The sequence below is a fragment of the Bradyrhizobium australafricanum genome, from assembly GCF_020329495.1.
GTDB lineage: Bacteria > Pseudomonadota > Alphaproteobacteria > Rhizobiales > Xanthobacteraceae > Bradyrhizobium > Bradyrhizobium australafricanum.
On record NZ_JAGKJL010000024.1, the window covers coordinates 57,672 to 115,342 of the forward strand.

The following is a 57,671-nucleotide window of genomic DNA, read 5'->3' on the forward strand; positions in this document are numbered from 1 at the left end:
GCCGGCTACGAGATGAGCTATTTCTATGAGCACGGAACGACAAAGAATCCGGTTCGCGACCTTCGGGCGTACTCGGTGGCCGCGCCAATCGACCTCGAGGACCGGACGGCGGACACTTGGCCGGCCTTCCTGCTGGATCTGATCCCTCAGGGAAAGCAGGCAGACCGTATGGCCGCGTTTCTCGGTCTCAAAGCAAGCGATCCAGCGACCCAGATCAAGCTGCTGCTGCGATCGGCCGGCGCTCCAGTTGGCAATCTCCGCATAAAGGAGGCACGCGAGGAAGAAGTCCAGCGCATCGAAAAGATGGTCCGGATCGGCGTCTCAATGGACGACGTTCTAGCGCGTACAGACCATTTCCTCGCGATGGCGGACGACCTTGCCCTTATCGCCTCCGGCTCCAGCGGTCTTCAGGGCGACTGGCCGAAGGTCGCGCTCACAAAGTCGATGGCGGACGGACTCTGGTATCCCGATCCGATGGTAGCCGACGATGATGCCGGGGACCATGTGATCGCCAAGTTGCTTCGAAGCGAGGAAGGAATCGACCAGCGGATCCTTCGATCAGAGGCCGCCTATGCGAAGGTCGCAAAGGATTTCGGGTTGCATGTCGAGCGGACCAGCACACACGGCAACGGCGTGCTGGTCGTGCCGAGGTTCGACCGCGGCAGAGATTCCAGCGGACTGATCCGGTACGGTCAGGAGAGCCTCGTGTCCGCGATCGGCGTCGCGGCGTTCGGGCATCTGGAGAAGCACGAAACCTATGTCGCGAAGCTTCAAGAGGTCTCTTCTGACCCGCTCGCGGACACGATCGAATACCTGCGGCGCGACATGCTCAATCTCGCGATGGGCAATCCGGACAACCACGGCAGAAACACCGCGTTGCGCAAGTTTCCCGACGGCCAGGTGCGTCTGTCGCCGCTATTCGATTTCGCGCCGATGCGCATCTCGCTCGCGGGGATCATGAGGTCCACGAAGTGGGCCTGCATGGCTTTTGCCGGCGGCAGTGACATCGAGCCGGATTGGCGCCTGATCTGCGACGCCGTCGCGAGGCCCGGCGTGCCGGCGGACGATCTCATGGCCGCGCTCGCCGAGAAGGAGGACTTACTTCGCGCACTGCCTGAAGCGGCGCGGATGTACGGTGTGCCGGACAGCGTCATTGCCAGCGCCGTTGTGCGCGGCGACGATATGGCCGACAAGGTCGCGAGGCTGCGGAATCGACCGACTTATGGATAGACGATGCCGAGGATACGAAAGCCCACTCGGGAAGAGATATGGGATCGCCGCGCCGCGATCAACGAGAAAGCGCGGAGCGCGCAACTGCGGCTGCCAGAAGGCATCGCTGAAATGCGGCATGCGCTCGGACTTTCTCAAGCTGAATTCGCGAAGGTATTTTCACTCACCACTCGACAAGTCTCCGAGATGGAGCGGGGCGGCGCCAATCCGACGGTAGCGACCCTCGAGCGCATAGGTCGCGTATTCGGTTTCCAGATCGGCTTCGTACCGCGCGCGACGCCCGGCGCTCCGTGAGAATGTCTTCGACCTCGTCTTGTGGTGGTTGCGAACGACCACAATCTAAAGGTCCTAGCCATGGCATCTCAATATGAAGATGATGTAGCCTTTCCTCCATCTGTTTGCTGCCCGCTCGGATGGTGAGTGGTGAAGCCCATTAACCTCGCAATTTCGGCAATCGTCAACCAGCGCCACTATCACGCTCTTGGTTGCGAGTTTCACTTCGAGAGCCGACCGGCTTTGGTACGATCCGGCGCCTAGGCAAGCCGGACCAGAGGCACCAATGCCAGCGCCAGCGCGGCCATTATACTGTTTTTGCGAATTTAGTATAACATCCACTTCCGGATCTAAGTTGGCTACGGACGCCCGGCGCGACACACAAAAGCGACCTCTCCCAGCGGTTCTGCGCGGCAGCTCCCTGTGCGCCGATCAAATCGTCTTGGCTGTATTTCCCGCACCTAGCTAAAGCAAGGATCTGACGCGCCGCAAGGACGACAGATAGCCGCTTCAAGCAGCCGCACCCGAAGTGGTTGACACGCTCTTAGGGACCAAAACCCAAACAGCCGCAGGCGGTCTTAGATCAACGACTGCTCGTGATCTAACCGCTAAAGAGGCATCCGGTTAGGCCGAACAGAGATGCCCCCGGTGTAATGCAAGGGATGACCTGCAGCACAATGATGAGCCGATCGAGCCCCCCGATAAAAGCGCCGTGCGATCCACCGCCCTGCAGCGCGAGATCGACCAGTACGGCATCACACGCTTGGCCCGCGCGTATTTGCGGCTCCTTCAAGGACATGGCGGGCTCCGACTGACGTGCGGCCACGTCGCGGCCGGCGAAAAACAGACAAAGATGCCATCAGTTCCTGCCAGGGAGCGGTTGCGGGAGTGGTCGCGGGCGCTCGATTCCTGGCCTACCAGGTCTCGGAGGCCGCGTGACCGGGCGGTGGCCTGGCCGTCGCCATCCGTGCCATCCCGCCGGACCACCCCAGCCCATGCCGCGCCTTGAGCTAAAACCACATCGATACCAGCCGCCACCGCGCCATCCCCTGTTGTACCAACAATAGCGATGGCCTCTCCAGGTGAACTGGACAGTTTCCGCGAGACGAAGCTCGTCGGCAGCCTGACGCAAGCCCAGCGGCGCCATAAGGCCGGCTTCCGAACGACCGCTGGTCGCCGTAATCCCGGCCGAAGCAATCCCAAGTGCGAGCCCCCATAATAGCAATCTTCGCATGATTTTCTCCCGGCTTTTGATAGCGCGGAAAAGAGCCGGCTGAGCAGCCGCGGAGCCGCACGGCCGCGCCCGGCCTCCTTCGCGGGCGATCCTGCCCAGGGACCGATGCCGCTGCGCACTGATCCCTGCGCGAAACTGCAGCGTGGCTGCCACAGCGACTGCCGTGACAGCGCAGCTACTACTCTTCCCGGCGATGCTTTGACATGGCGCCAGGCTTTGGCTCACACGCTAGGCAGCCTTGGCCTGAGTTACGGCCGCGAGAGTGTCGCGAAGGTGCTGCTCCTTCTTTTCATCGAGCGAGGTCGTCAGGACGATCCCTCCCGCATCCTTGATCGCATTGAGAACCTTGTCCGAGGTCATGGACTTGATCAGCAGGAACAGAACGGCATCTCCCGATTTCACCTTCGACGCGAGATCCTTCATGAACTGGTCTCTGATCCCGAAATCGGTCAGCGCACCGCTCAAAGCGCCTGCGCCGGCTCCGAGAGCCACGCCGAGAAGGGGATTTAGGAATACCATCCCCAAGAGCAGTCCCCAGAAGCTGCCACTGGCGGCGCCGGTCATGGTGGTGTTCACGAGCTGATTGAGCTTTACAGCGTCCCCGGTTTTGACTGCGATAACGGCATCGCTGATCGTGATCAGGTACTCGCTCTGAAGCTTGAGTATTTTTTGCCGAACTTCCTCTGCTTTGACTTCGGATGGGTACACGATCGCAACGAGATCTGACATTGAACACTCCCTGATGGCTCGAAGTGCTGCCCCTATTCCGCGCGTGATGCACGGCCGAAACTTAGCACAGACCCGAAAGTCTCTTGCCGCGCAATCATGCGCGCAGCTTCACAATCCCGAGATGTTTTTAGCGTTCGGTGCAATTAAGTAAGCGACATTGTCGCATGTGTCTCGAACAAGGACTCGCCGCAAGCCTGTCTGCCGCGCTCTTCTGAGTTCAACCCGTGCGACAAAAAAAACGTCGCTTGATGCGCCGGATGACAAGTCCTCATCCCGTGCTGACTTCAGGGCGCCGCTGCTTTAGCTTGATTGGTTCAATTGTCGGTGCACTGCGAAGAGAGCACGCATGTCGACGGCGATCTCGGTCCTCGGTGGAGTTGGTTTGTTCCTGCTTGGCATGAGCGTCATGACCGCCGGCCTCAAGGGACTCGCCGGATCCAAATTGCGGACAGTCCTGAGCAAGGCAGCAGCGACCCCGCTATCCGGTGCGCTGTGGGGCGCCATCGTGACCTTGATCGTGCAATCGTCCAGCGCCACGACGATGACCACCATCGGTCTGGTAAGCGCGGGCGTGCTGACCTTTCCGCAGGGGCTGGCCCTGGTGTTCGGTGCGAACGTCGGAACCACGGGAACCGGCTGGCTCGTTGCGCTGATCGGCGTTCGCGTCTCCCTCACGGCCGCGGCGCTCCCGATGATTTTCGTCGGCGCATTGATCAAGCTGTTGGGCGGTGGCCGTGTATCCGCAGCGGGAGCAGCCCTTGCGGGGTTCGCGCTGGTGCTGTTCGCGCTGACGACCCTGCAGCAGGGCATGGGAGGACTGGCCGAACGGTTGCACCCGGCGGACTTGCCGGCCGTTCTCGGCGCCACCTGGTGGGCCGGCTTGTACGGGGTGCTGGCGCTGGCCGTCGTCGGACTGGTGATGACCGCCGTGATGCAATCGTCGACCGCGGCTATCGCGGTGACGCTCTCGGCACACTATGCTGGAGCCATCGGCCTAGACCAGGCATGCGCACTGATCATTGGGCAGAACATCGGAACGGCGACCAGTTCCGCCATGGCGGCAATCGGCGCGAGCAGCACCGCCAAGCGATTGGCCTTGGCGTACATCCTGTTCAAGCTGATTGCGGCGGCTATTGCGCTGGTGCTCTTCCCCGTGACCATTCCCCTTCTGGTCCGCGCCTCAGACAGCATTGGTGGTGTAACGCTGCTTGCAGCTTATCACACCGCCTACAACGTCATCGGCGTCCTGGTGCTGCTGCCTGTGATCAATGGCTTTACCTGGTTCGTCGAGCGCATCCTGCCCGAACGAGGCTCACCGCTGACCAGGTGCCTGGATCCGGCAGCGCTCGCGACCCCGATCGCAACCGTCGAGGCAGTGCGACGCACGGTCGCGCGCGCGCTTGAAGCCATGTGCGGATCATTGGCGACAGCACTGTCAACAGCGAGTCAGGACGCCTCCGTCTCGGCGAGACAGAACACAGTGCCAGCGGGGGAAGCTGCCTCTGCCCTGCGCCAGGCGCAGGAGTTCATATCAGAAGTAAGTGGACCTCCTGAATCGCAGAATGAGCAGCGGCGGCTCACCAGCACGGTACATGCACTTGACCACGCGTCTCGCCTGGCCGAAACCTTCGGCGAGGAAATCGAACTCGGTCGGCTCCCCAGCGGCTCCCAGGACATGCGCGCGGTGGAACTCTGCGTGGAGGCCATGCGTAGCGCGGCATCGCTCGCCGCTGAAGTCGCTGTCGTGCCCGACGCTTCCGATTCCGCCAGAAAGATCAAGCCGAGAACAGCGCCGACGCGGTCGCACCACCCAGGGAAGGCACTCGCCACAGCCGAGACATCGACCGAGCAGGCCCTTGCCCATCTGGAGCACTGCGCGAAAGCGCTCGGCGAAGTGCTGAGAGACCACCGCAAGGTTACGCTCGGCCTGGTGGCCAGTGGAGCGGTGACGGCGGACGAAGCGATCGCTCGTGTCGATGCTGTCCGGCGCCTTGATGCGCTCGCGCATCACGGCTGGCGTTCCGCCGCGCACCTTCTCGGTCGCGGCGCATAGCGCGTTGCATTCGATCGCTTCGATGCAGGCCGCGGGACCGGGGTATAGTTCGTGGCGTGCGATCAAGCCGAGATCGTCGATATGGTACTCTCTTTATTATCTAAGATGGGCGGACCAAGCCAGGCGCAGGTCGTCGGCTCAGTCAAAGGGACCAGCGACAGATCCAGCGGTTCGATCCGAGCCACCGCGAGCCATGAAGCGGCAAGGCAGGACGCACCCGTCCTGCTCGATCGCTTCTGCCCGTGAGAGCCGGTAATCTGGACCATCAACGACTACGAACTCGATCTCTACAATGGCAGTATCGGAAGCGTCGTGGACCGAGCCGAGATGGAGCAAGGACCGGCGCTCGAGATCTCCTTCGACGGCGAATCGAAGCTGGTGCCGGCCTACGCCCTTCCGGACCTCGAGCTCGCGTATGCGATCACCTGCCACAAGGCCCAGGGCAGCGCCTTCCCGAAGGTCATCATCCCGGTCGTGGAAAGCCGCATTCTTGATCGAACCCTGATCTACGTGGTGGCGCTCACCAGGGCGAAGCGACGGGTCGTCTTCGTAGGAGACCACCAGGCGCTCTCGCAGGCCATCCAAGCCGACTCTTTCTCGTCGCGACGGGACACTGGCCTGGGAGCGTCGCCATGCCGAGTATATCGACCAATTCCAGGAACCGTTGTCCGAAAAACGCTCGTTCGGCTTCGAGCGCTAGGAGAGACCGCGCCGTTCTCGCGGCGAGCCTTATTGGGGCCGCTTCGAACACCAGCACGAAGTCACCACCACGCTCCGGGACATCTCGGCTGGTCCGGCGCGGGTCTTATATTTTGACTAGCATTTCAGTTGCGGTCTCGCGCGAAGGAGCACCGATCTCCTATGCGCGCAAAACGCGAACCCGCATGACCTAGCTCGCCGTCAGCTTGATAAACATACGCCTCACTTCATCATCGCGTCAGTCTCTGCGCGAAGGCTTGGCGCGACGCGTGAATAGAACATGTGGCCGCCCCGATAGACCACGAATTTGACCCGCCGCTCCGAGTCAAAGGGTAGCAACTGATCGAGCGCCATCTTCGAACCGAAATAGGGCGTAATAAGATCGAACAGACCGTGCCCGATCAACACGTTCATCTTCGCGTCCCTAGCGAGGATCTGGCGCAGTACCGATAGCGACTGCGGGGGCACTGCCCTTGCGGAAGCTCCAGTGCCGCCAGACCGCGCCGTTGAGCAGTTCATAGGAACCGTCCGGTCGCCAGTTGAGCCTGCGCGTCAGGACATCAACGGCCGCGCACATAAGCTTCGCCGGCTTTCTTTCCTCAAGGATCGCAAGAAGTCAAATACCATCAGCCAAGGGTCTATGACATGCTACCTAGAAAGGCAGAATGGTTGCTGCCGGAACATCGGGCGAACTGTCTATTGTTGGGCAAGGAGTTCGTCGAGCGCGCGAGTGAGTTCATCTACATCAACGTCATCGTCGCACGACTCGGTCGAGATACTTACAACGCTCTCGTCATCGCCATCCTTGGCGTCCCATGCTTTAGAAAGGTACAGTTCAGGTTTATTTGCACGCTGCCATTCACCGTCAGCATTCCTAGTCCACTTATCGGGACGCTGGGCAGGATCAAGCACCATGTTGGCTTCATCCACCTCAACAAAACCCATCGCCGCGAGGCGGGATCGCGCTTCCAGACTGACCGGAGTGGAATTGATCAATGGTCGCTCGCCATCGAGCCGAAGTTGACATTCCAGCAGAATATCCCCCGCGTTGTCGACAAGCGGATGACTAAGCCGAAGAGCTGTGGTGGATGTGATTTCAGTTCGCCCGGGAAACAGTTCCCGCCACTTTTCGCCTTCGAATACCTCATTCATCTGAAATCCGGCTTCTGTCCTTAGAAGCCAAACGCTTTCGTTGCCTAACTCATAGCTGAAATATCGAGCGTCGTCGGTATGTCTTCTGGCCGTACCGGTGCCCTCAGCCAGACTTGCCGTACGCGCAGCTTTGAGGATACGAAAGGCGAGTACTCTTGTGAGTTCGCCGCGATATGCTTGATTTCAGCGCCATGAAAATCCTTCATTTTGTCTTTGAATTGAGACCTTGTGATCTCGATGACAGGAGGTCGCTGAGCGAGGAAGTACGACGGTGCTGCCGCCGCAGACGAACTAGCGTTCGGATTCGGCGTCGACTGAATGTCTGCAAGCACGTCCACAAACCTCGGGGTATCTGTATCAGGTTGCGCGGCACTGTTTACTGAGTGCTCGATTTCACCAATTTCCCTTGCATGCGGGAGCGATTCGATACTCGACGAGCTGATAGTCCGGTTATGCATGGTAAGTCGTACTCTTATCCGCGTCGTTCTTGTCGCATGGAGCCATTCCGAGTCCGGCCGCAAACAACGAGCTGAGACTGTACAATATGACGCGACGCACGATTCAAGCCCCTTCGATGGTTCGTTGCGTGAGAACTTGCGGCTCAACCCTGAGCGCCGTCAGTCGTCAGTGGCGGTGACCGTCGATCCTCGAGCATCTTTGATTGCTTCTCCGGCGCTTAGGATGCGCCGTTGATAGGGATCCTCCTCCCACATTCGGTCGGAGATATCCCAGATCCACTCCTCGAACGGCGAGACCGCAAATGCAACGAAGCGACGGCTATGCCCGAAGTCAAAGTTAGTGCCGACCGCGCAGGCGCGGAAGAACTCCGCCAAGCGCAGTGCTTGAGTGACTTTTTGTCCCGTCGACGATTTCTCTCCGAAATCGTTGCGGTTTTCGCGATTTCGTAATTGAGGGGCCGACCGCTCGATACGCACTCGAACAAATGCAATTCGATCGTCGCCACGGCGTCCAACTTTCTGGACGAACCGATGATCGCCTTCTGTCCTCACGTTCAGCGAGGGTAAGATCAGGGACTCGATGGTGCGACGGGATGATCTGTGAACTTGAGGCTGGACGGCAGAACAACATGCGTCGAGCCATGATAGAAATAATGGATCGTCTTGGCGCCGGTCTCTTGAACGATATCGCAGAGCCGCGCTTTGCTGGCGTCCAAGGGCTGGTGGCCGTAATCCTTGTGGGGACCAGGTATCCCCCAACGGACCTCACCAGCGAAGAACTCGAAGAGGTGGCTATTCGTCCAGCCAAATGCCGCCTGAAGCGTCAGATGTAGCCTATCAAGGCGCAGGGTGACGGGTACAACAAGCCGACGCATCAAAAGCCCAAAACCTGAAACGGTTAAACGTTATACTCGGGCGCTTCGTCAACCGTAACAGCGGCAGCTCCCGGCGATCCGAAGGGCGGTGATCGCGGTCGGGCACGGGATCGGGCGGCAATTGCGAGTTGGTTTCGTTCGTTGGCCCACGGGTCGCGCCGTCTCCGAATGGCTCGAAATAGAGTGAGATTGACGGCCTGCCGGCGATTCCCTGCTGAACGCATCCAGCAATGCTATTACGTTTGCCTCGTGCGACAGCTTTCGGGCGCGCAGAGCAATGAGGCCGCACGCTGCGTCATGTCAGCGTGCCGCGCGTCCAATCCGCTGTGATCCCCTGCTCAAGCCGCGTTCAGCGCCTGCGCGAGGTCCGCGATCAGATCGGACGGGTTCTCGATCCCGATCGACAGCCGGATGGTGGAATCGAGCACGCCGATCTTTTGGCGAATGTCGGCGGGAACGCCGGAATGGGTCATGGTCGCGGGCAGGCTCGCGAGCGACTCGGTGCCGCCGAGGCTCACCGCCAGCTTGAGGATTTGCAGCGCATTGAGGAATTTCACCGCCGCCTCCTTGCCGCCGACGATGTCGAACGAGAAGGTCGATCCCGCGCCCAGGCATTGTCTCGCGAACACCCGCCCCGAGGGCGAGGCCTGCTCGTGATGACCGAGATAGTGAACCCTGGCGACCTTGGGGTGATCTCGCAGATAGCTCGCCACCAGGCACGCATTCGCATCGGCCTTTTCCATGCGCAGGCTCAGCGTCTCCAATGAGCGGTTGATCATCCAGCACGAATGCGGATCGAGCTGGGTGCCGATGGCGCCGCGCAGCGCCTTGATGCCCTTGATGATCGCCCTCGATCCGAGCGCGGCGCCCGCGATCAGGTCGGAGTGGCCGCCGACATATTTCGTCAGCGAATACAGCGACAGGTCCGCACCGTGCTCGATCGGCCGCTGAAACACCGGGCCGAGCAGCGTGTTGTCGCAGGCGATGATCGGCGTGTGTCCCTGGGCCTTGCCGATAGAATCGGCGATGCGGCGGATCATCGCGATGTCGACGAGGCCGTTGGTCGGATTGGCCGGGGTCTCGATCAGGATCATCGAAACCCGCCCCCTCCCCGTCGCCTCCTCCGCGGCCTGCCTGACGGAGGCTTCATCGATGCCGTCGGCAAAGCCGACCGCGCCGATCGACAGGCGCGCCAGCGTGTTCGTCAGCAGGGTCTCCGTGCCGCCATAGAGCGGCTGGGAGTGCAGGATGACGTCGCCGGGCCGGACGAAGGCGAGGATCGTGGTCGCGATCGCCGCCATGCCCGAGGAGAACAGTGCACAGCTGCCGGTGTGCTCGTAGACCGCGAGCCTGTCCTCGACGATCTCGCTGTTGGGGTGGTTGAAGCGCGAATAGACGAGGCCCGCCCCCATGCCTTCCGGCGGCTCGCGCCGGCCGGCGACGTAATCGAAGAAGTCCTGGCCGTCTTCGGCGGTCTTGAACACGAAGGTCGAGGTCAGGAACACCGGCGGCTTGATGGCGCCCTCCGACAATTGCGGATCATAGCCATAGGTCAGCATCAGGGTTTCCGGATGTAGCATATGGTTGCCGATATGGGTCTTCGACGGGAACGGTTTTACCATGGTTGCCTCGCTGTTCCGATGCTCGCCGCGCGTTGCGGGCCGAATCGGTGGTACACTGGTGCTCACAAAATCGAGCCTGTATGCAGGTTTGCCGGCACCTGCTCCGGCAGCGGATTTCCAGACAGATCTAACTCGGCACCAGCGCTCAACTGCGTCAGTGGGTTCTCGGGTAGGCTGGTTAGCTGGTTGCGCCTAACGGCGAGAGTACGGAGCATAGCGGGTAAGCCCTCCTGCAGACTCGTCAATTGATTGTCGCTGACCTCGAGATACTGGAGCGAATCAGAGAGGATCTCCGGCAGATTCGGTAACTCATTGTAGCTGACGTCGAGAAACTGAAGCGCAGGAGGAAGGGCCTCAGGCAGGCTCGCTAGTCGGTTATCACTCGCGTTGAGATAAGCGAGCACGGCCGGAAGGGCGGGCAAGTGGGTCCGCTGGTTGTGACTGACGTTGGGCGCCCCGAGGGTGGCGGGCAGGCTAGCTATCGGGCAGTCTGGTTAGCCGGTTGAAGGAAACGTCGATTTGCCTGAGGTCGGTCGAAAATCTGGGCAGACTGGTCAGGGACAACGATCCGAGATCGAGATGTTGATCTCTCTCGGAGAGATTTAATCGCGTTAAGGCTTCTTCTCGATCCTCGAGTGGGCCCACGTCCCGTTCGGCAGCCCAATTTTCAACCGTCTGGTCTTGGTCGCCCTCCGCATGAGCTGAATCTGCCGCGTCATAGCTTGTCAGCACTCCGTCCCACTGCGCCCCGGCCTCGTTTTCCTGCCCCTCTCGTTCGTTCGACGGGATCCCATCGCCGCACAGAATCTGCCCTGCCTCAAAGGGATCCATTCCATACTCCCTTGCCAGGACTGAGTAGACTCGGTCCACTACGATACGTTGTAACCTCTGAAGCACTTACCTGTCGGTAAGCTGACGAAGAAGCTTACGATTACCCACATTTTTGAATCAGAGTTTCGCTCCCGTTGCGATATCGATGAATCGCGATAGTCCGCGCCACATGATCAGATTCCCTGGCGGCGCATCGTTGGCGCGGGCGAGATAGCCGCCGAGCCTGGCGATCTTGATGAGATAATGCGACAATGTCTTTCGTTGGGTGCTGACTGGATCTGTCTTTAACGAGCCGATCAAGCAATTGGATTTCAGCTTTGGTCAGCGCAAATTCCGGTGAGACATTTGGCGCTGAACGATTGAGCATCGTCATCCAAAAAATGCGCCAGCTCACAATGCAGAACAGTGAGATTAGATTCGTCAATCGCTGAGTAGTCCGCGGTTGCGAGTCCTCTGCTCTACAGCCGGATTTGAGTATCTGTGGAAGACCTCAATCTTCCATCGCAGAGAATATCATTCGAGTTTCTCGATCGCCCCCCCTCGCGATTGTACCGGAAGATCGGTCAGGAGTTTCCATTCAATCTTCTTTCTGTTCTTTGGCGCTCCTCTTTCATCAGCGTGGATCACAGTCAAAGTCAAAGCGGGATACCGCGACTGCTTGTCAGCGCTTCCCGAACGACGATCAGGAAAGCGCGCACCGCAATTGCGCAGAGAAATTGTTGCTCCTCGGTGGCTACTACACCTCGCAAATGAGGCCGCGATGAAATTGACTGGCCGCCGAGCCAGAGCCCAGCGGCGGGATAGCAAGCAAGTATTTGCAGCCAGAAGCGCTAGAATAGGTTGACAGATATTGCACTTTGCGCGAGTAACGTTACTACGCACAACTACCGTGGTCCCTAAGTGTGGAGTGTGCTCATGGCCGAAGTTCTCTTCCGCGCGGGAATCGTCGCGTTAGGACTTAGCCCGATCGCAATAACAGCCGTTATCCTGCTTATTTGAAGGGTTGCAGCAACCTGCCCGCGCCCCACGCGGGCTGGTAGATGGCCCCAGCAACTGCCTCCACCGGCCCCCAACTAGTTGCTGGGGCCGCTCAATAAAGAGGCGGCTCGGTTGGCGGCGTCTCGGCTTAATGGCCTCGCAGGGCGGCTTGGCGTATCGCTGCCGACCTTACGCAAGGTCGAAACGGGTGACACTGGAATGACCCTCGGGACATTCCTCACCGCTCTATGGCTTCTCGATCTGTCGCCAGACTTAATAACTGCGCTTGATCCAGCAAGGACGAAATTGGCCTGACACGCGAATGGCCGGGATGCCGAAACGAGCCAGACCAGCTGCGAACATGAATCTTGACCAGCTCTGTATGCTACGTCTTCGCGCACTACGTCTTCATCATCAACCACTACGAGCCCGGTGATCGAATCTTCCTTATTGGCTTTAGTCGCGGTGCTTACACCGTCCGCAGCCTGGCGAACTTGCTTATGCTGTGCGGGGTACCGACCAAGACACCAACAGGTCCCCTAATGCGCTTCCGGAAGCAAGTGGACGCCATCGCTACGGAGGTCGTCACGGTGGTGCTTGAGCATGGCGCCGGATATCCACGTGATCAATATGCAGCTGAACGCCTCGAGCAAGCGCGGCGATTTCGCGAGAAATATGGAGTGCCGGCGCTGCCGGCGTTCGCCCGCTTGGAGGCGTTCACGAGCACGGGACCGAGTTTCAAGCCATTGGGTATGGAAGCGGCTTCTTCGATCATCCACGTCAGGGCGTTGTCCGAGAGCCTCGGCTCTATCTCAGGATAGCTATCACCTATATCGGAGTGATTGCCCGCAAACCACATCTGCACCAATTTGGGCGGCCCTTCGGCGTCCGGTTTAGCCGCGGGATCGTCGGCAACGGTGCCCCATTGCACTCGCTGGAAGTCCTTGCGGTTCTCATCTATCGCGTTGGCCGCGCGGCCGAAACGGATGTAGACGCTTAGCAGACGTTCAAAATTCGTCCTTCCACTCTGCGTAGTGCTTGCGCGGAGGGGATTGCGCTATTCGGCCCCGCCACTCCTCAGCCAATGCGATCGCGGCGCTTAGAACCGCAGGATCGGCTTCGAGCAAGGAACGCAGCGCCCCGCGCTCATGAAGATTCACGATCACGTCTGCGAAGGGTTCGACACTTCGTCGCTCCGGGCAGAAGACCAGGACGGTCTGTCCATCCTCAACCAACCGCCAAGCCGTCGCCAGGCAGAGTTCGCGCTGATCGTCGGGAAAGAGGCGCTTTCGTTGGCGCTTTGGCGGAATCCAGTTCGGGGGCGCGGCCCCGGTGAGAAAACGCTGTACCCATGGACCTCGTCTCCCACCCGACGAATATATCCTCGGCGTCCGCTGGAGCGACGCGGAGCTTCTGCTGGCCTTGCGCCGCCTGCATGGTGAGCATGGATATGTCACGCAGAAGCTTCTCGACTGGGACGAGGATACCCCCGGCGCCTATTATTTCGTTAAGCGATTGGTTCGTTCACCCGGGCCAAGGCCTTCGGCCAAGCTGCCGCTCGAGACACATTCGCAAATCATGCTCAGCGCCTGCCAGCGCAAGCGAGAAGGCAAAACAATCAGGCGCCAGCGCCGCCATCCCGGCCAGCGCCCCAAACTTGCCTATCGCACGGATGATCTTTTGCTGGGGCTCAAGCGCCTGGTGGAACGCGAGGGCGGCATTTCCGCGCGATTGATCAACGACGATCCCGAGTTGCCCTGGTCGGCAACCGTGGCTCACCATTTTGGCAAGCTCTCAAAGGCCTATCGCTTGCTCGGTCTCGTCCGCCTGAAAGATAAGCCTGCGCGATTTGGCTTGCGACGACGATAGCTGGCGATACTACTCATGTGCGCGACGAGCCGCTCAGACATTGACCGCTTAGTTGCTTGGACCGGCACAGCGCCGAGCATACATTTAAGCGCCTCCCGCGATCTTATTCCATATACGAGGCACTCCAAACCCTGAGGGCCCGGGGTGCCAGACTGGTATCGACTAATTTGCTCCAGGACTTGCCCACTTCGATCCAGCGGCATTTCCGCGCTGGCAAGGTCTCCAGCATTTTTTGGGCGATGGGTGCAAGACTCGCAGCTTCGGAGTTTGGGGCAAGGCCAGCATGTTCAAGGATTTTCACAGCGGCCTCTTGGGATCGCGTCCACGCTGCTTCGGTGAACCTCCTCTCCGAGAAGTACTCAAAACAGGTGCGAAACGTCAGAGCGCGGCCGATGATCTTATGGTTTGGTAGCCCCGTCTCACTCAGCCATCGGCGCAAATGGTCACACCACTCCTGGCTGCTGAAATCGAGAAGATTGCCACCTTCGAAAATCAAAAGCGCCGCCATGCCGGCGATTTCGCATCGCACGTCTTCATCTTGCTTTTCGAACCAGTGGCGGATTGCTTGCAAGGGCGTCCTCGGCCGATTTACGGCCGATATCTTTGTCGCGCCGGTCCGATTGAACGGGACGACGTTTTCCAGTGGGGGCATGCGCGGCCAGGGCCTCCCCTTTGCGTCCCATAAGACCCAACGCTCTGCGATCGCTTTTGCTTCTTCCGGCGACCTGGTTCGCCAAAGCTCCTTGAGCGCCTCGTCGACGTAGTATGAAACATCCGCCTTCAGGCCGCATGTACGCGCGATTGCTGCGAGGCGTCCGGCGTCAAGGAGCCGGGCCGCGAAGTTGTTCTCTGCGTTCATTTTCCGAGGTCTTTCGCGCCCTCTCCAGCGCGTCCCGCTCATTCTGCTCTAAACACACTACGAAACGCTATTCACGCCGTTGGAAGTTAGCGGCAACGTGACAAGACGCCCGTCGGTATCGGCCGAGCAGACGCCCTCTTGATTTATGTCACGCGCCGCTAAACTCAGCGGCCAGCCACGGCCTCAACTTGCAATGGTAGCCAAGCCTGGAGAAGCCCCTAGGCATAGCTAGGGTTTGCATTCTTCGTGCCAACCAATAGTCGACAGTTCGCACCATGCCTGTGTTGGCTTTGTCTGCTTTCCAACATACTAAGGTCTCAATCCTTGCAGTCGAGCCTGTCCGTCGCAGACTGTTGTCGATGCCGCCGTCTCCATCGAGAGCTATGCGTCCAAATTCCAGTTTTCCGCCGCTCGCTGACTTCGCGAAGGAAGCCAATTATCTAGTGCACGAAGCGTCGTACGAACCCGGTCTGGACGCCGTTGTGAGAGCCATTACACCCGCGCGGACACTGTGGGCCGCATCGCAGCGATGGCGAACGTGAAAACACTTGTTCTCAATCATTTCGTGCCTGCGGGTGATAACAACGCGGCACCCGACGTATGGAGGGACGCGGTTCGGACGACATATGGAAGCAACATCGTTGTCGGAAGAGACCTGCTTCAGCTTACGCTGTAAGTGAGAGGCTGGAGGCATCTACACTGGCCCTTTTTCAACTTCCGCATGAAGTTCGGGGCTCGGGCTACGCACGCCAGCACAACAAGGGACATGAACACGGCGACAAGAAAAAACCCCGGCATTGGTGCCGGGGTTCTGTAATTCTCGTATTCTTCGATGCGGCTGGATCAGAAGTCCATGCCTCCCATGCCGCCCATGCCGCCGCCCGGGGGCATGGCCGGGCCGGCTGCGGCTTTCTTCGGCAGCTCGGCGACCGTGGCCTCGGTAGTGATCAGCAGCGCCGCCACGGAGGAGGCGTTCTGGATGGCGGTGCGCACGACCTTGGTCGGGTCGATGATGCCCTTGGACACCAGGTTGCCGTACTCGCCGGTCTGCGAGTCGAAGCCGTAGGCGTACTGTTCCTTCTCGAGGATCTTGCCGACGATCACCGAACCGTCTTCACCGGCGTTGATCGCGATCTGGCGGGCCGGCGCCGACAGCGCCTTGCGCACGATCTCGACGCCGGTCTTCTGGTCGTCGTTCTTGGTGCGCAGGCCCTTGAGCTGCTCGGCGGCACGGAGCAGAGCGACGCCGCCGCCCGGGACGATGCCTTCCTCGACAGCCGCGCGGGTCGCGTGCATCGCGTCATCAACGCGATCCTTGCGCTCCTTCACCTCGACTTCGGTCGCGCCGCCGACGCGGATCACCGCGACGCCGCCCGCGAGCTTGGCGAGACGCTCCTGCAGCTTCTCACGGTCGTAGTCCGAGGTGGTCTCCTCGATCTGCGCCTTGATCTGGGCAACGCGCGCCTCGATGTCGGCCTTCTTGCCGGCGCCGTTGACGATCGTGGTGTTCTCCTTGTCGATCATCACCTTCTTGGCGCGACCGAGCATCTGCAGCGTGACGTTCTCGAGCTTGATGCCGAGGTCTTCCGAGATGGCCTGGCCGCCGGTCAGGATCGCGATGTCCTGCAGCATGGCCTTGCGGCGATCGCCGAAGCCCGGAGCCTTGACGGCCGCGACCTTCAGGCCGCCACGCAGGCGGTTGACGACGAGGGTGGCGAGGGCTTCGCCTTCGACGTCCTCGGCGACGATGACCAGCGGCTTGCCGGTCTGCACCACGGCCTCGAGCAGCGGCAGCAGCTCGTTCAGCGAGGAGAGCTTCTTCTCGTTGATCAGGATGTAGGCGTCGTCCATCTCAACGCGCATCTTGTCGGCGTTGGTGACGAAGTAGGGCGAGATGTAGCCGCGGTCGAACTGCATGCCCTCGACGACGTCGAGCTCGGTCTCGAGCGACTTGGCTTCCTCGACCGTGATCACGCCCTCGTTGCCGACCTTCTTCATGGCGTCGGCGAGGAACTTGCCGATCTCGGCATCGCCGTTGGCCGAGATGGTGCCGACCTGGGCGATCTCCTCGTTCGAGGTGACCTTCTTCGAGTTCTTCTGGAGGTCCGCAACGACGGCCTCGATCGCGAGGTCGATACCGCGCTTCAGATCCATCGGGTTAATGCCGGCGGCGACCGACTTGGCGCCCTCGCGGACGATCGCAGCCGCCAGCACGGTTGCCGTGGTGGTGCCGTCGCCGGCCGCGTCAGCGGACTTGGAGGCGACTTCGCGCACCATCTGGGCGCCCATGTTCTCGAACTTGTCGTCGAGCTCGATCTCCTTGGCGACGGTGACGCCGTCCTTGGTGATGCGGGGAGCGCCGAACGACTTGTCGAGCACGACGTTGCGGCCCTTCGGACCGAGGGTGACCTTCACGGCGTTGGCGAGGATGTCGACGCCGCGCAGCATGCGGTCGCGGGCGTCGACGCCGAATTTGACTTCTTTGGCTGACATATTGGTTTCCCTGAGTGTTTAGATCGGTCTCCCCTTTGGCGAGGCGCCCGGCAGGCGCTCCTCAGGGGTGAGCGGTGCGAGCGTTTGGTTAGGCGGCCTTCTTCTTGGAGGCGGGGACGTCGAGCACGCCCATGATGTCGCTTTCCTTCATGATCAGCAGGTCTTCGCCGTCGATCTTGACCTCGGTGCCCGACCACTTGCCGAACAGAACGCGGTCGCCGACCTTGACGTCGATCGGGGTCAGTTTGCCGCTCTCGTCGCGGCCGCCGGGGCCGACGGCGATGACTTCGCCCTGCGAGGGCTTTTCCTTGGCACTGTCCGGAATGATGATGCCGCCAGCGGTCTTCTCTTCGGCGTCGATGCGCTTGACCACGACGCGGTCGTGAAGCGGACGGAATTTCATGCAGTCCTCCTAAGCGTTTGCACGAGTTAGAGATTTTTAGATGTTAGCAATCGATGCCCATGAGTGCTAGTTTCGGGCCGAGCTGAGATAGGATAGGATTTTCGCGGGAGCAAGGGACTCTGGCAGAAAAAATAGGCAGCTCACGTCGAATGCGACCCAGTACATGGCGCGCGTCGGCTTCGAATATTCGACGGATGTCGGCAGCCGGCTCCCGCGAGACGGAGCTCCAGCCTTCGCGCATCGATCTGCCGCCGCCCACCCCTTCTCCAGTCGTGCTCGCGGTGAAGGATGCGGCGCCTTACCTTCCGGAGCCTCGCGACGTGATCAGATTCCTGCTTGGCCACCCAGTGACGCAAACTCACATTTCCCGCGGCTGCCCTCGCATCCATGTCCTGTCCGCATTATTATGATTGACTCCCTGTTTGCATTGGGGATCGGGCGATTCTAAGCTTTAGTCGCGTATGGAGCCCCCTTGTCGCCTAAGAACAGCTCTGACGAGGTCGCACAGACCTTCCGTCACAGCTTTTCGTGCGCTGCGAACTTCTGCCGACCGTCGACGCGTCATCGAGATAGTCGAGTCTATGTCAGCGGACATCGAACCCCGGACCATTGCTCACCCATCGGTCGACCAGAGCAAGTCCTGAGAAAGGCGCGGCGGGCAATTCCTAGAGAGCTGCCATTGTGTTGCACTCGACGAACGAAAACTCTTAGTCTTGCCAAGACTCGGCGGCGGCATGGACCGCTGAAGTGATTTGCCAGATTGTTGCTGCATCGAGTTTGGCCCCGCAGGAGCCATGCTTTCAAAGGTTCAACCTGGCAGGCTTACGGCCGCCCGAGGGGCGCGAGCGAGCAAAACCTGCATGGCCGATCTCAGCCGGACGCGCCCTACGGCTCGTCGGCACTACTATGCGGAGAGGAACTATTCCATGTGGCGAGGATACGTGCAGATTACAAGCGAATGTGCTGACCGTATTCACGCTTTAAAACCTCAGCCCGGTGTGGAGGATTGGTCCTCTTGATCGACGGTTGGCGGTGCCGCACCGTGTTTCGAGTAGCCAGCGCAGTTCGTCGCTTTTCGCTTTCGTCCAGAATTTGCATCGACGGGTCTCGTAGTCGCGGGCCGTCGGTGCAACAGTGACGCGGAAGGTTGTCCGCGATCTACTCGGCTCTTGACCGCCCGATATCGGGCTTTCAGTGATGTTGCGGGTACTGGGCTCGCTTTTCTGGCCGGAGCTTGCCCACCTCCCGGCCCGGCTTTGTTACAGAGTGAACTCAGCCGGTGGATTCGCATTTGAAGGGCGCCGCCTCGAGGGACGATCAGCATCGCGTCTTAAGGTCATCGGCCTCTTGCAACGCGGGCAGACTGGAATGGCACTGGAAGGCAGCATTAGGGTCAAGGCGAGAGGGAGCAAAAAAGCTAACCGAGAGGATCCGTCGGGTGTTCGGCGAACTCGGGCGAATCGGGCAGCTCGCGAGGGGTTCCAATCGAGCCTCCGCCGCAAGGCTTTCGGCTTGTTTGATGAGTTCTGTCCGGCTCCGTTGATCACGTATTCGGAGAAAAGCGCGCGCATCAACGCGTTGTGGTTCATTTCCCTGCCCCTAGCCCTTCTGTAAGGCGTCCAAAAGGGCAAGTGCGACGAGGCCATCGCGCAGCGGTTGCAATATAAATCGCGCGCGGACGGCTCGGCCCCGCAGCGCGACTTCTCGAGTCTCAGTAATCCGAGGAGCGCCTCACCGCCACATCGTGGGGGCGTCACTCAGCGCCTTGCGGCCGACCCGCATCAAGCTATCGGGCGTCGTTTGGCCCTGCCTTGCCGCTTCGAGTATCTTTGCGGCAACATGCGTCCGGGTGCCGGTTTCGTAGCGCGACACGGTTTGGCAGACATCGTCGAGAATTGCGCGCAGCAGCGCGGCAGTCTGAACGTCGAACATCGGAGAGCGCCCCCATTTAGTGGAAAACAAGGATAGCCGGCACCGCCCGTTCCCGGATTCACTAGTGTTATTGCGTGCGTGGACGTCATGCTTGGCGCTGCTTGGCGTCCGCGTCCTGAGAAGAGACAAATACGGGACGAGCGGGTCGACGTGGCAGGCGTCAGGATCGGCTCGCTTGGTACGCTTCGGACATTTCCGGTTCGAGCAGCGAATATACCACGAGCGTCTTGTGGAGACCGCATTTTGGCTCGACGACGGACTGGAATTGTCTCCGTAGCACCGGTAGCGTTCGAAGGGTTTCACAACTTATTACGCATCTGTAATCCGATTGTCGTACTTGGCCTCCAGACTGGGTGACATTTCCGAGGTCCTCGCATGGCCGAAGCGCCCTCCACGACTGCCGTTCCCGTAAAATTCACGGCTTTCCAGCACCGGTTGTTAACTCCGTCGGAGCGCTTGGCCGGCATCCGCGCGATCAAGATCGTCGCCATAGGTTCGTCCGCGACCGCCGTCGAAGGTGACATCGTCCCTTACCCGCAACGTCTCGAGAGCGCCCTGCGCCAAAGGTACCAAGGCCACGTCTTCGACGTCCTCAATCGCGGCGTGGGCGGCGAAGAGGCACCCGATGAAGGGAAGCGGTTGCAGAGGGACGTCATCGGCGAGCGGCCGAGCGTGGTCATCTGGCAGGTCGGCACGAATGCTGCCTGGAAGGGATATGACCTCGGCGTAGCTGTCGAAGCGATTTCCGACGGCCTCGCGATGCTCTCGCAGCTCGGCGCGGACGTAATCCTGATGGATCCCCAATACGTGCCCGCGCTACTTACACCGGCCGATACGAAGGAAGCCGGCGAGCGAATGGTTGATCTGATCAAATCCGCCGCCGAAGCCGCGGGCTACCGGTCAACGTATTCCGGCGCTACGACATGATGCGGCGTTGGCACCTCGTGGAGCACGTCTCCTTCGATCGCATCGTCGATCCGCGGGACGGCGACCGGCTGCATCACAGCGATTGGAGCGCGCGCCGAATGGCCGAAGCACTCGCCGACACGATCGTCAATGCCGCAGCCCGTCCGGCCTGACCAATTTTGACCAACGAACGAGGACCGCCGCATCATGTCGAGACTTGCAGCAACATTCTCCCTCCTGGTCGCCCTTCTGCTCCCGCAAGGGGCGTTCGCGTGGAACGCCACGGGGCATCAGATCGTGGGCTCCATCGCCGACCAGTTGCTGACCGTGAACGCGTCCCGGCAGGTGAAGCTGCTCCTGGGCGTCGGACTGCGCGAAGCAGGTCCGTGGCTCGACTGCGTGAAGAGCGTCCGCAAGCAGCCGGACGGAACGCTGTCCTATTCTCCACCTAAGAGCCTGACTGAAAAATGGGGTGAGTGATCTCAGTGGGGTGTGATTCCATCGGATTTGCAAAGATTCGAGGGAGAGCACGATGCCCTGGACCAAGATCACTCGGGAGCAATATCGGCGGGACGATCTGCGTTATGCAAGCGATATGACCGATGCGGAATGGGCGCTGATCAGACGCCTGTTGCCGCGAGCGAACCGGCGCGGCCGGCCGCGTAAGACAAAGCTGCGTCGTGTGGTGGAAGCGATCCTCTATATCGTTTCGACCGGCTGCCAGTGGCGGGCGTTGCCGCGGGAGTTCCCGCCCTACTCGACGGTGCAGGGCTATTTTTATAGATGGCGGGATACAGGCCGGTGGCAGAGGATTGTCAGTGTCCTTGTCCGACGGGCGCGGAAAAAGCTTGGACGCGCACCGAAGCCGACGGCAGCCGTGATCGACAGTCAAAGTGCGCCGACCACGCAAGCTGGCGGACCGCGCGGCTACGATGCAGGCAAGCGCATCTACGGCCGTAAGCGGCATATTGTGACGGATACCAATGGCCTCCTCCTCGGGGGTTCATGTTCATCCGGCCAACGTTCAGGACTGCCATGGCGCCGTACCGCTGCTGAAGAACGTGCGGATGAACTTCCCCCGGCTGCGCCACGTCTTTGCCGACCGGATTTACCGCGGAAATCAACTCCTCGACGCGCTCTCAGACTGCGGTCCATGGACTGTCGAGATCGTCGAGCGGCCTCAAGGCGTCAAAGGCTTCCAGCTTCTGCCGAGGCGGTGGGTGGTTGAACGCACATTCGCTTGGTTCGGCAGATGCCGCCGCCTCGCCAAGGACTTCGAGGCGACGGTGGCAACCGAAGCTGCCTGGCTGCTGGTTGCACACATGAGGCTCCTGACCCGCAGACTTGCCGCTGCTGGTAAGGTTGGGTGATTTATGAGTCAGACTCTAAGGAGGAATACGACAAGCCCTGTAAGGCATTTTCGAACGACCATTCCGCGATGATCGACTACGTCGGAAGGAACTGGGTGAATTGCGTGTATCCCGAGGTGCCGAACACTAGCGCCAACACCGGCTGCCACAACACGTATCACTTCGACGACGTTGCGGTTCAGAGGGACCGCTTCGACAGGAACTACGCCGGCACCAACGACCACGATCTGGTCGCGGCGATCAACGCCGCGATCGCGGTCCTCCTCGACAGACCCGCGCCGCCGCCGTTCGATATCAAGAGCAAACGTGAAGCCCTTTTCATGCTCGCGCATCTTGTCGGCGACCTCAGCCAGCCGCTCCATGTCGCCGCGCCCTATCTGGGACCCGACGGCGGCCTCGTCGATCCGGACGTAACACACACGATCGATCCGAGCACCGAGACCGCCACTGATAATCGAGATCGACCAGCTTATACCAACGACCTACGATCCAGTTCAGGAGTGTCCCAACCACGTTGAGGCAACGCCACGCGCAGTGCCGAACGGGCCTGTCTTCGACGAGAAGAGCTGTATAGGGCGAGCCGCCTCAACGACAGTCCTACGATTCAACGACCTACTTTCGATCAAAAGGTCACACAAATCTTGCCAAAATGGGCACCTTCGCCGAGAAACGGCTCGGTAGGCCTAGCAACTCTCGTGCGCGCAGTGTAGAGTCGGCCATTTCACCGGAAGAAGCGGACAGACGGTCTACCTCGATCGGCTCTTCAATTGGCAGTATTCGCACTTGACCGGGCTGTGAGAGGGGACGCTTCCTTTTTCCGACCGGTTGGAAGAGAGGGCGAGGGTCGCAAGCTACCCTCTTCGTGGTTTGGGCCAACTTGTGCCTAAGCTTACGCAAATGGTGCGTCGCGTTTTCCTCGGATGTCACTATTACCGCAATGCGTTCGCGATTCTCCGGACCCGACTTGCCCGGAAGCCATTGTTTCCAGCCTGCTTTTTACTAGCTCTGCAGTTGGCACGACAGTTGCTGTGTTAGATTCACGATTTCTCCCCTTTGGAGATGCGCATGCAAAGTATCCTCTGGATCAAGCAGCTCTCGCTACTGTGCGTATCTCCCGTTGCACCTTCAGCGCGGGGATCATCTGCGTCATGGGTTCTTCATGTGCGCTGGACGTCTCCAACGCACCTGCGCAGGCGTCCGCCATCATGAAACGGTCACCGTGCTGCTCGACGGCCGCATCCATGAGACCATCCAAGAAAGCAGCATCAGCGAATCGCTCACGGTCCCACTCGCAAGGGGAGTAAGAAGAATGACGCTGCTGTTGGGTTCGGCGGCACGTAGAGGATTGATGTCAGCACCGTATGGGCCGAGCGGCGCACCGCCTGGTTCACCAGCGCGCTCTCTCTCAACTGAATCCCGAACCGCGACGTTCAGCATCTCCGCGAAGGACAGGAACAGAAGCTCCGCTCTTTGACGGCACGATTGTGCCGGCACAGCTTGGGGAAGGATAACAAACTCCGGGATCAGTGTGACGCAAAGCGACGTGGGCGTCCCTAAGCTCTCATGAAGACAAAAGGTAAGAGTGCAGGCCATGGAACGGAATTTAACTCGCCCTGAAACAAGCGCCACTCCACACACTGATAGTCCTGAATGGGCCTGCAAGGCTACGATCATGGATCTTTTTAGTTTCACCGAATGCGCAAGCCAGACGCATTCGCTCAAAGCGTTGTTCGATCTCCTGGTAAACTTTGCCACGAAGGAGGGATTCAGTGAAGTTGCCTACGGGACGCTTAATTTCGACGCGCCGCTCCAGCTTAGCGAGTGTCCACCGCCCGCAGTCGCTGTGAAGTGGCCACCCGAGTGGTGCGACCGATATTTCAAACGCAAATACCATACGATCGATCCGGTGGTCCGGCGAACACCGACTCTTTCGCGACCGTTCCTTTGGGATCGTCTCGCTGATCACTATCAACTTCAGCCCGACGAGAAACGCGTGCTCGAGGAGGCGAGGGACGCAGGCCTGAAGCATGGGATGAGCGTGCCATTATTTGGTCCATTGGGGCAAGTATCGGTTGCGTCCTTCGCATCACCCTTCGATGACGCTGATCCTCAGGATCGCATCGGCCATCTAAACACACTAGCCTGGCACTTTCACATCGCCTATCGCGAGATTGCTCGCCCCTCTAGCAGCGGCGGTGACAAACGGGTTGCACTTTCACAACGCGAGATCACCTGTCTGCGCTGGGTGAAAGAGGGCAAATCCTCATGGGCAATCGGGAAAATCCTAGAAATCAGCGAGAATACCGTCAATTTTCATATCAAAAACGCTATGCGAAAACTGGGGGCGAGCAGACGGACCCAAGCGGCCTTTACAGCTGATCAACTCAATCTTCTTTGAATTCGTCTAATGGAGTGACTGACCGACCGGCTAAGATGCTTCGCCGTAATAAGTAACTGCCTTGGCCCCGCATGTAAGGACAGGCCCTTCGACCGGATTTCCTCTGCATGCGCGAGAAATTGATAACAATTGCTCGCGCAAACGCGAGCTCCGCTTGTGTTTACTCCATCATCGCTTCGACCTCTGTTCGAAAAGCTTGGCGTGAGGCCCTCGTCAATAGAACATGTGGCCTCGCGGAAAAGCCGACAAGTTTAACGCGCGGTGGCGAGGGGCGGCTGAAAACCCTGAAGGGTCTCACACTCTAATATATCTGCAATGCGGGACTCTTCCCAGAACGGTTCAGACTCAAGCCGCTCCGGCAAACGCCGGAACTAAACACCTAGCTCGCTGCTCCGGACGAAAGATACCGACGCGCGTCGGAGCTGCGACAGCGCCATCCAGCTACGAACGCCAAGTGAGTGACGCCAAGACCGCTTGCGAGATCACCTCCGTTTCCAACAGACGCGGGCAGAATCGCGCGATGCTCATAACTGAAGCCTCTTGCCCTGGGGCGAGGCCGACCAATTCCCACGTGGTTCTGATGCTCCCGCGCTCAAGATGGACCGCCGTCGCGCGTCGCCTTACCAAACCGACATCGCAGGCGAGCTGATCCTGTCACGCATGGTAATCTGCCGCCGAGGCCGGACGCGCCTCCGATTCGATCTCATTGGATGCGTCCCCGAAACCCCATTGTCCTCTCACAGGACTGCGCTTCAGAACCGTTTAATCTCGATTCCGTACTTCCTCAGCGCGTAGCCAATCTGGCGCGGCGTTAGTCCGAGCAAGCGCGCGGCTTTTGCCTGCACCCAACCAGATTTTTCCATGGCCGCAATGACCCGCTCGCGATCGGCCATCTTTGCGCCACTTACGAGAACTGTGCCGGGAGGCGCCAGCGAGGCCAGTTCGCTGCCGACGGGCGGGACCAGCGCAGCCGCTTCAGACAGCGAAGTGATCGGCTTGGCCGGCACCGGCACGGTCGGTGCCGGCTGGACTGTCGCCTCCTCCGATGTACTTTTCCAGAGCATCGCGGAAAGGCACTGACCATGGCAACATGCAAAGTCATTTCTCACGATCGATGGTCCGGACGACAGGGTCGCTGTGCGCTCGATACAGTTCTCGAGCTCACGGACATTGCCCGGAAAGCCGCAGTTCATCAGCACATCGATCGCACTCGCCTCCAAGGTCAGCGCGCGGCCATTCTCGTTGTTGAAATTCCTGAGAAACTCGCCGGCCAGCAGCGGAATGTCACTGCGTCTTTCGCGCAGCGGTGGCAGCAGCAAGGGAACGACGCTGATGCGATAGTAAAGATCCGCGCGAAACTCGCTTCTTGCCACAGCCTCTTCAAGATTCTTGTTGGTCGCAGCGATCACTCGAACATCGACTTTGATAGTCTGGTTGCTGCCGACCCGTTCGAACTCCTGCTCCTGCAGGACGCGCAGCAACTTCGCCTGGAACGGCGCTGAGATCTCGCCTATCTCGTCAAGAAACAACGTCCCTTTGTCAGCAAGCTCGAAGCGCCCCTTACGCAAGCTGAACGCGCCAGTAAAGGCACCCTTCTCATGACCGAACAATTCGGATTCCAGCACCGTCTCGGGGAGTGCCGCGCAGTTCAGCTTAACGAACGGCCGCTTGGCGCGGGAAGATGATTCGTGAATGGCCTTGGCTACAAGTTCCTTTCCGGTACCGGATTCGCCGCGCAGCAGAACCGTGCTGTTCGATTTGGCGACGACTGCGATCTTCTCGAGCAACCCCCGCAGCGCCGGGCTGTCGCCGATGATCCCATGGATGGGCAGCTTCTTACGTTCCCGTGGCGGCTGCCTAAGCTCGAACAATTGCTTTTGCAGACGGTCCTTCTCCGCCATCAGCCGCTCGCGGTCGCAGGCGACCAAGCGATGCAGCCTCACTGCCTGTCCCACTAGGTTGGCGATCATGGCGAGCAGCCGCGCATCATAATCGAGCCGGAGGTTCGACCTATCGTCACGGACTCGGTCGACCGTCAACGTACCCACGACTTTGGGGTCAATCCGGATCGGAACTCCGATGAACGACACCGGCATATTTTCCGAGGCCCCGAGCACTTCCAGGTCAGCTGCGCTGAACGCCGATTCCGCTGCCACGCTCTCGGCGACAAGAGGCCTGTCGGTCGCAACGATCTGGTCGATTGCCTTCCGCGGCAGGCGCATCCGGTAGCGTTCGTCGCTGCCTTCGCTCCAACCGGCACCCACCGTGATGTCCGGCATCCCGTCATCGTCGAACAGTGAGACGATACCGTGTCGCATCTGCACGAACGATTGCAGAAGGCCCACGACGTTGGCCAACGTGACTTCGAGCCGGCAGGGAGCGGTGAGTACCTTCGATATCTCGAAGATGCCGGTCAGCGCGCTTTCGCCCAGCGGCTCGCCCGAGAGCTCGCGCTCCGTCTCTGCGTGAGAGACAGGTCTTTCGCGCGCGGAAGCAATATGCAGCATGAGGCGGTCTCCGTTTTCTTGATCATCCTCCCTCTCACCTTGTTCAAGTTTACGAACTTCGTTTTGCATGTCATGCTCAGTTTAGGGCTACGAGTTGACGAGATGACATAGAAGCGTAACACCTTCATGGCACGACGGTAACTCTACGGTGCCGTGATTTCACTTTTTCGGAATGGGTGGGTGACGTAGCGTGGAACAAGAGCTTCAGAGCTGAAACTCAAGACAGCTGCGTTGCCAGCTTGCTCGATTCACAGATGTTGCCCACCATTGATCGGCACCTCGGCGCCCGTGACATAGCTTGCGGCATCCGAACATAAGAAGAAGATAACCTTGGCCACTTCGTCGGGCATTCCCACTCTGCGCAGCGGAATGTTTGGCACGAGACGCGCTTCCGTATCGGGCGACAACATGTCCGTCCTGATCTCGCCGGGCGCGATTGCGTTCACGCGAATACCATGCGGCGCATAATCGTGGGCCATTTCGCGTGTGAGGCTCGCAAGTGCAGCTTTCGACGTCGCATAAGCGCTGCCGGCAAAAGGGTGCACCCGCGAACCAGCGATCGATGTCACGTTGACAATCGACCCTGATGCGGCCCTTAACTCGTCAAATAGACCCCGTGCCAGCAGGATCGGGGCCACCAGATTCAAATGGAACACTCTCATCCAGGTTTCGGTTGACGTCGACAACGAGGTCAGCCGGTCTCCATCTGGCGCCTTCGGCGAGATGCCGGCATTGTTCACTAGCGCGTGCAAAGGTGCGCCCGCCAAACGTTCCCTCACCTCAGTGATCAAGCGCGGCAGCGCTTGATGATTGCTGAGGTCGACCTGGACATGATCCTCGCGCCCGGACTCCCACGGGCACCGCTCGCCGTCGAACGGCTGCCGCGCGCAAGAAATGATGCGCCAGCCTGCCTCCGAAAACAGCTTGGCGGTGGCATGACCGATTCCACGCGACGCCCCGGTCAGCAACATCGCCTTTTGTTCACCACGATGGACGCGGGCTTTATCGGCGTGAAAGGGACAGCTCAAATGTGTCTCAGGCAGCGGACCTGCGACTAGATCGTCATTTGGTAGATCGAAGCCCACGCCCGCGTCCCCTCCTGTAGCGCCGCTGGCAAACGCGTAGCAGGATTTGGGCCACTACGATGCACGCAAAGACGCTCCGGTTTTGCGTCCTAATGTCGCGCATGCCAAACGCTTGGCGGATTCGAGACACGGCGCGTGCGCTTTACGACAGCGATGGTGCATCGCCCACACACTCCTGAGTCTACTCTGTCTACTGCTCAGACCAACACTCAGTCGCGCTCTTGTGATCGCCGAGCCGAGGGACGCAGCGGACAAACAGCGCCCGTCACTCGTCGATACAACGATCATTCAGAATGGCGGAGATGCCGGTCGTCTTTGTGATCCGAAACCTTACGCGACACCTCAATACGTCAGGTATCTCGCATCAAGAAGCTAGCCTAGGACGCTGAATGGTCCAGCCCGATACCGTGGTCCCGAAGTGCTGGTCAGCGCGAGCGAGTGGCCGGCGGCTGCAAAGGACCTCGCCGGCTCGACGTCGGACCATTCGATAACTTAATCCGCCAGCAGCCACGAAAGCCTTTCAGCTTCGGCCCGCGCGTGTCGAAGCCGAGGCCCGATGCCCACCCGTCTAACGCGGTGGCAGTGCACTACGGCCACTCTTGTCGAGTTCGAGCTTCAGCGGATGTCTTCCGACCGCCGCATCTTTCTTTTCCCCAGTGCAAGGGGTCGCTGGAGTGTCGGTTTTGACAAGCAGTTGCCGCGCGGAAAAACACCGGCAGTACTGCTCGATGCAAAAAGCGGTCCATCAGGTCGATGAAACGGGTTACAACTTTCATGAAGCCACGAGCTCTTGTGATGGCTCCTCAATCAAGATCAATCGGCTCGGATCGTTCAAATCGAACTCTATCACGCGCGGCGCACAGAGGCGCGCATAACGTGTGAAGGCGCTCGTCGGCGGAAAACGGATCACAGTGTCGCATCGCGCAAGGAGATACATCTCGATCAGGGCGGAAACGCCGCCCTCGGCTCCGAGTGCCGCACTATGCAAAGGCCCGGCTTGAGGCGCCTGGAAGCGCTTTGGGATCGTGAAAACATCGGGAAACAGTGCTGACACCTTCTCAAGTACGACCGCGCTGTCCGTGCACAGGAATGCCCTGATCGGTTTTGCATGCGGCAACGCCTTCGCCTTATCAATGGCATCACAGACCTGTCGCAAGGCGCGCTCCGGATCAGCCCAGTAGGGCGCATGCCCCATAATATCTTCGCCGTTGCCGTGCCGGACGTGAATGCCGATCACGCTGTACGGGTCAAAGTGCTCACGGAAGATGGCATCGATCCGCGCCCGCACTTCGGATCGCGGCTTGATACTCCGAAAGATCTCTCGTTCAGCTTCCTCATCGCAGCGCCACATCAAGCAGGCGTCACATACGACCGTATTTGCATCGCAATCTTGCTCGCTTTGAAACAGTTGATCGAGTTCGTCGCGTTCCCGGAAAATCTGCTCATCCGGCCGATAGACGCAGTCAATGGTCGGCCTGTTCCACCATGCCGGGAAGAATGGCCGCGGAAATGAGCGCTCATTGATCTGGTTATCGCAGATCACCCTTACACCGCCAATCTCTTGAACTGGTTCGAAGAAAACCGGAAAGGCGTTGGTGAATGGTTGATCAAGATAACAGGACCCGCGCCAATCGATGACCAGGTTCCGTCCGGTCCGCTGCGCAAAACGCCAAGCTGCCGCCAACGACCACAGACAGTCGCCCAACCCGGTACGTCGTCGGGAAACAACGAAGCGATCATCTTTCGAACCGCCAAGCATCTGCATTGCCTTCTTCCGGGCTCCTGGTTGAACAAGAGACGTCATTGGAGACACCTCACATACGATCTCGGCCGATGTTATCGTCGGCACTTGTGCTGCGAACGAGTTGCGTCGGTAGAACTTCATAGCAGCGCTATCCTTATGGCGGGTTCTATCAACCCTTTCCGTTCCCTCTGTTCAGAGCTGTGCGCCGATATACGGAATTTCGGCCGGACGCCTCTTGTGTCATTACTCGCCTCGGATGGCATGGCCTCGCAGAATTGACCATACCCTTGAGCGCCGGTTATGCTGCGCCTTGAGCATCAATGCGGAGGCAAGCGGCGCGTGTCGGATGCAGTCGAACCATGCGCTGCTCCCACGCGAGCCGCAGTTCCTTTACGAGGTCTTCACGCTTGGCTTGGTCAAACATGGCTGTGTCGAGAAGCCGGCCGAGCGAGGCATCCCCCTCGATCCGCATCAGCAGATCGAAGAGCTCATGTGAGATACGCATGCTGTCGCGACCCGAATGTCCCATACGGATCTCGCAAACCGTTTCCTGACGATCTTCCGCTGTGTAGGAGCGAATACGATGAAGGGATGCATACGGAGGCAATGAAACGCTCAGTGTACACCAGTCTTCCAGCGTTGCCGTCCGCTTCTTGACTAGGAACGGCCCGACCACAAGTCCGTCCAGGTCAGTCGTCAAAAAGGCGACGATGGCGTCTGAAACGGACTCCACGATCGGCTCGGCATTGTTGTTAAAGGACGTGTTTAGGAGAACAGGGATGCCGGTTCGCTTCTTGAATGCATTAATGACATCCCAATAGGCAGGGTTTGTCTTGCGCGAGACCGTTTGCAATCGCGCGGTACCATCAACGTGCGTGACCGCACCGAGCACGCTATGGTGGGCTTCACGCACACGAACCACGAAGTTCATGAAGGGAAACTCCCGCTTGCCATCTGGCAGCTCAAAGAACTGACTTGCATCCTCCTCCAGCACTGACGGCGCAAACGGACGATAACCCTCACGTTTCTTGACCATCGCATTGATCCGGTTCTTGTTTTCCGCTGGCCGCGGGTCGGCGAGAATGCTGCGGTTACCAAGTGCACGGGGCCCGAACTCAGAACGACCCTGGGCCCAACCGATCACGGCGCCATTTGCCATCCAGTCCGCCGCACTGGCTGCTATGTCATCACTGCGTTGAATATCGAGGTGGCCGAACCATGCATTGAGCTCCTGCTCTACGGCTTGCTCGGTCCCGAGATCGGGGCCCCAATAGACGTCCGACAATCGCTCGCGCGGCGCGGGCCGGCCCAGCTCGTTTGACATCATCAATGCAGCGCCGAGTGCGCAACCGGCGTCGTGCGCCGCGGGTTGAACGAAGATATCGTCAAAAAGCCCTGAATAGAGCAGCTTACCGTTTGCCGTGCAATTGTGGGCGACCCCTCCCGCCAGGCACAAACGCGTAATGCCCGTCACTTCGCGATGATGCCGCAGGATGTGAAAGACGATCCGCTCCAGCGCTTCCTGCAGCGAAGCGCTGACATCTCGATGCTGTTGCGTGAATGGCATTCCCTTACGCCGAATCTGGATGTTGCGGATCAAGGCCCCGCCGATTCGGTCCAGATGAATGCGATAGCCACCATTGTCTAACAATTCGTAGAACTGCGCGAAGAGCTCCCGATAGGGAGCAGGATTGCCATAGGGAGCAAGCCCCATCACCTTGTACTCATCAAACAAGCCGTAGCCAAGATAGCGGATTGTCTCCAGATAGAACAACCCCAGAGAGTTGTGCTCCGGGAAGCTTGCGAGTTGCGTAATCTCGGTGCCGGACCCGACCGCCAACAGGCCTGAGCAAAAGTCACCTCCGCCATCGACCGCAAAGACGAGACTTTGCTCAAACCCGGACATGGCAAACGCGCTCGCGGCATGCGCTTCATGGTGATTTACGAAGAACACGCGCGCTGCATCGACCTCGGTGCCAAACTCCCGTGCGAGCAGCTGCCGCAGCAACAGTTTAGCGTCCAATGGATTGGGCCGGGACATAAACAGCGACTCAAGCATGCTGTTGCAGTAGGCTTCAGTCGCGTAGAACGCGATGCGGTCGATCTCACCAAGTGAGACCCCTGCAGTGGAAAGGCAGTACCGGATCGAACTGCTCGGGAATTTGTTGGAGTGCTTGACCCGATTGAGGCGCTCCTCTTCGACGGCCGCGATCACACGGCCATCCCGCACGAGAACCGCAGCGGCATCGTGCAGAAACGTATTGGGGAGCTCGGGCGAGCTTTCATAGATTCTATCCAGACCGCCACTCACCCCTAGACACAACATATCGCTCTCCATTTATCATGACAGGAAGGCCAACCGCCCCCCCAACCAAATCGTCTGTCCCTCCGCCACGCGGGCGATGCAGCACAACCATTGCTGTTGCGCAGTGCACTCGAAGCCCAGCGGCTAGCCTATTGAGGTGCTCGGAGTTCCCCCACCGATCGACCGAACCGGCGGCGTGCACCCAGCTTGATCGCGTCCTTCTAATGTTATCGCGGCCGCTCCTGTTGCAGTTCACGCTGCCTCGACCAGTGCAAAAAGCGCCATCAATTTCGTCAACGTAGCAGGCGCCGCCGAAACAATGCCGTCGACACAAAGAAGGGCAACACCGCGTATATACAAAGCGCACCGACATGGACGGCAACGCCGCCGCTGACCGCGCGCTCAAGCATCGCTGGGCGAATGAGATCGACCGAATGTGCGAGCGGCAGCAAGCCCGCGACGTGCTGAAAGGAGCTCGGCAGCTGGCTGTTCGGAAAGACCGCACCGCACAGAAACACCATGGGTGTAATGATGAGCGTCTGGTAAAATACGAAGTAGTCGTAACTTGGCGCAAGAGATATGACGACCATGGCCAGGCTGGCGAAGACGAGGCCGGTAAGGGCGACCGTCGGCATCACATACAAAACGGACGGCCAGGAAGCATAACCCAGCACGGCAGCGACTATCCCGATTGCAGTTCCGGCCAGAATGGACTTAGTGGCCGCCCAGACCAATTCGCCCAGAACAATATCGCCAAGCGTGAGCTGTGTTGATAGGATTGCTTCCCAGGTGCGATTGGCGCCCATCCGGGCAAAGGTCGCATACATGGTTTCAAAGGTCGCGGATGTCATGGCGCTGGTCGCGACCATGCCCGCTGCCAAAAACGCGATGTACGAAGTCCCCTCAACTCGGCCCACGATTAGCCCGAGGCCAAAACCAAGGCCAAACAGGTTGGTTATAGGATCTGCGAGGTTTCCGAGAACCGATGCAAGTGCGACTTTCCTCCATGCCAAGAAGTTTCGACGCCATACCGCGATCCAATTGTACGCGTTAGCAGGCATCAGCGCGGCAAAACTTTCACCCATCTCTCATTTCTCCATCTCGCGTCCGGTTAGCCGCAAAAACACGTCTTCGAGATTCGGCGGCCGCTGCAGAATGCGAAGGTCCGTTCGCCCGCGCAGTTGCACACGTACCTGCTCCGGATATGGTGCATAACAGAACAGCGTCTCTCCACTCACTTCGATGTTCCGCGCGTAAGGCCTGATCAACTCAGCGAGCTCATGTGGATCACCGCCATAGATCTCGATCACGTCGCATCCGATATGCTCGTCGATTAAAGCTTCCGGCTTTCCTTCGGCGATCATGCGTCCACTCTCGAGCACGCACAGCCGATTACACAGGCGTTCCGCCTCTTCCATGAAGTGAGTAGTCAAGAGAATCGTCTTGCCGCGCGAAAGCAGGACACGCAGGCGTTCCCAGATCAGGTGACGGGCGTGCGGATCGAGGCCAGTCGTGGGCTCATCCATCACGAGCAGATGCGGGTCATTGATAAGAGCGCGTGCTAGCGTGAGCCGCCGTTTCATGCCACCTGACAGTGTAGCGACGCGCACGTCCGCCTTGCTTTCAAGACGCGCGAACTCCAGCAACGAGGGTACAACCGCCTGGATCTTGCTGGCGCTCATGCCGAAGTAACGGCCGAACGTCCGCAGATTCTCTCGTACGGTGAACTCGAGTTCAAGGTTATCGAATTGCGGCACTACGCCGATGCGCATACGCGCGACGCGAGCGCGTGCAGGTACAGCCTCGTCAAGGACCGTAATTTCGCCGGCATCCGGCGAGATCATCCCGAGGAGCATACGCGCGATCGTGCTCTTGCCGGCTCCATTCGGCCCGAGCAGGCCGAAGCATTCTCCGCGCGCAACCGAGAACGACAGTTCGTCGACAATGATCTTGCCGCCAAATGACTTTCGTACGCCGGCAAGGTCGATTGCTGCGGTGGACATATTCATCTTAGGCCGACAGAAGCCGTTCAGCCGACGCTGGCTTTCCTACGAGCGTTTTGGTCCAGAGCAGGCCGTCGCACCACACGCGCTCCACGCGTCCCCATTCGCAGGCGGCTGCGGCATCCGGAAAGAATCCTCGTCCGTTCAGGTTGGCACTCGTATTGCAAAGCAGCGGAATGCCCGTGAGCTGCTCAAACTCGACGAGGAGCTCTGCGATTTTGTGCGGAGAGTTGCGGGCGACCGTCTGCAACCGCGCAGAGCCATCCAGATGGACGACCGCCGGGACCTTATCGCGCCATTCCGGCCGGGTCTGGTGATCGAACAGCATATAAGGATCTGGCGTGCCAGGGCTGAAAATCTCCGGCGCCCGATCCTCCAGGCAAATCGGCGCTACCGGCCGGAAGTGCTCGCGACGCTTGATGTCGTTGAGATGATCCTTCATTGCCGCCGACGTCGCTGCCGCAAGAATGCTTCTGCCACCCAACGCGCGCGGTCCAAGCTCGGCGCGTCCCGAGAGAAATATCACGGGCTTGTTGTCGGCGAGTATGGCCGCGAGCTCTCGCAGACTGCACGGCGCGGCCTCCCATTCTGACGGAATCTCGCTGGCGTGTAGCGCCGGGCCGCTGTAGACTGACCATTCCAGTGGCCCGAACCCATTTCGCGCTGCCATCGCACTGCAGGCAGCGCCGATCGCCGAGCCGCTGTCATTTGGAAACGGCGGCACCCAGACCTCATCGAACAATCCCGTCGCGCGAAGTGCACTATTCCACTTGATATTGAGCCCACACCCCCCGGCGACACACAGGTTTCTCGCGCCCGGAAGCGACGAGTGCCGCAGCAGAACCATCGCGATTTCCCGGACAAGAAGACGCTCCAGGAACACGTGAAACGACGCCAGAACGTCCTCCGCACGCTTTCCCGTCAGGCGCGGCGCGCTCGCCTCGAAAAATTCGTGCACAGCCGCAAGCGACGCCTCCGCATTATTGATATCCGCGCGGTAGCGACGCGCTTGCTCCGTGTCGGCCGCGAAACGCTTTTCGTAGAGTTCCTGAAAAACTGTCACGATGGATTCGTCGACAGAGCCGAGCGCGATATAGGCCATCAGCTTACCGGCGATACCCAAGTCCCAATTGGTGCGGTTCGGCTGCCTGTAAGGCCCGAAATGAAGGCCTGCGGCAGCATAGGCATGACCGATCATCGGAAACAGGCACGCAATGAGCCGCGCACCCCGCGGTTCGACATAGTAGAGACGTGGAAAGATACAGCCATCCCACACCAGACAGAACGCGGGTTTTCCGGCGCCGGCAAAGGGACTGGTGCTATAAGCCGACGCGACGTGGCCCGTCACGTGGGGATAACTCTTATAGGGAAATACCTTGCCACCGAGGATCAGGCCGTAGCCGTCGACGGAATCAAGAAGGCCCTCGGCATGCCGCTCGACATATGGCGCCCCTTTCAGCACGATCGGAACCGCCCCACTCAGGACCTGGAATTGCGACTCGATCTCCCCATCCCAGCCATCGATGACGAACTGATCAATGTCTCGAGGGTCAAGGCCATGTTCGGCCAATGCGAGCACGACTGCATCGAGGTTATCGACAGATTGGTAGCGTGGGCTGTTGGCCCGCTTCTCTTGCTCGGTGCAAAAGACAAGCCGCCCGTCCTCGACAACGGCAATTGCGCCGTCGTGTGTTAACTTAATGCCGCAGATGCGCATACCACCCCCTGACCTAATGACCCAAATTTGGTTGTTCTGACGAGTTAGTTGACTTCCGGAACAGGACGAGCAAACAGTCTTCGTTGACCGACTCGGTGTGGCAATGCAGACGCTCGACTTCGAGTAGACTCTCCTTGAAGAGAGCAATCACCGTTTCCGCGCCGGCCGCATGGCCCCAGCGTCGACACGTGGCATCACGTGCCGATCCGAACACCAGAGAGCCATTTGGTGCAAGCATACCCGACAGATTGCGGATGGCCGCGTGCATCTCGGCGACGTCCGTGAGGTAGTAGAGAACCTCGGCTACGACGATCAGATCGAACCGCTCAGCAGTCGAGAACTGTTTAATGTCGCAGGTTCTCCACCTGATATGTGACCATCTCTTGGTCCGTTGCCGCGCCCGCTCAATCGCCTGTGGCATGACATCCACCACGGTGAGCTGTTGGCAGTGTGGCGCCAGCATCTCGGTGAATGCGCCGGCAGCACATCCGACCTCGAGTGCATGCGCAGCATCCCCGTTGCAACGCGAGATCCGGAGCATTTGCGTATAGCGCTCCTGTTCGAACGAATTACTATCGAGACGCCATGGATCGTCGACAGCCAACTCGCGTTCCAGTAGCTCGTAGTTGTTATTGTCCGGCGTCATGGGGCATTCAACCTACTTGTAGGCGCTCGATCGATCGTGACCGTAAATCTCGGTCGCGGCCATGCTCGATGAAAGGTGCGAACGCTCAGACTTGCGAATTGCACCGGAGCTCTCCCCGCTTCTTGCAGAACTTATTGCAGCGGTCGCGTGCGGAATGACAGCCTTCTTCTCTGCTTCGCTCGTCACGATGACCTTGCGCGACAGCCAGTCGCTATTGCTCAATGTACAAAGCGCATAAGCCTTCAGCGGCAGCAGGAGAAAGATGTTGATGGGTGTGTGGAGCGAGAAGCCGAGAAAGCGCAGATCGCGAGCACGGAATGCCGCCACGCTGCAACGGACCATCGTCATTGCCGCAATCGTCAGTACTGTCCACCAGGCCACCGACCCCGCGATGACAAACTGAGTGAGTGCAGCCAGCGACGACAAGGCGAGAAGCAAGGGGCCGAGATTTTGTCCGACGACATCTAGCGTGAGATAGCCGTCGAGCTCGGGCAGCAAACGCAATGCAAGAAACGTGTCCCGAAAGGTGCTGCGCGCCCAGCGAAGTTGCTGTCGCAGATATGGCCCAAGGCTGTCGGGCACCACGGTGGCCGCGATTGCGTCGGGAACATACTCGGTTCGAAATCCAGCCTTGAGCATGAGGATCGTTAGATGACGATCCTCGCCGAAATCGCTTGGTTTTCCACGGAAGAATTGCGTTTCGTATTGATCAAGCAGCATCGCGAGCGCCGAGCGACGATACATCGCACATGGGCCACAGCAGCACATCACCGCGCCGAATCGAGCCTGGGCCGCTCGCTCCTCGTTGCAGGCCAGCCAGTATTCCATATCGATCAGCTTGGTCAGCCAGGTCTGGTTGCGATTGCTGGCCACCAATTGCCCCATGGCCGCGCCGACCTCGGGGTGCCGCATCTTCGATACAAGCTTCGTTACCACGTCGGCGGCAAGTATCGTATCCGAGTCGACGTTGAGCACCAGATCGCCGGAAGAACTGCGTATCGCTGCAATTTGCGCTTTGCGCTTTCCGACGTTCTTGGCAAGCAAAATGACGCGAAACCTCGGATCGTTCGTGTAGATTGCATGTACAGGCGCAACTAGGTCCCGATTTGCGGATCCGTCGTCGACCACATGGACTTGCAGCATTCCAGCGTAGTCCTGGCTTGCAAGCGACGCGAGGCATTCAGAGAGCGTATCTGGATCCTCGTTGAAACAGGGCACGATGACATCTACGCTGGGCAGAGCCACCTCGGCTTGTCCTGGATCGTCCTGCAGCTGCGAGGTATTGGCCGGCTGAGCGTAAAGCGCTTGCGCGCTCTTGTAGACGGTCGAGAGCAGCGCATAAGACGAAACGGCGACAGCGCTGGTTGTGGCGAGCAGATCCATGGGGTGCCAATTTTTTCAGTGAAGTTGAGGAAGCGGATGAATTTCGAACCCGCGCAGCTGCAGTGCCGGAATCAGATATGACAGCGCCCTCACCGTCTGATCACGTGATGTGACATCCGTGCAGGATATCGCCTCACCGGGAGGATATCCGTCGTGCAGGAGCACAATTGCGCCCGGGCGAACGGCCGCCAGCACCGAGTTCACGATGCGATCGACTCCGGGGCGCGACCAATCTCTTGGATCGACCGACCAGTGCACAGCTGCGAGCCCTGCCTTGGCTGACGTAGCAAGCACGTCTTCGGTCCATATGCCGTAGGGGGCCCGCATGTGCCTGGGCAACGCCTGCGGACATGCCGATCGAATGGCCCTGCTCGCCGTTAGCACCTCATCGTGTACCTCCGCCGGTTCGCATCTGGACAGATCCGGATGCGTCATCGTGTGGTTTGCAACCTCGTGCCCTTCGGCGATCATTCGCCGAATGAGTTCGGGCTGGTCGGCTGCGTACGTGCCGATCACGAAGAAAGTCGCCGGCACCCGATGTTGGGTCAGCACGTCGAGGACGTCTGGCGTGCAGAATGGGTTGGGCCCATCGTCGAAGGTCAAGTAGACCGAGCGACTTCCGCTGACGCAAGCGTAGTCGCACCGCGCAGCAGATTGGCGGACGAGTTCGTTCACAGCTCGGGCCCGTTCCGATCGATAATCGTTCCGGCCGGCCACTCGCCGATTGAGCGTCCAACGGGGAACACCACCACGAGCACGTCTTCGATGCGGACCGGCGACAAATTGGAGTAGACATCTGGCTGGGTGGAACGGACACGAACGCCGGACAAGAGCGTTGCCAACCCCTGCTTTCCGACCAGCCTGGTAAGATGCTTCTCAAGCGCGGGCCGGACCGTGCCAAAACCGAACGGCACCCCAAGCTCCTGCAGCACAGGATACATCACGCGCATCGAGTGGCTGATTCCAAGCCCCTCAAGATCGGGACGCACGGCATATAGTCCAAGTTCGGCCACGAGAAGGTCGATGCCATCTATCTTGATGAAGCGGCGTAGTAGACCAACATGAGCCGCGACGCCGCGCGCGTCGTGACCGATGATCCGGACTTCAGGCCTTGCACCGGCCCAACTCCGACTGCCTTCGAATGGCTGCGCATTGAACGCACCGGTCGGCCCGTAACTCTTACGGAAGAAGTCGGCAAGCTCGGCATGATCGGCCAGCTGCAGCTCGTTTTCCCAGCGGCGGCTCCACTGGACTTGAGTGCGCGCGGAAGGCGCTTCCGCAGTCCTGGATGCGGCAATATTCATGGCGGACTTCCCTGCGCCAGTGGCGGTGAGAGCGGAGAGCTCATCGAGGGCGCGCCCAGCTGGCGCCAGATCAACTTCGGTCCTATGCATCTTCGACACGCCTTGTACTGCGATGGATAGGCGCGCCATTTGGCTAGCCGCCGGAACTATTTGGCATCCGCAATCTGCGCACGCCGATTGGTCGCGACACTAAGGTGAGGCTGAGCGGGCCCTCAAGTGTACGCGGGTAAACCGCCGATATGGAAAGGGTTGGAACACACATACGAAGGTTTAGCGGGACCTGCCTAGGATCGCAGCGCGTGCTTGTCGCACAGGGAAACGGCGCAACTCGCATGCGGCAGCAACACCCACTGCTCACACCGATTCGGCGGCCACTCGCACGTCCAGGAGTTCTTCTTCGAGGTCGCGTGCGACCAGCAGCCATCGTGGTATGCCTAATTCATTTTCCAAACTGATGTTTGCTATCCAACATTCCGCAATTTGGTAAAATCGATTGTTTCGATAGAACACATCCATACGATGGATAGACTCACAAATGCGGTTCAAGGGACTTGATCTAAATCTTCTCGTTGCGCTCGATGCTCTAATGACCGAGCGCAACCTCACAGCGGCGGCGCGCAAGATTAATCTGAGCCAGCCCGCTATGAGCGCCGCGATCGCGCGGCTGCGCAGCTACTTTCGCGATGAATTGTTTACGATGAGAGGTCGCGAACTCGTCCCGACGCCCGGTGCTGAAGCGCTTGCAGGCCCGGTTCGCGAGGCCCTGCTGCACATCCAACTCTCGATCATCTCCCGTGATGCATTCGACCCGGCTCAGTCGAGCCGACGCTTCAGGGTCATTCTCTCTGATTTCATGACAATCGTGTTTTTTCGGAGGATTGTCGATCGTATCGCGCAGGAGGCGCCTACGGTGCGCTTCGAATTGCTGCCATTTTCCGATGAGCCTGGTGAGTTGCTCCGCCGCGGCGAGGTCGACTTTCTCATTCTGCCGGAACTGTTCATGTCGAGTGCGCATCCGAAGGCGGCGCTATTCGATGAGACCCTCGTGTGCGTGGGATGCCGCACGAACAAGCAGCTATCGCGGCCACTTACTTTCGAGAAATACAATACTATGGGGCATGTTACTGCCAAGTTCGGACGGGCGCTGAGGCCCAATCTCGAAGAATGGTTTTTGCTTGAGCACGGCTTGAAAAGACGGATCGAGGTCGTTGTGCAGGGATTCAGCCTTATTCCGCCCATATTGCTGGATACGGGACGTATCGGGACTATGCCGTTACGCCTTGCCAGACATTTCGAAAAGCGAATGCCCTTGCGGATCGTGGAGCCACCGCTTCCCCTGCCTACATTCACCGAGGCAGTGCAGTGGCCTGCATTCCACAATACCGATCCGGCGAGCATTTGGATGCGGCGGATCTTGCTGGAGGAGGCATCCAACATGGCATCTGGGCATCGGGAACCCACAGCGCGCAGGCGCGGCTAGCTTCGCCACAAGCCGCCCCCCGGCAGTAGAACAACCCCTACCCGATCATCGGCGGGCTGGCCGGCTTTCTCATTTCAGCGTCGCGTACAGCCACGCTGCAAAATGCGCGCGTGCGCCGGCAGTGGACTGCCGGCTCGCGCACGTAATGATCTCGCAAAATGTTGTTTACTACGCCTGTCCTGCGGGCACGATCCGGCACCGTCGCGGAAGGACTCACGTCCTCGGATACAATGATATTTGACGGGGCCAATTTAACTGCTTGAATCCGACACTGCGTCAGGTTGTAGTTTCGCCTCCTGACTGACGCTGCGCTCGTGGACGTCGATGGGTCGCATCGGGCGAACTCACGAATATACGCGATAGGCACGGCACTTCGGCTGGCAACTCGACCGGGCCGAGTTGCCAGTGTGGCCCAGGATCGACGGAGCTCGATCAGCTTGGCGCCCGACGGGTTCAGAGGTGGGTCGGCGCCCCGGTCGCCCTGCCGGCCATTCTGCGATGATCCGCGAGCTTTCTTTTCGCGATCGCGCCAGAGGAACGAAGTTGATTCGGGCGAGCCAGTGCTGCCGCTTCAGATGCAGTCATTGCCGCTCATTGTATGCACTGTAAACACGATCGCGTCGGATAATTGGATATGCGTTTCAAAGACCTGGATCTGAATCTTCTCGTTGCCCTCGATGCTCTTATGACAGAGCGCAGCCTTACCGCAGCAGCACGCAAGATCAACCTCAGCCAGCCGGCCATGAGCGCAGCCGTTGCTCGGCTGCGCTCCTACTTTCGCGATGAGATGTTTGCGATGAGGGGCCGGGAACTTGTCCCTACCGCACGCGCAGAAGGACTGGCAGGTCCCGTTCGCGAGGCTCTGATGCACATCCAACTGTCCATCATCGCCCGCGACGCGTTTAAGCCGGCGGAATCGACGCGGCGATTCAGGATCGGCCTTTCTGACTTCATAACGGTCGTATTCTTCCGACATGTCGTAGAGCGCGTCGTACGAGAGGCACCCGCCGTCAGCTTCGAACTGGTGGCGCTCACCGATGAGCACGATGAGCTTCTTCGGCGTGGCGAGGTTGATTTTGCTATCCTGCCTGAACTATTCATGTCCAGCGCGCACCCACGGATAGCCCTGTTCGAGGATAGGCTGGTGTGTGTGGGCTGCAGCACGAACGGGCAGCTGCAGCGACGGCTTACATTTGATCGATATATGTCAATGAGCCACGTTGCGGTTAAGGTCGGAGTTGCGCGCAAACCTCCCATCGAGGAGTGCTTTTTGCTCGATCGCGGCCTCAACCGGCGCATCGACGTTCTCGTGCAGAACTACGGCATGATTCCGCCCATGCTGGAGGGCACGAGCCGCATAGGGACCATGCCATTCAGGCTCGTTAAGCATTTCGAAAGGATGGTGCCTCTTCGGATTGCCGAGCTTCCGCAGTCATTCCCCTCCTTTACCGAGGCGGTCCAATGGCCAGTCCTTCACAATAGCGATCCGGAGAGCATCTGGATGCGAGAGATATTGTTGCAGGAGGCGGCACGCATGACATCTGTACCTGACGAGTGCTCCATGATCTCCGCTTCGGGACAAGCGGATACTGACAGAAGCTTGGCGAGAGCTGCCTCGCGGCCATCGTAAGGCCCCTTTGCAGGCTACGCGAATCTCCGCCTGCATGTTTCTGCAGCTGAATTTTAGACTACTCTACCGACGCTCATTCTTTGCTCATGAACGTCCCGCGGCTTCGCTGCCTGAGCCGCCAACACGACGCTTTTGTGAGACTCTCACATGAGGATCGCCACCGATATGCGGGCGACGGCTCAAGCCGCCTGTCGCGTGGTTTTAGAGGGCCGCGCATCAGAGACGAAGCACCACACGGCTGATGCTCACTTGAGCCAGGCCCTACACAAGACTGCCTCGCCCAGCAGCCATATATAGATGAGTAAGATCAGCTCGGAGCTCGCCGTCTACTCTCAGAGCTAGTAGCGCTCCTCATGCCCGCAGCCGATTCGCTTTCGCCGAGCCGCACAGCCCTCACACCGATCCGTTACGGAGGTGGCGGGACTCGCTCGTGCGATTCTGCAGAACACCGCGCACCTGTGTTGCCTTGTCGCATCACCTTAAAGTGCATCGCACCTTCATCGCTTTGCGTCGCCGGTCTGACTTCTTTTGGCCCTACCGCGGCCAAACGTCTTGACGACGTGCGCTGCCTTGGCGCAATGACAACAAGGAGCTGATCGTTGGAACAGTACAGAGGCGTATTCGATCCGGAAGAACTTTCTGTCTTAGGAAGCCTCTTTGACGGCGCAATCACCGCGTTACCGCCATCGATGCGAACTTCTGAAAATCGCACAGCCGTTGCCAAACTCATCTTGGAGCGTGCAGAGATCGGCGGGTCTGGACTGGCACGCCTGATGAACTTGTTGATCACCATTTCCCCTCAGGGTTGATCGCCAGCCATTCTGAGGATAGTCACCATCTCTTACGCTGGAATAGAAGACGATCCAGCTAGAGCTTTGAAATAGCTTGAATCACACGTGACGTCAGGTTGTAGGCTTTGAAATTGAACAACATGAGCAAAGCTACACCACGTAGGCGTCGATGGCGCATTGGCGAACTTGCAGAGGCGACCGGAGTGACGGTACGCACGCTGCATCATTATGAGCATACGGGACTCTTAGCCGCATCAGAACGCACTGACGGCGGTCACCGGATGTACGATCGCGAAAGCGTTCAACGGGTTCATCAGATTCGAGCGCTACGTGAGCTTGGCTTCTCCCTCCACGAAATCCGGAAGGCTATGGAGGGCACGACTTCACTGATTGATCTCCTACGCAAACATTTGGAGCGGATCGAACTTCAAGTCGCTCGAGCAACCCTGTTGCGAGATCGTTTACGTGACATGACCACGGATAGTGAAATCCAGGTGAGTGTAGACGAGCTGCCTGCCACCTTGGTAGCCATGTCTCGGGTTGAGACGCGTAGCCAAACCTCGCGATGCACCTGTAAGCTGGCCGCCGAGCGCGACGAGCGGTGGCGGCGGATTCGCGACGAGCTGCGCGATTGTATGGATAGAGGCGAACATCCCTGTGGTGAGCGAGCAAAGGCTGTCGCAGTTGCAGCGCGGTTGCTAATCGGCGAAATCGCCGGAGCTGATTCACGCGTTTCGACGATCCTCAAGGTGCTTGCGCGGTTGAGCGCCCCGCGCAGTCTGGCGGGTTGGGATCCCAGTCTCATGCAGTATCTCGATCTCGCCCTTGCCGGCTTGGAAGATCAGCCGTACTGACGGCATGGCGCAGGCACGCGCGGAATTGTCCCTCGGTCTTGGCCATCTAGATGAGAGCCGTTGACGCCTCGTACACCAGCTCGAGGCGCGGCGCCGAGTGCGTGGCTCAACCGAACAGATCTTCCCGCCTGGCCCCCTCGAGCCTCCCGCCGGCGCCATGGTCAGACGCATCCTCAAAAAGGGCTTGAACCGCACGTAACGTCACATTGTAGGCTCTGGCTGCGGTGTGGCCAAGCTGACGTGCACGAGTTCGCTCAGCAGCTGCAACCGCATCGACGTCCTGAGACAAGTCGGACCGCCAACGCAGGCGGCTCACTTCAGGTGAACATTGGAGCTCTACAATGTTGGGTAGGCGCCACGCTTTGGCTGCAAGTGCAGCACTGCTTTTCAGCGCTCTTGCCTCGACCACGCGCGCCTCCGACGTCAATATTGCCGTGGCTGGTCCCATGAGCGGAAGCAGCGCTGCGTTTGGCGCACAAATGCGCGATGGCGCGGCTGCCGCCATCGAGGCATTGAACGCATCGGGCCAACTTCCAGATAACAAGCTGATATTGACTGTCGTCGACGACGCATGTGACCCCAAGCAAGCCGTCGCGGTGGCGAACAAGCTCTCAGCAGAGCGCGTGCGACTGGTCGTTGGTCATTTTTGTTCTTCTTCGTCGATTCCAGCCTCCGACGTTTACGACGAAGCGGGCATTCTTCAAATGTCACCTGGTTCGACAAATCCTAGGCTGACGGAGCGTGGTCTTAAGACGGTATTTCGGATCTGCGGCCGCGACGACCAACAGGGCCTCGTTGCAGCAGAGTACATTCGCAAAAACTACCATAACGAGACAATCGCAGTGCTCGATGACAAGAGCACGGCAGGCAAGGGCATTGCCGACGTGGTCGCGGCACAGCTTCAGAGGTCAGGTGAGACCGTCATTCGACAAAGCTATGTGGCGGGTGAAAAGGACTATGCTGCGCTGGTCTCGAGGATGAAGAACGGGGGGGTGCGGGTCGTCTATATCGGCGGATATCATACCGAAGTTGGACTGATCGTACGCCAAGCGTCAGAAGCGGGTGCGGGCCTCACCATCATGGCGAACGATCCGCTGATGACCTCTGAATTCTGGGCCATTACCAGCAGTGCCGGAAATGGCACGTTGTTCACCTTCATGGACGACCCCACCAAGAATGCCAACGCGGCCGGCATCACGGCCAGACTTAAAGCTGCCAACCTCTCCGCCGAGGGCTACACGCTTTACGCCTATGCAGCCGTCCAAGCATGGGCAGAGGGGGTGAAGCGGGCCGGCTCGTTCGATGCTCGACGGGTCGCCGACGCCCTTCGTTCGCGCCCGACCGATACCGTAGTCGGCCCAGTTCTGTTTGATTCCAAGGGAGACAACGCGGCTCCTGGGTTTCTCGTTTACCGGTGGCGCGACGGGCATGTCGAAGCTGTTGAGCAGAACTGATCGGGGCGATGCGTAGCCTCCCACAATTCACCCGGGGACACAGATGATGAGACACCCTGACGACCTTAGTGCGGCGATACTCGGGTGCTCTCTTATACTCGCGGCCTTCGGAGCATTCTTTGCGCTCGCTGCGGCTCTCGCACAGCTGCCTGACGTCGATCCGCAGGCAGATGAGTTACGACAGATGATAGACAAATAGTACCCGTGCCAACCTTCAGTGTTGCTACTCGACCTTGCCAAGCTTGTCTCGATCAGTTCGATGCTTGCCCCCTTTGGTTCGCCGAATCTTTCTCAAATAATCCTTCCATGCCTTCTGCAGCGGCTAGGCGAATGGCGGTTCAGTCGCAGAACTTAGCCATGAAATCCGATTTGCAGCGACAATTTGCGCGATCGAGCGCGCATGCTGACAAATGCACTTGCGCGCTCCAAACTGGGCCGTGCGAAACACCGCGAACTGCGCACGACAAGACGACCAATTGGCGTTCCGGCCAACCCACTCTCCACGCGACGCGCGTCAAACTTGTCTTCAATGAGACCTCATTGTCGCTATCTGCCGCCTTAGTCAGAGGCTTGTTGCTACCCTTGCACAGCAATGCCGGTCTGCAAGGAACGGATCTACCTGGGGGCGAGCCGCCGCCAAGCCGCCCGGCGCCACGTACAAATCGGCGCTATTTACACGATACACAGTATTTTCAACGTCGGTGTGATCCGCCAAGCTATCGGCGTCCGTATCTTTGGGCGCCGTTTTGCCAAGGACAACCTTCGGCCTATCCGGCCTGAAAGACGAGAAGTTGCAGCAGACTTCATTGAGCTCGAACCTTCCGGAGCACCTTCCGACCAAGGTCTCGCCCTGGCGCGCGGCAGATGACCTCTCATCGGGCCTTTGCTCCAGCTGGCGAGCAACTCTTGCCGCAACAAGGGCGGACAGATGAAGCGATCAAGATTCACCGAAGAGCAGATTATCGCGATATTGAAGGAGCATGAGGCTGGTGCGAAGGCGGCCGACGTAGCTCGCAGGCACAGGACCTCTGAAGCGGCGATCTACAATTGGAAAGCCAAGTTTGGCGGCATGGACATTTCTGCGGCCAAGCGATTGAACGCCCTGGAAGAGGAGAACGCGAAGCTAAAGATGCTACTGGTCGAGCACATGCTCGGTGTGGCGGCGCTCCGCGAGCTTCTGCCAAAGTAGTGGTCAGGACTCTGCAGATTCTCATGACCCAATCACCTCGTGCTAGCTCAGCCACCATACCCCAATGAGCGGATCAAGAGCAGTCAAATACCGGGCAAGCCGTCTATGAGCGCGGCGGCACCAGGCAACCCAGGACTCCTGGTCCAAAAATGGAGATGATCAAGTGAAAAGCAGCCCTCCTTCGAAACTAACGTGCGGAATCTTCGACCATTTGGACGACGACGGCCGCGATGTCGCGCGACAATACGAAGATCGCCTCAAATTGGCGGAGGTGTGCGATTCCCTAGGCTTCTACGCGTATCATCTGGCCGAGCACCATTGCACACCACATGCTAGAGGGCCGTCACCAAATCTTTTTTTATCTAGCGTCGCGCAGCGCACTCAGAGACTGCGCGTTGGCCCGCTGGTCCTGTTGCTCAATCTCTATCATCCCTTGCGCGCATTCGAAGAGATCTGCATGCTTGACCAATTGAGCGGCGGCAGACTTGAGCTCGGCATCGGACGCGGTTCGCTGCCGACTGAATGGGGCTATTTCGGCATCAGCGCGGACGCGGCGCCAGAGCGTTATGAGGAGGCCAGCGAAATCCTGAATGCCGCGCTGAAGGGGCACACGCTATCCTATCACGGACGCTTCTTTGAGCTGAGCAAAATACCTTTGACCATGAGGCCTCATCAGCATCCACATCCGCCGACCTGGATCACGAGCAATCGGACGGAGTCGGCAGAGTGGGCTGCTGCAAATGGCGCCAATCTGGCGTGCCTGGGCCGCTCCTCAGCGGTCCGAAACATTACGGATGCGTTCCGTTCCCAGCGGGCGCGCATTGCGCCAACGGACGATCGGGAGCCGTTTCTTGGTTTGCTCCGCATGGTCGTGATCGCGCAGTCTGACCGAGATGCCCATGTAGCGGCGGAAATGGCTTACCAGCGATGGCTCGAGAGCTTCAAGTTCGTTTACGAGCTGAACGCCATTCCGACGCCACCCACCCTACCGCTGACCTTCGATGCAGCGCTCGATAGCGAATTATGCGTCGTCGGAACGCCAGCTTCCGTCCGACGACTCCTTCTTAGCCAGATGGAGGAGGCAGGTGCCAACTACCTACTTTGTCAGCTTGCCTTCGGGAACCTTCCGTTGGAAGCTTCTCTATACACCGCAACCACAATCAGATCTGAAATCATCGCTGGCTTTGGCTGACAATCACTATCCGATCTTGGCACCTCAGAGGAGCTGCGCGACGACGTTTATCTATGATCGGCCGTCCTGCAGAACGGGCGAATTCAGATCTCCTGGCTTACTCAGCAGGAGGTCCGCAGACCCATGAGGACACGGTCGCATCGATCACCCGCCATGGCGGCCGGTCTGCCGGTGTCGTCGGAGGTGACGTGAACTGACTTGGAGAACGGCGGCATGACAAGCCGGCTCGATTCGCATGCGGTTGGCATTGTGCGTCATCGAAGAACAGATCCGCCACGATCGAGTATGCTATCCGCCGGTTGGATGCATCCCATCAAAACTTTCGATTTTACCGGTTTTAACCAAATGTCCCATAGTCGATCGCAGATTTCCGGAAAACATCCTTCGCGAACCACGTGTGACAATGAAACCATTTTGCTTTGAGCATGGTTGCAGGGCAACTCCAGCCGCCCGTGTCTGCCCCAACGATCCCTCCCTAGCCCGCAAACCCCGGCACGCGCCGCCCACGTTTGGTCAGATGGCACATCGCAACGTCGCGCGGGCAATCTACCGCTTAGTCGCTAACCTAATTGCCATCATGCTGAAGGCGCCCGAGAAGATCAGCTCTCACGAACTCTTATTGGCTGGGGTCCATGTGTGCGCCGGCTAGAATTCCAATAGGCGACCTGCCCTCGCAGCCAAGGCGAACCGGACCTATCGCCTCGACCCTCCTGCCCGCGCGGTCAACCTGGCGCTGTGACGGCTCGCAGACGATACAGGGCCGTCAGCGATCTGACCGCCGGATTTGCAAGGCATATTTTCTCAGGCCACGACGAAGCACGGCAGTCGATGTGTGTGGCAGGACCGGCCACACAGTATCACAGCGCGCTCCCCTAAGTCGTCGTCGTGGGGGATCCTTACTGGGCTCGCCGGCTCAGTGCTGCTCGCCGCCGGCAACCCTCACTCGCGTCCTGCAAACTTGTACCGTGGTCATCTCATTTTATGCACCGCCCTCGACCGACTGCAGCAGGGTGCAGCTTTCGGCAGCCGCAACTCGTTCTAGCCATGCGCCTGCAGCCCCGCTAACGGGACAAACGACGCATTCTCTTTACTCAGCCTAGCGCGCTTTTTCGTTACTCTGGAGCAACACCATGGAACTTGATCCTTCCAATTCACGCATCGAAGACCTGACGCACCGCATCGACCTGCAACTTGACATCGTGGCCGCCCTCGTCGGCGAGGCAGGTAACGGGTTCGAGGCGGTCAGACTGCTCAATGCACACACAAACGAAATGATAAATGCGGAGCTAGCGCTCGGTCAGCTCGCCGATGCGAGGGCCAGCGGCTGCAACGGCGACGGGCAGGCGGCGCGGATACTCCGAGACCGCGGCGTCTATCATCCAGAAGACCTCCAAATTTTGGGACGCCTTTTCGATCAAGCGGTGGCGGCCTTACCTGAGGCTCTGCGCACCCCTGCCAACCAGTTGAAGATCGCCACCCTGATTCTCTCCCGTGCAGCGGAGTGAGATTCTATTTCGAGTTTTCCGTCGGTTGACGGCGCGATCAGGGTCTGATCAGAGTTGGGGCACGGCGTGCTGCGGTTTAACGTACCCAGCACCGCAGCAAGCCTCAGATTGAATTTACGTATCGTCGCGCGGAGCGCGTCGCCTCCACTGCTTTTTCCGTTTGCCACCGGATTCGAACCGATCCCGTCGCACTAAGCGATCTTGCGCGGGAGAGGACCCGTTTGCCCCTCGATCTCAACTGGGCTTTTCCTGTATCAAGTACTTCATGGCTATGTATTCTGCATGCCGCAGCCAACCCGACGGCGGATAGCGAATGAACGCAACGCATGTGGCGACGTGCGGGCAAGGCCTTCTCGTCCGATCCAGTGTTTGACGCTTGGCTCAATGGTTTGGCACTCACTTTGCGGCGGCATTGACCCTTACCCCACGATCTACACTCCACGACGTCTTGCAGGGCGACACGAACCAGATCATCACAATTGCCCTGCACCTCGTCACCACTTCTCTACTGCATTCCACAAGACGCACACTTCAAACCATCGGTTACGCGCAGGGATTGAACAGCAGAACGACGGCCACGCCGCCGACATATGTCACAAAGCGAACAAATCCCGTCCGGAATGCGTCCCGCACTTAGAAGATGACATCGTACAAAACGGGTAATGTACAAAACGGACAGCACTTGGCTTCGACCCCTTCTTAGCTCGAGGTTGCGCATGCGGTGAACGGTCTTTCCTCAGCTTCGACTGTAGCGTCGTTTGGTCCGGACCGATTTTCTGATTTCTTCGAGCCACTACTGACAGCAGGCAATGCGGGCAATCAGCAGAGAAGCGCGCGACAACGCATACTTGCCGTCAAATGATTCAGAATCATTCGAATTGAAGCGCGCACCACCACGTTCGGTCATCCGCGCTTCAACAAGCATCTATATAAATTCGCTTGCAGCGCCGAGATCAGCTCGACACGGGCGAGCGCGCCTAGGGATCCGACCTCTTGACAGCTGGATAGATCACGGGCGCTCGGTGTTTTGAACAAATTACTTCTTTGTGTTCAGGATATCGCAGGAGTTTGAGATGACTCAGATATCATCCGAGCAAGTGCAGGCGCCAGAGGTTCTCATAAGCACCGCATTTGATAAGGCGTGGCGCTTTGTCGAGAAAGATCCGCTCTTGGCGCACAATCACAAGGCAGTGCTTCATAGTCGCTTGCGGGCTTCCCTGGAGTGCTCGATAAGAAACGGCGAACGGAATGCCTTGCATCTGGCAAACGAGGCGATACGCAACTTGCGCGCAGAATTGGCATTTTCGACCAAACAGTAGGGTTGCTCCCACCACTATAGGAACGATGGGCTACGTGACAGCTCTCCCTCATCGAAGCGCCATGTGAGCAATCTCAATATATCGTGGTCGAAGTCCTCCTCCAGACCATTCTGCTTCGCTGAACCACGCCCTCGACTAAAGCTGCCGGTACAAAGCTCCTGACGCTACGATACCAGTCAGCCAGGCCACGATCGTAGACCGCCGACGGCAAGATGAGTTCGTCGTCCCCGGGAGCATGCTTTATCAGCAGGACCTAAATTTCGACGAAATGCTTGAACAGCGATCGTCCGCCTGTAAGTTGTGTGCAGCTTGCGCTTCGAAGTTGAGTGATGCGGATTAGGCACGTCAGACGGGCTGCATCGCATCGCAGGCCATCATCAGCAGAAGGAGACGCTGGGCGATTCGTGGCTTTCAGTTCATTCAGCGCTGCTTGGTCCGCAAATGCCTTCTCGCTGTTTTCGCCTCACCGATCGGAGCATCCTGGTCAGGTCTACGCACTACGACGGTTGCACGCTCCACAATCTGACGCGGCGTTCGATTCAACTCATTTCTTCCGAAACAATGTGGTGCTGCAGTTACAGCAATTCGCGATGATCTTGTTAAGACGCATCGCGCCGGGCGGCATCAAAAGGAACGACACTCGAATGAAGAATTTGCTGGTTCTGACTGCAAGCATCGGCGCACTCACTGCGGCCGCTCCCGCATTCAGCGCGGACTTCGCCGCGCAGCCCGTCAACATCAAGGCGGCACCGCAGCCGGTCGTAGCCACAATCAACGACTGGACCGGCTACTATATCGGTATCAATGGCGGCTGGGGATCGAGCCACAATTGCTGGGACTTCAACGGCATCACTCCCGAGGGTTGCCATAATTCGACTGGTGCTACCGTCGGCGGCCAGATCGGCTATCGCTGGCAGATCTTCAAAACGGTCTACGGCATTGAAGGTCAGGGCAACTGGGCTGACTTCAGCGGCTCCAATGTCAGCACCGCCTTCCCGGCAGACATCATTGGCACCAAGACAGATGCTTTCGGCTTGCTGACCGGCCATGTCGGCTATGCGTTCGACCCCGTGCTGCTCTACGTCAAGGGCGGTGCTGCAGTGACCAGCAACACTTATCACGTCAACTCAGTGGCTACTGGGACCGAAATTGCCAGAAACAACGATGTGCGTTGGGGTGGCGCCCTCGGTGCCGGTATCGAAGTCAGCCTCACTCCGAGTTGGTCGGCTGGCGTCGAGTATGACCATTTGTTCATGCAAGGCAGCAACGTAACCTTTCCAACGGCGGTCGGCGGTGATCGCGTCCACCAGGACGTCGATCTCATCACAGCGCGGCTAAATTACAAATTCGGCCCGGCGTTTGGTCGATAGCAACCTATACGCTCTTGCGGTCAATCGTGAGCCCCGGCCGTCGGTCGGGGTTCTTTCTTCAAGCGCTCGTGTCATATCCGCCGATACCTCGCGATGTCCGACTCGAGCAGTCCGAGCCAGATCATTGGCTGGATGGCCCCTGGTTACTGGAACTCCGGGCCTGGCGGTCCAAGTCACGATCCGACACTTCGATGGTTATCGAGCTTCATAATCTGACGCTGGGTCTTAGCGTCGTGCGTGCAATTCCGATAAATATTGTCCAGCTGAGACTTGCCGGAAGCTGCGACAACAATTCTTATGGCCGCTCGGTGCTTGCTCAAACGAGTTGGGATTTCAAAGAACATTGAGGCGTATTGCCAGAACGATCGCTTGGATCCGGCTAGTGGCGCCAAGCTTTCGCATCGCATTCTTGATATGAAAATTGACTGTATTCTCGCTGATTTCCAGGATCATCCCGATTTCCCATGACGATTTTCCTTCCGCCACCCATCGCATGCAGCTGATCTCGCGCTGCGACAGTGCCACTTTTTTATCACCGCCATCGTTGCAGGGACGTGCGATCTCACCATACGCGGTGTGAAAGTGCCAGGCCAATGCATTGAGATGACCGATGCGATCCTGAGGATCAGCGTCGTCCGACGGAGATGCAAACGACACTACAGATATTCGGCCTAGCGGCCCAAACAACGGCACGCTCATGCCATGCTTCAGGCCCGCCTCTCTGGCTTCGTCCAGTACGCGTCTCTCGTCAGGTTGAAGTCGATAGTGGTCGGCCAGTTGATCCCATAAAAACGGCCTAGAAAGCATTGGCGTCCGCCGGACCACCGGATCGATGGTGTGGTACTTGCGTTTGAAGTACCGGTCGCACCAGTCTGACGGCCATTTCACGGCCACGGTCGGGGGTGGATACTCCGCCAGGCGAAGGGGCTCGACGAAGTTGAGGGCGCCGTAGGCAACTTCACTGAAGCCCTCCTCCGTGGCGCAGCTGACAAGTAGCTCGAATAGCGCTCTGAGCGAATGCGTCTGTTTTGCGCATTCAGTAAAGCTAAACAGGTCCATAGCGGGCGGCTCAGGACGCCGATCCCGGTCGGTGTCGCTGCTTCCAATTGCGCTTGTTTCAGGCGGAGCCAAGTTCAATTCCATGACCTGAATTCCTGGGTTTGCTGTTTGTGAAGTCTGGAGCGCATGCTGCCTCAGGTGTCATCCCGAATTCGGTGCCCTACACCAACTGCGATGACGTGATCGTCGTCCCCCGCCAAACAGCCAAGGTGCCGGCCTATCCTTCGTTCGAGGCCGAACTGCACGACGCACACCGTAGCGCTCACATCATTCAATATGATCTACCCGGCTCGCAGGCGACGCGCTGCCGACATTGAAGATCGCGGCAGGGACCGCCATGTTGATGGTCTGCATTCGCGATGCACAATTGACCTGCTGATGCCGCCAGGGACGGAAAGTAAGAGTGCCGATTTGGCGGGCGTGCGCGCGCTACGGCTTGAAGGCGGTCAGGCGGCTCTCCTAACGATTCAGTCGGCGGTACGAGCCACCCAGGCCGGCCCGCTGCGACGTCAGCATAGATCAGATTCGATTGTGCAAGAGCGATGTCCAGCTCGAGTGAAGCTTCGCTGCGGCTTGAGCGCGAGCGCGCGCAGACCCTAGATGCTGAACTTCGCGAGCCAGGTGAGCTAGAGCACGCAAGCCCGCTTGCGGGTGTTCGCTTCGACCTGCGTGGCGTCACCGTCGATGCACTGCTCGCCGACGCAGAAGACAACGGCATTATTTTTCTTCCCCTTCTTGCGAGTCGGCATCGCTTTTCCTTGGCTGGTCCTTCGCCCGTCCACAACGTCGAGGGTGCGGGCGATGAGCAGCACGCAGCAGCCGTCGCAAAAGAAAATTTGCTAGCATCAGCCGACGGCCTTTGAGAGGCTTGGTCGCGTAGGTTCGGCGCGAATAGATCGAAGGGACAAATAGCAACCGCGTCAGGGGCGCAACGGGAGATACGCGAAGCCACGAGAGCTGCTTGACGCAGCGGACACTTTGCATGCGCATCTCCAAAGGCGGGAGAGGACCTGGGGTGGGACCAGCAAGTGCCATACCAACATTTGGTTTTCAGAAACCGGCCGCGGAATCAATGACTTGAAAGAGTGGGCAGCTCTCCTTATCGCGCATTGAAGCAATCATGACATCGGGAGGACATCCGACAGACCATTTGCGCGAGCCCCGGCACCAGTTGACCTCGATCAAGGAAAGTATAGCTCGCACGGCAGCCGCTCCGAGACGCTCTTGGCTTCAACCCGTCAATACGCTCAGCCCAGCGTCAACATTCTGGTTGAAAACACGGCGAGTGGCCGATCAGAAATGACGAAAAAGCAGGTCAGATGACGACCTGGCAGGTGCAGCGGCTCGGAATGCAACGGTTGACGTCAAGAACGACCGAGAGCATTGCCCGTCCGACGAGGCCTTGTCCGTCGACCGGAAACAACCAAGGTCTCGCGCTACCCAGTCAACTACAAGGCTTAACGATTGATTGAGACGATCGCCACATGGCAATCGTGACTGGCTATAGGTCCGGTCGCGCGCACTCCGACTAAAACTCGGAATGCAAAGCAAACGTCCCGACAGGAAAAACAATTGCGCCTCGCCCTGGCGGGGCTGTCGCAACCAAGGCGAAGAGCTTCGCCGAGAATCGGTGAGATGTTTTCTCTGCTTCTGGCGATCATCTCACTGCTCTATACGACCGTTGGTCAGGCGGGGGGTACTGCATTCCTGGCGCTGATGGCTTCTGCTGGTCTGCCATCGACAGAGATGCGCCCAACGGCGCTTGGTCTCAACATTGTGGTCGCGACATATTCTACGTGGGCTTTCAACCGCAACAAAGTTGTTGACTGGATAATGCTGCGTCCGCTTCTGCTTTCATCGATGCCAACGGCGCTTGCCGGGGGTCTCGTGGTGCTCGGGGAACACATTTACAAGACGCTGACCGGGTTTGTCCTTCTTCTGGCAGGCGCCGTGATGATCGTTCGGCACGGACGCACCGCCGAACGCGGTTGCGAAACTCCGCTCTGGGGAACCCTGAGCATTGGAGCAGTCATCGGCCTCGTTTCCGGGCTGACAGGCGTAGGCGGCGGAGCGTTTCTCGCCCCGACGCTCATCGCACTGAATTGGGCATCACCTAAGCAGACCGCCGCGCTGTCGCCGCCTTTTATCCTGGCTAACTCCGCTCTCGGCTTCGTCGGAGTTCTTTTCACCGGCCAATTTCCGGCGCCGGATTTCGGGCTTCATGCAATCGCCGTACTGGCGGGTGCCGCGGCAGGAACAGTTATCGGCCTGAAATGGATGAGCCAGACAACCGTAAGGTTCATCCTCGTGGCGGTTCTGCTCATCGCTGGCATCCAATTGGTTCGCGCTTGAAACTCTCACGTCTTAGTTTTCACAGCGGTCAGGTCGAGATTCAACTGATGCAATTGCGCGGCTCTCTCGAAGAATCGATAGCCGCTAAAGCGATCGCAAAAAACAAACGAAATGAAAGTGCAGAAGCACAGCGCAAATATGTAGGACGTTGTCCAGGTGAGGAAGCCAGCCGGGCTCGCCTTCGCGGTCGCCAGCGCGCGAAACCGGGCCGCTTGTACTCGGCGACGGGACGCCTCCGAACCAAGGCGCCCCGACGCACTTGCCGGGCTTGGAAGTGCGCCGGGCCCGCCCCAACATCATCAGTACATCCGTGACGATGCTCGCGGCAATGAGACAACCAGCGTGGCGGAATTGAGGCCCATCCATTCTTTTGACGTGGCGTCTAAAATGGTTTCATGCGCGGCTCCAAAGGACTTGAATCTCACGTAGCGTCAAGTTCTATGATCTCGCACTTGTCGGCGCCATCCAACAGCAACTTACTGTCCATAGCATCGCCAGCCGGACGCATCCTGCTCGCGGCATTTCATCCGAGAGGTGCGCCCTGGCGGGGAAGAGGAGCGACAAGCCGCTCGGCCCATCGACTGCACTGAATGGTCCCTGCGAAGTTCCTGCGCGCAGGTTGGTCGAACTAGCGGCTATCGGCCATGTGCGTGTGAGAAGTTCATCCTTCGCACGAGCATCCAAACGTGGATGTCTCTCACGCCAACCTCGGTCCCTGATAAGTTGGCAATGATATCGAGAACGTGATCGAGATGTCGCGACCAAGTTTGAGCGAGTTGACATAACGCAAAGACACAGCAGAGCGCATGGTTCAGCTTCAGGTCTGTATGAGCACGGGAACGAAGCCTTGCAGACCGCACTCCTGAACAAGTATTGCGATGCTCGCCTGCCTTGGTACACCGTCTACCCAACTGTACCGGATTTCTCCACGACCATCGGCGCCGAGACTTGTGAGACTTGGTTGAGACGGCTGCCGCCGGATGAACCCGTATCGCTCTATCTCCACGTCCCTTTCTGCCAATCGATCTGCTGGTACTGCGGCTTTCCTACGAGCGTTATTCGCGGCCAGCGGCCAATTCGCAATTATTTGGCGGCGCTACGGGAGGAGATTCGCTTGGTTGCAGACCAACTGCCGCGCGCCCTGCCCGTCCGCGACGTGCATTTCGGCGGCGGAACACCGGCCAGCATTGCGCCAGTCGATTTTCTAGCTCTGATGGAACTCCTACGTCGCTATTTTGCCTTCAGTAAGTCGGCTGCCGTCGCCATCGAAATCGACCCGCGCGCGTTCACGACAGAGATGGCGGACGCCTTGGGGGCGGCCGGCGTGAACCGCGCGAGCATCGGCGTGCAAAGCTTTGACCCCGTGGTTCAAAAGGCGGTCAATCGGCTCCAAAGCGAGGCCCAGGCGGCTTCTGCAGTCGAAAGCCTTCGCCAGCATGGAATAAGCCGCATCAACTTCGACCTGCTCTTCGGACTGCCGCATCAGACGGTGCAGTCCTGCGTGGACTCGGCGAGGACGGCTGTTGCCATGCGGCCCGACCGGCTCGCGGTTTTCGGCTACGCCCACGTTCCCTCCTATATGAAACGTCAGCGCCAGATCGATGAGGCGGCGCTGCCTGACAATATCGCTCGAGCCGAGCAAGCCGCGGCCGTGGCAGATACGCTGATCTCCGCCGGCTACCACCAAATCGGGCTCGACCATTTCGCCTTGCCGGACGACGAGCTAGTGCTGGCCCAGAAAGCTGGTCGGCTGCGCCGCAATTCGTTGGGCTATTCGGCCGATACCTGTAAAACTGTGATCGGCTTTGGTCCGTCAGCCATCGGGCGTCTCCGTGACGGCTACGTCCAGAACGAGGTCGTGACTGCTTCCTATAACCAGCACATCAGGGCAGGTCGTCTGGCTATGTCGAAAGGATACTGTCTCACTGAGGAAGATCGGCTGCGGGCTGCAATCATCGAGCGCTTGATGTGCGATTTGCAGGCCGACGTGCCGGCACTGTGTGCTGCCCACGGATTTGATCCGATCGCTTTTCTTGAGTCAGCTGATCGCTTGGAAATGCTCACTGAGGACGGGATAGTGGAGATCCAGGACGGTTTCATCCGCGTCAAGCAGGAGCACCGTTTTGTCATCCGCGCTGTGGCTGCTGCATTCGATGCTCATCTCGACCGCACACCCTATTAGCAAAGCCATGCATGTGAGCAGATCCAAAGCATGGCGCTCGTCGCGACGAGTGATCGGAAGAAGCCGCGGGTAGACGCTTGAAGGGAAGATTTAAATTCGGTTCAAATGCCGAGAGATGCGGATCGAAATAAAGGGAAATCTGCTGACTAATCGAACTCTCGACAGGTACTTGGCGCCGCCACGGCAGCTGGTGGAACTTTAAGATCCGCGTCTAAGGCATCTTTGCCCTGGCTCGG

The 57,671-nt window shown here is 58.9% G+C and carries 49 protein-coding genes and 5 pseudogenes (1 of these 54 only partly in view); 25 read left to right on the forward strand and 29 right to left on the reverse strand.

Annotated elements, in window-relative coordinates; genetic code table 11:
- On the forward strand, nt 1–1,230 hold the 3' portion of the coding sequence (locus J6525_RS22015; RefSeq protein ID WP_225646248.1) for a type II toxin-antitoxin system HipA family toxin. Its footprint begins 75 nt before the window's first position; 1,230 of the gene's 1,305 nt are visible here — the last part of the coding sequence; the start codon falls outside the window, past its left edge; it ends in the stop codon at nt 1,228–1,230.
- A gap of 3 nt (nt 1,231–1,233) precedes the next feature.
- Entirely contained in the window at nt 1,234–1,524 is a 291-nt protein-coding gene (locus J6525_RS22020) for a helix-turn-helix domain-containing protein (protein ID WP_225646249.1), read from the forward strand.
- A gap of 658 nt (nt 1,525–2,182) precedes the next feature.
- Here J6525_RS22020 and J6525_RS22025 read toward each other — a convergent pair.
- Nucleotides 2,183–2,302 (reverse strand): annotated as a pseudogene (locus J6525_RS22025) (patatin-like phospholipase family protein); the annotation flags it as partial.
- 663 nt (nt 2,303–2,965) lie between these two features.
- Nucleotides 2,966–3,466: a DUF1269 domain-containing protein gene (locus J6525_RS22030; protein ID WP_092090414.1), complete on the reverse strand. Its 501-nt coding sequence runs from the start codon at nt 3,464–3,466 to the stop codon at nt 2,966–2,968.
- A gap of 346 nt (nt 3,467–3,812) precedes the next feature.
- Between J6525_RS22030 and J6525_RS22035 the strand changes: the two genes are divergently transcribed.
- Entirely contained in the window at nt 3,813–5,519 is a 1,707-nt protein-coding gene (locus J6525_RS22035) for a Na/Pi cotransporter family protein (RefSeq protein ID WP_225646250.1), read from the forward strand.
- Nucleotides 5,520–5,831: 312 nt separating this feature from the next.
- Nucleotides 5,832–6,335 carry an ATP-binding domain-containing protein gene (locus J6525_RS22040; RefSeq protein WP_225646251.1) on the forward strand — a complete coding sequence of 168 codons (504 nt, stop codon included), beginning with the start codon at nt 5,832–5,834 and terminating at the stop codon, nt 6,333–6,335.
- 105 nt (nt 6,336–6,440) lie between these two features.
- On the opposite strand, the pseudogene J6525_RS22045 reads toward J6525_RS22040, so the two are convergent.
- The 8 genes and pseudogenes from J6525_RS22045 to J6525_RS46975 all read right to left on the reverse strand — a co-directional run.
- A pseudogene (locus tag J6525_RS22045) lies at nt 6,441–6,804 on the reverse strand (peptidase S10); the annotation flags it as partial.
- 110 nt (nt 6,805–6,914) lie between these two features.
- Nucleotides 6,915–7,828: pseudogene (locus tag J6525_RS47975) on the reverse strand (hypothetical protein).
- Nucleotides 7,829–7,987: 159 nt separating this feature from the next.
- A complete protein-coding gene (locus tag J6525_RS22060; RefSeq protein WP_225646254.1) occupies nt 7,988–8,305 on the reverse strand; it encodes a hypothetical protein in 318 nt (105 codons plus the stop codon).
- A 92-nt stretch (nt 8,306–8,397) separates the two neighbouring features.
- Entirely contained in the window at nt 8,398–8,703 is a 306-nt protein-coding gene (locus tag J6525_RS22065) for a plasmid pRiA4b ORF-3 family protein (RefSeq protein WP_082653917.1), read from the reverse strand.
- Between the two features lie 338 nt (nt 8,704–9,041).
- On the reverse strand, nt 9,042–10,325 hold the full coding sequence (locus J6525_RS22070; protein ID WP_225646255.1) for a cystathionine gamma-synthase family protein: 1,284 nt from the start codon (nt 10,323–10,325) through the stop codon (nt 9,042–9,044).
- Nucleotides 10,326–10,387: 62 nt separating this feature from the next.
- The gene (locus J6525_RS22075; protein WP_057018804.1) at nt 10,388–10,747 is read right to left on the reverse strand and encodes a hypothetical protein; all 360 of its coding nucleotides are present in this window, start codon (nt 10,745–10,747) and stop codon (nt 10,388–10,390) included.
- 52 nt (nt 10,748–10,799) lie between these two features.
- On the reverse strand, nt 10,800–11,156 hold the full coding sequence (locus J6525_RS22080) for a hypothetical protein (RefSeq protein WP_156436364.1): 357 nt from the start codon (nt 11,154–11,156) through the stop codon (nt 10,800–10,802).
- A gap of 117 nt (nt 11,157–11,273) precedes the next feature.
- The gene (locus J6525_RS46975) at nt 11,274–11,408 is read right to left on the reverse strand and encodes a hypothetical protein (protein ID WP_283848634.1); all 135 of its coding nucleotides are present in this window, start codon (nt 11,406–11,408) and stop codon (nt 11,274–11,276) included.
- Nucleotides 11,409–12,535: 1,127 nt separating this feature from the next.
- Here J6525_RS46975 and J6525_RS22085 point away from each other — a divergent pair.
- Nucleotides 12,536–12,814: pseudogene (locus tag J6525_RS22085) on the forward strand (phospholipase effector Tle1 domain-containing protein); the annotation flags it as partial.
- On the opposite strand, the gene J6525_RS22090 reads toward J6525_RS22085, so the two are convergent.
- Nucleotides 12,760–13,137: a phospholipase effector Tle1 domain-containing protein gene (locus tag J6525_RS22090; RefSeq protein ID WP_225646297.1), complete on the reverse strand. Its 378-nt coding sequence runs from the start codon at nt 13,135–13,137 to the stop codon at nt 12,760–12,762. The pseudogene J6525_RS22085 and the gene J6525_RS22090 overlap by 55 nt on opposite strands.
- A 329-nt stretch (nt 13,138–13,466) precedes the next feature.
- Here J6525_RS22090 and J6525_RS22095 point away from each other — a divergent pair, with 329 nt between their 5' ends.
- Nucleotides 13,467–14,003 (forward strand): hypothetical protein, encoded by a 537-nt coding sequence (locus tag J6525_RS22095; RefSeq protein WP_225646256.1) that lies wholly within the window; start codon nt 13,467–13,469, stop codon nt 14,001–14,003.
- A gap of 103 nt (nt 14,004–14,106) precedes the next feature.
- Here J6525_RS22095 and J6525_RS22100 read toward each other — a convergent pair whose 3' ends face one another.
- From J6525_RS22100 to J6525_RS22115, 4 genes are all read right to left on the reverse strand, one after another.
- Nucleotides 14,107–14,862, reverse strand: coding sequence for a hypothetical protein (locus tag J6525_RS22100; protein ID WP_225646257.1), 756 nt, complete (start codon nt 14,860–14,862; stop codon nt 14,107–14,109).
- Nucleotides 14,863–15,705: 843 nt separating this feature from the next.
- On the reverse strand, nt 15,706–17,355 hold the full coding sequence (groL, locus tag J6525_RS22105) for a chaperonin GroEL (RefSeq protein WP_225646258.1): 1,650 nt from the start codon (nt 17,353–17,355) through the stop codon (nt 15,706–15,708).
- Nucleotides 17,356–17,443: 88 nt separating this feature from the next.
- Nucleotides 17,444–17,758, reverse strand: a complete 315-nt coding sequence (gene groES / locus J6525_RS22110; protein WP_069280009.1) for a co-chaperone GroES — start codon at nt 17,756–17,758, stop codon at nt 17,444–17,446.
- Between the two features lie 1,731 nt (nt 17,759–19,489).
- Nucleotides 19,490–19,690, reverse strand: coding sequence for a hypothetical protein (locus J6525_RS22115; RefSeq protein WP_225646259.1), 201 nt, complete (start codon nt 19,688–19,690; stop codon nt 19,490–19,492).
- 375 nt (nt 19,691–20,065) lie between these two features.
- Here J6525_RS22115 and J6525_RS22120 point away from each other — a divergent pair, with 375 nt between their 5' ends.
- From J6525_RS22120 to J6525_RS22140, 5 genes are all read left to right on the forward strand, one after another.
- On the forward strand, nt 20,066–20,617 hold the full coding sequence (locus J6525_RS22120) for an SGNH/GDSL hydrolase family protein (protein WP_225646260.1): 552 nt from the start codon (nt 20,066–20,068) through the stop codon (nt 20,615–20,617).
- Entirely contained in the window at nt 20,614–20,769 is a 156-nt protein-coding gene (locus tag J6525_RS22125) for a hypothetical protein (RefSeq protein ID WP_225646261.1), read from the forward strand. Before J6525_RS22120 ends, J6525_RS22125 begins: the two co-directional genes overlap by 4 nt.
- Nucleotides 20,770–20,803: 34 nt before the next feature.
- Nucleotides 20,804–21,076, forward strand: coding sequence for a hypothetical protein (locus J6525_RS22130; RefSeq protein WP_225646262.1), 273 nt, complete (start codon nt 20,804–20,806; stop codon nt 21,074–21,076).
- Between the two features lie 52 nt (nt 21,077–21,128).
- Nucleotides 21,129–21,966 (forward strand): IS5 family transposase gene (locus tag J6525_RS22135; protein ID WP_225646263.1). Its coding sequence is split into 2 segments (ribosomal slippage): nt 21,129–21,593 and nt 21,595–21,966, totalling 837 coding nucleotides; the frame shifts between segments, so codons are not numbered across the junction.
- Between the two features lie 68 nt (nt 21,967–22,034).
- On the forward strand, nt 22,035–22,484 hold the full coding sequence (locus J6525_RS22140) for a S1/P1 nuclease (RefSeq protein ID WP_225646264.1): 450 nt from the start codon (nt 22,035–22,037) through the stop codon (nt 22,482–22,484).
- A gap of 566 nt (nt 22,485–23,050) precedes the next feature.
- Here J6525_RS22140 and J6525_RS22145 read toward each other — a convergent pair.
- A complete protein-coding gene (locus J6525_RS22145; protein ID WP_225646265.1) occupies nt 23,051–23,209 on the reverse strand; it encodes a hypothetical protein in 159 nt (52 codons plus the stop codon).
- 429 nt (nt 23,210–23,638) lie between these two features.
- Between J6525_RS22145 and J6525_RS22150 the strand changes: the two genes are divergently transcribed.
- Complete coding sequence (locus J6525_RS22150; RefSeq protein WP_225646266.1) at nt 23,639–24,364, forward strand: LuxR family transcriptional regulator; 726 nt, start codon at nt 23,639–23,641, stop codon at nt 24,362–24,364.
- A gap of 752 nt (nt 24,365–25,116) precedes the next feature.
- On the opposite strand, the gene nifA is transcribed toward J6525_RS22150, so the two are convergent.
- The 11 genes from nifA to J6525_RS22205 form a co-directional block, all read right to left on the reverse strand.
- Nucleotides 25,117–26,940 carry a nif-specific transcriptional activator NifA gene (gene nifA, locus J6525_RS22155; RefSeq protein WP_225646267.1) on the reverse strand — a complete coding sequence of 608 codons (1,824 nt, stop codon included), beginning with the start codon at nt 26,938–26,940 and terminating at the stop codon, nt 25,117–25,119.
- 179 nt (nt 26,941–27,119) lie between these two features.
- Entirely contained in the window at nt 27,120–27,956 is an 837-nt protein-coding gene (locus J6525_RS22160) for an SDR family NAD(P)-dependent oxidoreductase (protein WP_225646268.1), read from the reverse strand.
- A gap of 772 nt (nt 27,957–28,728) precedes the next feature.
- Nucleotides 28,729–29,841, reverse strand: coding sequence for a nodulation protein NodZ (locus J6525_RS22165; protein WP_156436609.1), 1,113 nt, complete (start codon nt 29,839–29,841; stop codon nt 28,729–28,731).
- Nucleotides 29,842–29,998: 157 nt separating this feature from the next.
- Nucleotides 29,999–32,026 carry a carbamoyltransferase family protein gene (locus J6525_RS22170; protein ID WP_225646298.1) on the reverse strand — a complete coding sequence of 676 codons (2,028 nt, stop codon included), beginning with the start codon at nt 32,024–32,026 and terminating at the stop codon, nt 29,999–30,001.
- 272 nt (nt 32,027–32,298) lie between these two features.
- A complete protein-coding gene (locus tag J6525_RS22175) occupies nt 32,299–33,090 on the reverse strand; it encodes a nodulation factor ABC transporter permease subunit NodJ (protein ID WP_057021399.1) in 792 nt (263 codons plus the stop codon).
- Between the two features lie 3 nt (nt 33,091–33,093).
- Nucleotides 33,094–34,008, reverse strand: a complete 915-nt coding sequence (gene nodI / locus J6525_RS22180) for a nodulation factor ABC transporter ATP-binding protein NodI (RefSeq protein WP_512699759.1) — start codon at nt 34,006–34,008, stop codon at nt 33,094–33,096.
- Between the two features lie 7 nt (nt 34,009–34,015).
- On the reverse strand, nt 34,016–35,725 hold the full coding sequence (gene nodU / locus J6525_RS22185) for a nodulation protein NodU (protein WP_225646270.1): 1,710 nt from the start codon (nt 35,723–35,725) through the stop codon (nt 34,016–34,018).
- Between the two features lie 13 nt (nt 35,726–35,738).
- On the reverse strand, nt 35,739–36,371 hold the full coding sequence (gene nodS, locus J6525_RS22190) for a nodulation methyltransferase NodS (RefSeq protein WP_225646271.1): 633 nt from the start codon (nt 36,369–36,371) through the stop codon (nt 35,739–35,741).
- A 12-nt stretch (nt 36,372–36,383) separates the two neighbouring features.
- Nucleotides 36,384–37,754, reverse strand: a complete 1,371-nt coding sequence (gene nodC, locus J6525_RS22195; protein WP_225646272.1) for a chitooligosaccharide synthase NodC — start codon at nt 37,752–37,754, stop codon at nt 36,384–36,386.
- 15 nt (nt 37,755–37,769) lie between these two features.
- On the reverse strand, nt 37,770–38,429 hold the full coding sequence (gene nodB, locus J6525_RS22200; RefSeq protein ID WP_225646273.1) for a chitooligosaccharide deacetylase NodB: 660 nt from the start codon (nt 38,427–38,429) through the stop codon (nt 37,770–37,772).
- On the reverse strand, nt 38,426–39,058 hold the full coding sequence (locus J6525_RS22205) for a NodA family N-acyltransferase (protein ID WP_225646274.1): 633 nt from the start codon (nt 39,056–39,058) through the stop codon (nt 38,426–38,428). The genes nodB and J6525_RS22205 overlap by 4 nt, the downstream gene beginning before the upstream one ends.
- Before the next feature lie 535 nt (nt 39,059–39,593).
- On the opposite strand from J6525_RS22205, the gene nodD1 reads away from it, so the two are divergent.
- The 8 genes and pseudogenes from nodD1 (at nt 39,594) to J6525_RS22245 (ending at nt 49,153) form a co-directional block, all read left to right on the forward strand.
- A complete protein-coding gene (gene nodD1 / locus J6525_RS22210) occupies nt 39,594–40,538 on the forward strand; it encodes a transcriptional regulator NodD1 (protein WP_225646275.1) in 945 nt (314 codons plus the stop codon).
- 634 nt (nt 40,539–41,172) lie between these two features.
- A complete protein-coding gene (nodD2, locus tag J6525_RS22215) occupies nt 41,173–42,168 on the forward strand; it encodes a transcriptional regulator NodD2 (protein WP_225646276.1) in 996 nt (331 codons plus the stop codon).
- 599 nt (nt 42,169–42,767) lie between these two features.
- On the forward strand, nt 42,768–42,977 hold the full coding sequence (locus tag J6525_RS22220) for a hypothetical protein (protein WP_225646277.1): 210 nt from the start codon (nt 42,768–42,770) through the stop codon (nt 42,975–42,977).
- A gap of 122 nt (nt 42,978–43,099) precedes the next feature.
- Nucleotides 43,100–43,813 (forward strand): MerR family transcriptional regulator, encoded by a 714-nt coding sequence (locus J6525_RS22225; RefSeq protein WP_199805390.1) that lies wholly within the window; start codon nt 43,100–43,102, stop codon nt 43,811–43,813.
- Nucleotides 43,814–44,154: 341 nt separating this feature from the next.
- Nucleotides 44,155–45,267, forward strand: coding sequence for a branched-chain amino acid ABC transporter substrate-binding protein (locus tag J6525_RS22230; protein WP_225646279.1), 1,113 nt, complete (start codon nt 44,155–44,157; stop codon nt 45,265–45,267).
- A 928-nt stretch (nt 45,268–46,195) separates the two neighbouring features.
- Nucleotides 46,196–46,453: pseudogene (locus J6525_RS22235) on the forward strand (transposase); the annotation flags it as partial.
- Nucleotides 46,454–46,667: 214 nt separating this feature from the next.
- On the forward strand, nt 46,668–47,648 hold the full coding sequence (locus tag J6525_RS22240) for an LLM class flavin-dependent oxidoreductase (RefSeq protein ID WP_249796129.1): 981 nt from the start codon (nt 46,668–46,670) through the stop codon (nt 47,646–47,648).
- 1,130 nt (nt 47,649–48,778) lie between these two features.
- Nucleotides 48,779–49,153: a NolY gene (locus J6525_RS22245; RefSeq protein WP_141342358.1), complete on the forward strand. Its 375-nt coding sequence runs from the start codon at nt 48,779–48,781 to the stop codon at nt 49,151–49,153.
- Between the two features lie 793 nt (nt 49,154–49,946).
- Here J6525_RS22245 and J6525_RS46980 read toward each other — a convergent pair.
- A complete protein-coding gene (locus tag J6525_RS46980) occupies nt 49,947–50,078 on the reverse strand; it encodes a hypothetical protein (protein ID WP_283848635.1) in 132 nt (43 codons plus the stop codon).
- Nucleotides 50,079–50,226: 148 nt separating this feature from the next.
- On the opposite strand from J6525_RS46980, the gene J6525_RS22250 reads away from it, so the two are divergent.
- Nucleotides 50,227–50,472 (forward strand): hypothetical protein, encoded by a 246-nt coding sequence (locus J6525_RS22250; RefSeq protein WP_225646281.1) that lies wholly within the window; start codon nt 50,227–50,229, stop codon nt 50,470–50,472.
- Nucleotides 50,473–51,116: 644 nt separating this feature from the next.
- The gene (locus J6525_RS22255) at nt 51,117–51,842 is read left to right on the forward strand and encodes an outer membrane protein (RefSeq protein ID WP_225646299.1); all 726 of its coding nucleotides are present in this window, start codon (nt 51,117–51,119) and stop codon (nt 51,840–51,842) included.
- Between the two features lie 333 nt (nt 51,843–52,175).
- Here J6525_RS22255 and J6525_RS22260 read toward each other — a convergent pair whose 3' ends face one another.
- Nucleotides 52,176–52,901 (reverse strand): LuxR family transcriptional regulator, encoded by a 726-nt coding sequence (locus tag J6525_RS22260; protein WP_225646300.1) that lies wholly within the window; start codon nt 52,899–52,901, stop codon nt 52,176–52,178.
- 542 nt (nt 52,902–53,443) lie between these two features.
- Here J6525_RS22260 and J6525_RS22265 point away from each other — a divergent pair.
- The 3 genes from J6525_RS22265 to hemN all read left to right on the forward strand — a co-directional run bounded on the left by J6525_RS22265 (nt 53,444) and on the right by hemN (nt 57,435).
- Nucleotides 53,444–53,764 (forward strand): hypothetical protein, encoded by a 321-nt coding sequence (locus tag J6525_RS22265; RefSeq protein ID WP_225646282.1) that lies wholly within the window; start codon nt 53,444–53,446, stop codon nt 53,762–53,764.
- Nucleotides 53,765–54,473: 709 nt separating this feature from the next.
- A complete protein-coding gene (locus tag J6525_RS22270; RefSeq protein ID WP_225646283.1) occupies nt 54,474–55,253 on the forward strand; it encodes a sulfite exporter TauE/SafE family protein in 780 nt (259 codons plus the stop codon).
- 847 nt (nt 55,254–56,100) lie between these two features.
- The gene (gene hemN, locus J6525_RS22275; protein WP_225646284.1) at nt 56,101–57,435 is read left to right on the forward strand and encodes an oxygen-independent coproporphyrinogen III oxidase; all 1,335 of its coding nucleotides are present in this window, start codon (nt 56,101–56,103) and stop codon (nt 57,433–57,435) included.
- Nucleotides 57,436–57,671: the final 236 nt, after the last annotated feature.

What these genes read in the sequence shown, in the direction of transcription:
- J6525_RS22020 (WP_225646249.1), top strand. Translation starts at nt 1,234, where the DNA reads ATGCCGAGGATACGAAAGCCCACTCGGGAAGAGATATGGGATCGCCGC.
- J6525_RS22030 (WP_092090414.1), bottom strand. Translation starts at nt 3,466, where the DNA reads ATGTCAGATCTCGTTGCGATCGTGTACCCATCCGAAGTCAAAGCAGAG.
- J6525_RS22035 (WP_225646250.1), top strand. Translation starts at nt 3,813, where the DNA reads ATGTCGACGGCGATCTCGGTCCTCGGTGGAGTTGGTTTGTTCCTGCTT.
- J6525_RS22065 (WP_082653917.1), bottom strand. Translation starts at nt 8,703, where the DNA reads ATGCGTCGGCTTGTTGTACCCGTCACCCTGCGCCTTGATAGGCTACAT.
- J6525_RS22070 (WP_225646255.1), bottom strand. Translation starts at nt 10,325, where the DNA reads ATGGTAAAACCGTTCCCGTCGAAGACCCATATCGGCAACCATATGCTA.
- J6525_RS22080 (WP_156436364.1), bottom strand. Translation starts at nt 11,156, where the DNA reads ATGGATCCCTTTGAGGCAGGGCAGATTCTGTGCGGCGATGGGATCCCG.
- J6525_RS22100 (WP_225646257.1), bottom strand. Translation starts at nt 14,862, where the DNA reads ATGAACGCAGAGAACAACTTCGCGGCCCGGCTCCTTGACGCCGGACGC.
- groL (WP_225646258.1), bottom strand. Translation starts at nt 17,355, where the DNA reads ATGTCAGCCAAAGAAGTCAAATTCGGCGTCGACGCCCGCGACCGCATG.
- groES (WP_069280009.1), bottom strand. Translation starts at nt 17,758, where the DNA reads ATGAAATTCCGTCCGCTTCACGACCGCGTCGTGGTCAAGCGCATCGAC.
- J6525_RS22115 (WP_225646259.1), bottom strand. Translation starts at nt 19,690, where the DNA reads ATGTTCGACGTTCAGACTGCCGCGCTGCTGCGCGCAATTCTCGACGAT.
- J6525_RS22120 (WP_225646260.1), top strand. Translation starts at nt 20,066, where the DNA reads ATGGCCGAAGCGCCCTCCACGACTGCCGTTCCCGTAAAATTCACGGCT.
- J6525_RS22125 (WP_225646261.1), top strand. Translation starts at nt 20,614, where the DNA reads ATGATGCGGCGTTGGCACCTCGTGGAGCACGTCTCCTTCGATCGCATC.
- J6525_RS22130 (WP_225646262.1), top strand. Translation starts at nt 20,804, where the DNA reads ATGTCGAGACTTGCAGCAACATTCTCCCTCCTGGTCGCCCTTCTGCTC.
- J6525_RS22140 (WP_225646264.1), top strand. Translation starts at nt 22,035, where the DNA reads ATGATCGACTACGTCGGAAGGAACTGGGTGAATTGCGTGTATCCCGAG.
- J6525_RS22145 (WP_225646265.1), bottom strand. Translation starts at nt 23,209, where the DNA reads ATGGATGCGGCCGTCGAGCAGCACGGTGACCGTTTCATGATGGCGGAC.
- J6525_RS22150 (WP_225646266.1), top strand. Translation starts at nt 23,639, where the DNA reads ATGGATCTTTTTAGTTTCACCGAATGCGCAAGCCAGACGCATTCGCTC.
- nifA (WP_225646267.1), bottom strand. Translation starts at nt 26,940, where the DNA reads ATGCAAAACGAAGTTCGTAAACTTGAACAAGGTGAGAGGGAGGATGAT.
- J6525_RS22165 (WP_156436609.1), bottom strand. Translation starts at nt 29,841, where the DNA reads ATGAAGTTCTACCGACGCAACTCGTTCGCAGCACAAGTGCCGACGATA.
- J6525_RS22170 (WP_225646298.1), bottom strand. Translation starts at nt 32,026, where the DNA reads ATGTTGTGTCTAGGGGTGAGTGGCGGTCTGGATAGAATCTATGAAAGC.
- J6525_RS22175 (WP_057021399.1), bottom strand. Translation starts at nt 33,090, where the DNA reads ATGGGTGAAAGTTTTGCCGCGCTGATGCCTGCTAACGCGTACAATTGG.
- nodI (WP_512699759.1), bottom strand. Translation starts at nt 34,008, where the DNA reads ATGTCCACCGCAGCAATCGACCTTGCCGGCGTACGAAAGTCATTTGGC.
- nodU (WP_225646270.1), bottom strand. Translation starts at nt 35,725, where the DNA reads ATGCGCATCTGCGGCATTAAGTTAACACACGACGGCGCAATTGCCGTT.
- nodS (WP_225646271.1), bottom strand. Translation starts at nt 36,371, where the DNA reads ATGACGCCGGACAATAACAACTACGAGCTACTGGAACGCGAGTTGGCT.
- nodC (WP_225646272.1), bottom strand. Translation starts at nt 37,754, where the DNA reads ATGGATCTGCTCGCCACAACCAGCGCTGTCGCCGTTTCGTCTTATGCG.
- J6525_RS22205 (WP_225646274.1), bottom strand. Translation starts at nt 39,058, where the DNA reads ATGAATATTGCCGCATCCAGGACTGCGGAAGCGCCTTCCGCGCGCACT.
- nodD1 (WP_225646275.1), top strand. Translation starts at nt 39,594, where the DNA reads ATGCGGTTCAAGGGACTTGATCTAAATCTTCTCGTTGCGCTCGATGCT.
- nodD2 (WP_225646276.1), top strand. Translation starts at nt 41,173, where the DNA reads ATGCGTTTCAAAGACCTGGATCTGAATCTTCTCGTTGCCCTCGATGCT.
- J6525_RS22225 (WP_199805390.1), top strand. Translation starts at nt 43,100, where the DNA reads ATGAGCAAAGCTACACCACGTAGGCGTCGATGGCGCATTGGCGAACTT.
- J6525_RS22230 (WP_225646279.1), top strand. Translation starts at nt 44,155, where the DNA reads ATGTTGGGTAGGCGCCACGCTTTGGCTGCAAGTGCAGCACTGCTTTTC.
- J6525_RS22245 (WP_141342358.1), top strand. Translation starts at nt 48,779, where the DNA reads ATGGAACTTGATCCTTCCAATTCACGCATCGAAGACCTGACGCACCGC.
- J6525_RS46980 (WP_283848635.1), bottom strand. Translation starts at nt 50,078, where the DNA reads ATGCTTGTTGAAGCGCGGATGACCGAACGTGGTGGTGCGCGCTTCAAT.
- J6525_RS22250 (WP_225646281.1), top strand. Translation starts at nt 50,227, where the DNA reads ATGACTCAGATATCATCCGAGCAAGTGCAGGCGCCAGAGGTTCTCATA.
- J6525_RS22255 (WP_225646299.1), top strand. Translation starts at nt 51,117, where the DNA reads ATGAAGAATTTGCTGGTTCTGACTGCAAGCATCGGCGCACTCACTGCG.
- J6525_RS22260 (WP_225646300.1), bottom strand. Translation starts at nt 52,901, where the DNA reads ATGGACCTGTTTAGCTTTACTGAATGCGCAAAACAGACGCATTCGCTC.
- J6525_RS22265 (WP_225646282.1), top strand. Translation starts at nt 53,444, where the DNA reads ATGTCCAGCTCGAGTGAAGCTTCGCTGCGGCTTGAGCGCGAGCGCGCG.